Raw genomic sequence first — 57,671 nt, 5'->3', positions numbered from 1 at the left:
CGACCGGGTGGGCATTCCTGACCCGGACACGCGGTTGGACCAATATCCGCACCAGTTCTCGGGCGGGATGCGGCAGCGTGTGGTCATCGCTCTTGCGCTGTGCACCGAGCCGGACGTGATTATCGCGGATGAACCGACCACGGCGCTGGACGTGTCCGTTCAGGCGCAGATTCTGGACCTGATCAAAGAGCTGGCGCTGGAACGGCAGGTTGGCGTTATCCTGATCACTCACGACATGGGCGTGATCGCGGATACCACGGACAAGGTGACGGTCATGTATGCGGGCAAGGTGGTGGAAACCGGCCCGACGTCTCAGGTCATGGGTCAGCCCACGCACGAATACACCAAGTCACTGATCGCCGCCGTTCCGCGCCCGACTCTGAAGCTGCACCGCTTTCCGCAGATCAGCTATGGTGGGCGCGAGACCCGTTTTGCCATCGACGATATGGCCCGGCACTGGCCTAAGGTGGAGAATGACACCAGCAAACCGGTGTTCGAAATCCGCAATCTGACCAAGAAGTTTCTGCAGCGCAAAGGCCTGCTGCCGTGGGACCGCACTTATTTCACTGCCGTTGACGATGTCAGCTTTGACATTCGTGCGGGTGAGGTGTTCGGGGTCGTGGGTGAATCCGGCTCTGGGAAGTCTACCATCGCGCGGATGATCGCGGGGCTGTACCCGGTTGATGGCGGTACGATCACCTTTGAGGGGCAGGTGGTCAGTGATCTGACCAACAGGGCCGCGTTGGATGCCTATCGCAAGAACATCCAGATGATCTTCCAGGACCCTTATTCGTCGCTGAACCCCCGGATGCGGGTCGACGATATCGTGGCCGAACCGATCCGCCATCATAAGCTGATGGAAGGGTCCGACATCAAGCGCCGCGTGGACGAGCTGTTGGATCAGGTCGGGCTGGGCCATGAGGCCGGGCTGAAATACCCGCACGAATTCTCGGGCGGTCAGAGGCAACGGATCTCGATTGCCCGCGCGCTGGCGACGCAGCCGCGGTTCCTGATCTGTGACGAACCGACCAGCGCCCTGGACGTGTCAATTCAGGCGCAAATCCTGAACATCCTGAAAGATTTGCAGGAACATCTGGGTCTGACGCTGCTGTTTATCAGCCACGACCTTCCGGTGGTGCGTCAGATGTGCGACCGGGTGGCCGTGATGAAGCAGGGCAAGGTGGTTGAGCTGCAGGAAACCAACGAACTCTTCGCCAACCCGCAGACCGAATATGCAAGCGAGCTGCTGCGGTTGATGCCGAAACTGGACGATCTGTCGACGGATGGGCTAGAGGCCGAGATCTAATTCCAAAAACCCAATTGCCCGTCATGCGGGCAATTGGGTGTGCATATACATTAAAATATTCAAACTTTGCAGACTCATCCGGGTCTGTTGTGCTACGTCTGTCTTTGGAGTTGGGGGCTTCAGAGGGGCGAAATGTCTCAGGACCTTAGGGACTGGCTAAGCGCACTTGGATTATCTGACTACGCGCAAGCCTTTTTGGATAACAAAATTGATTTTGGAATTTTACCCGATTTGACGGGTGAAGACCTGATCGAAATCGGAGTCACTGCTGTCGGCGATCGCCGGCGGCTTTTGCGCGCGATTGCCGAGCTTGAGACGTTCGAAACCGCCCCTCCATTTCAGCCTGAGGAATCGCTGGAGCCTGCGAAGCGCCAGGTGACGGTCATGTTCGCCGATCTGACCGGTTTTACCCGGTTGACCAGTGAACTGGATGCCGAAGACATGCACGCGCTGCTCAACGCGTTTTTTACCAGGGTGGACAAGGTCGTCGAAAAATACGGTGGCCGGATCGACAAGCATATTGGCGATGCGGTCATGGCCGTGTTCGGCGCGCCGATCTCGCACACGAATGATACCGAACGAGCCGCACGGGCCGCGCTGGAAATTCACACGGTTCTGCCCGGCCTGAACCCTCCGCTGACCTGCCATATCGGGATTGCATCAGGACAGGTGATTGCCAGTACGACAGGCAGTCAGGCCCATACGGAATACACTGTGACAGGTGATGGTGTGAACCTGGCGTCGCGCATCACCGACATGGCAGCGCCGGGGGAAACTCTGGTTTCACATGACATTCAGCGTGCGTTAGGGCCGCTTTTTGTCGGTGAATCGATGGGCGAAAAGGCGATTAAAGGCCTTGGTGATCCGGTTGAGCTGTGGCGGCTGGACCGGATGGCGCGCAACATCCGGTCGCGCAGGCATCGCTTTGTGGGCCGCGAGCGAGAGCTGTCCCTGTTTTCGGCAACGTTCGATCGATGCCAGCGGCACGGTAAGGGTGAAGTCCATATCGTACTGGGCGAGCCGGGCATCGGCAAAACCCACCTGTCGGAACAGGTGGCTGAGCTGGCCGACGGCCTGTCCTATTCCGTCCACAATGGCGTGGTCATGGATTTCGGCGCGCGCGAGGGGCATTCAGCTATCCAATCCGTGACACGCAGTATTCTGGGGCTGGAGCCGACGGATGATACGGAAACCTGTGCATCTGTCGCGAAGGATGCAATTAGCAAGGGTTGGGTAACAGCGGCGAATGCCGCGCATCTGAATGCGCTGCTTGAGCTTGAACAAGACCCCGGTCTGGCCGAGGTCTATGCGGTGATGGACAATGCAACCCGTCTGCGGGGGCGGCGTCAGGTCATCGACGACCTGATTTTGGCCCGCAGCCAGGAAACGCCTTTGTTGATCCATATCGAGGATATCCACTGGGCTTCACCCGAGATCCTGACAGCTTGCGCCCATATCGCGGCGATGACACGTAATCTGCCCTGCGTGTTGCTAATGACCAGCCGCGTGGAAGGCGATCCGATCGACCGCGAATGGCAACTTGCGACGGATGGTGCCCTGATATCCAAGCTGGAACTGGCGCCGATGGGGGACGAACAAGCCCGACAACTGGTCGAAGAGTTCACCGGGATCGATCCTGAACTGTTAGACGCCTGCGTGAAACGCGCCGGGGGCAATCCGCTGTTTCTTGAGCAGTTATTGCGCAATATCGATGTGCTGAAACAGGAATCCGTTCCCGGCAGCATTCAGGGCATTGTTCAGTCCCGTCTGGATTCGCTGGACCGGACCAGCCGGACGTCGATTCAAGCGGCATCCGTGCTGGGGCAGAGGTTCTCGCCCGAAGTTTTGAATTTTGTTCTGGGTGAAGGGCATCTGGATACCTCGACCCTGATCCGCTCCGCCCTGATCCGCGAGGCTGAGGCCGATCTGATGTTTGCCCACGCGCTGATCCGCGACGGATCTTATGCAACTTTGGTGAAATCTGAACGCGCGCGCCTGCATCGTCAGGCCGCGAGTTGGTTTGAGGACCGTGACGCCACCCTGCGGGCACAACATCTGGATCGCGCGGGTGCAACCCATGCGGCCCAGGCTTATCTGGAAGCCGCGGACAAGCTGATACAGGTTTTTCAGTTCGACGATGCCAGCCCGTTGATCGAACGGGGGCTGGAACTGCCAGCACCCGCAGGGGTTCGCTTTGATCTGTTCTGCGCCCGGGGTGAGACGCACCGGTTGCAAGGCCTGTCCAATGATGCCCTGCGTGAATTCAAAGAGGCCGCAGAACTGGCCGAAACGGATGAACAAATCTGCCGTGCACAAATCGGCCTGGCGCAGGCTGCGCGGCAGGCCAGCCTGTATCAGGAAGCACTGGAAAGTCTGGATATTGCCGAGGCAGCCGCAGAACGCTGCGGGTCTGACCGTGACATTGCCCAGATCAACTATGTGCGCGGCAATGTATACTTCCCGCTGGGGCAGGTGACAAAGGCGCTTGAGAGTAATGAAAAGGCTCTAACACTGGCCAGAAAGCTTGAATCCGCACGACTTGAAGTTGGCGCGCTCAGTGGATTTGGCGACGCCAATTTCATGAATGCCACGATGCAGACCGCAACGGGGTTCTACACGCAGGCGGTCGAACGGGCGCGGGAAAAGGGTTTGGTCCGTGACTTGGCCGCAAACCTGCACAATCTGAGCGTCGCGCGTAGTTATACCGGCGAAATAGCGCAAGGAAAGCTGGATGCGCAGGAAGCCATTGAGGTGTCACAGAAGTATTTTGCCTTTGTTCCGGAATGCGTTGCGCAGACCTGTTTGGGTGTTGCACACACTTTTTTAGGAGAAATAGATCAGGCGCTGGACGCCTTCACCCTGTCTGCCGAGATCGCAAACCGTGTTGGTGCAAAACGCCTCGAGGCGCAGGCGCTTGAACATCTTGCCCGCACACAGGTCTATGCCGGGCAGCTGGAACAGGCGCGCGAAACCGGTCGCCGCGCGGTCGACATTGCCCTTGAGCACGGTCGGAATTTTGTCGGACCAAAAGCGCTGTCCGCCCTAGCCATGGCCGAAGAGGACCCAACTGCGCAGGATGAAAACCTAAAGCTTGGCGAGAAGATCATCGCCGAAGGCTGTGTTGGCCATAGCCACCTGCATTTCTATACGGATGCCGCTGCCGTCATGCTGGCGCGCAAGCAGTGGGACGAAGCCACGCGGTACGCAGATGCCTTGGCCGATTTCACAGCGGATGAGCCTTTGCCGATGGTTGATCTGTCGATCCTGCAGGCTCGAACACTGGCTGAATGCGGGGGTTGGGGCATTCCTGTGACGGCACATGAAGGGTTCGATGAATTGAAGGCGCGGTTTCAGAACCTGGGCATCAAGCAATCGCTGGTCGGGCCGCTGGACTAATCAGGTGAGGGGCTGAATGAGCATAGAAAAGAAAGTCTGGCTGATCTCGGGTTTTGTTACGCTGGGTCTGGCCCTTGTTCTGTTCAAACTCTGGATTGAACTGAACCATTTCGACGAGGATCCGACGCAACTGCCAGATCAGGCGTCGGTCGACGCTTACCTGCAAGACCTTCCAAATTTGCCAGGCTATCAGGTCAAAACTGGCATATTTATCAAATCCTTCAGTTTTACCGGTGCCAGTGATGTGCATGTCAGCGGCTATATCTGGCAGCATTATGAGGACGGTGTGCATGACGCCATCAAACCAGCCGAAGGCGAAGTGGGGTTCATCCTGCCGGAAGCTGCCGAGGCAGCGAGTGGCCTGATTGAAGAAGCCTACAGGATAGATGAGGGCGGGTCCGAGTTGATCGGCTGGTATTTTGAACAGACCTTGCGCCAGGCCTTTGACTATACCAGTTATCCGTTTGACCACAAAACCGTCTGGGTCCGTTTCTGGCCGGGCGAGTTTGACGTAAATGTGGCTCTAATCCCTGACTTTTCGGCCTATCCGGCCACGGGGCCGAACGATATCTTTGGCATCGACAACCGGATCGTCATGGGAACGTGGGAGCGTGAAAACACCTATTTCGACTACCGGCTGTCCGATCTGGATACGACCCTTGGCATTGGCAAGAACGAATATCAGACCAACCTGCCTGAACTGCACTATAATTTCGTCATCAAACGGAACTTTGCGAATGCTTTTATCGTCCACATGATCCCGCTGATTGTTGTGACGATGCTGCTGTTCGGGGCTGTCATGACAGTCACGCGACGCCCCAATCTGGTGGAACGGCACGATTTCAGTACGTCCAGCGTTATCGGCACCTGCTCAGTCTTGTTTTTCGTGATCCTGCTGGCGCATGTGCAATTGCGCGAAGGCTTCGCCGGATCTCCTGTGATCTACATGGAATCGTTCTTTTTCCTGATGTATTTCCTGCTGCTGGCAGTGTCGGTAAACACCTACTTCTTTGCAGCCGAGGCCGTGCCGTCCCTGTGGTTCATCCACTATAAAGACAACCTGATTCCCAAGGCCTGTTTCTGGCCCTTTGTCCTGTCGTGCATGGTGATCATCACGGCCTATAACCTCAGCCTCAAGGACAGCCCTAAGGATGAGGTCGGGATACAGGTTCAAAACTAGGCGGGCGGCTGCCACCCGGGTTTTAATGTGCCTGTGGCCATGTCCAGCGTGTATTCCCCGACAACCCCGGCTGCGCCCTTCTCCAACTGATCCAGATACTTGGTGGGCTGCGCGATCACATAGGCATATGCGGGTTTCATTACGCCCTCGATCAGCACGTTGATCCGCTTACGGACGTAGACGTTCTCGGGTGATCCAGGTTCGTAAAAACCTTCGAGCTTGTCGAGTTCTTTCATACCGGACGAAGTCACCCGATACACCTCTCCGTGGATTGGTTTGCCACGGCCTTTCTGGTCGACCAGCGTGGCCATCCGATGCAGGTAACCACAATTCGGATTATCGCAATGCGGCTCATGCGGCACGATCAGGGGCATTCGCTGTCGGGTCACGGCCTTGCCAACGAAATCATCCAGCACGTCTGTGTGGGCCTCATGGTTCGGGAAGCCTTTCTTCAACGAACCATAGGTGAAGTAGAGATAGGTACGTTCACGGTCATCTACGACATCGTCTTCGCTCTCTTCTTCGATCTCCGCAAGTGTGTGGCTGTTGGCCCAGTCATCCAGCATGGCCAGCACTTCATTCGAGATTTTGGCTTCATTGACGTCCTCGGCGTTTTTGGGGCTTTGCAGGAAGTGGATGCACGAACTTGCGTCAATGCCATCTGCGGCCAACAGTGTTTTGACCATATCAACCGAGTTGTTCATCACCGCCACGTGCAGGCTGGTAAACCCATGGTCGTTGGTCGCATTCACGTTGATGCCGCGCCGTATCAGCTCTTGCGCGGCCTCAATGTCAGGTTTGCCCAAGCCCTTTCCGTTTTCATGCAACTCACCTTCGCCGCCAGCTGCGTAATGCAACAGCGTATCGCCATTGTGCTCATCCACGATGTCGATCCCAGCCATCCCGTTTTCAATCGCGTCGAAAACACGGCGCCATTGCGCGAACTCATCCGAAGCTGCGGCTTCTTGCGCCCATTTGCAGATGTTGTGCTCCTGATCGGCTAGTTCCTCGAACGCTTCGTCCAGAACTTCCATAATCTGGTCCGGGGTAGCCATCATACCGATCCCCATCATGCCGTTCGACAGCCGCCCTTTGCGGGGACCGACCAGATCAACACCCAGATCGCGCAGCTTTTCGACATTCCTTTGGGTTGTGACGTTGTTCCACATGTTGGTGTTACACGCCGGGCAAAGGATCGCCGGTTTGTTCCGGTACTGCCAGGCGACAAAGACCGAGGTCAAAAGGTTGTCGGCAATCCCATTGGCGATCTTGCCCATTGTATTGCAGGTCACGGGTGCCACGATCACGCAATCGGCCCAATCACACAACGCAAGATGTGAGGCGCGCAGCGGCATGCCGAACTTGGTGTATCGAAAGTTCCATTCGTCGTCGTCGCGGTAATAGTCGTTGTGAGAGATATAGTCCTCGACCTTTTCCGGCTCATACCCCCTTTCAATCTCGACGCCCTTTTCGATCTCTATATCGCGAAAGAACCTTTCAGCGGACACTGAAGGGATCAGTTTCACATTGTGGCCGGCATCGGTGATTTTCTTCACCAGTTGCGGCACCTTGTCCGCCGCCGATGATCCGCAAGCACACAGCAACACGTTGCGCTTTTCGCTGGGGGCATCGGTCAGTCCGCCCTTGGGGTACCCAAAGATGTTCTTGTCCAAGCTGGGGGATTCATGACGCAGCAGAACCGGCAACCCGGCCTTTTCCACGTCCTTCTGAAATTCACCTTTCAGGATACTGTCCACGATGTCGTTTCGCCGACCCAGACAAACGCCATTGAAAAACAGATACGGAACGGTTTCCTTACCGGTTCGGGCGATCAGTTGCCGGCGCATTTTCATAACATTTGCACCATGCCCCTCGACATCAATCAGCTTGATGTCGGTGATGCCGATATTGGCCAGGATACTGCGCAGCATGTAGGACCAGGGGTCTTCATCCGCATAAAACAGAACAAGTGGGTTGTTTTTGACGATCTGGTCTACGTCGCTGGGGTCTTCGGGTGGGTCCTGTTTTTCGATCACGAGCAAGGCCGGGTCCTTGAGGTCCCGAAGGCCGCGGAACAAATGCCCGCGCGGTGCCTGCCATACCTGTGAGGTTGCGGGGCTCATGTCCACAACCGTCACCATATCGGTTGCCTCTTTATAAGCGATACACAGGCACCAGAACTCCTCCAACAGGGCCGTTTCACGGAACGCATTCTTAGGGGGGCGTATGACCTCAGACCCCAGGACTTTATTGAAATCGATATTGATCATCAGATGACGAAGATCTTTGTGTTCGTTCAGACTTTGCAATTGGTGGTGGAACCAGTCTTCGGGTGAACTGACGTTTTTGTCCGAACGTTTGGCGTAGCTGCGGAAAGTGCTGCCCAGATGCACGTCCGGTTCCTGACTGAGGTACCGTTGCGCCATCGCGTGCATTTCCCGGGCTGTCGACACACGACTGAGCGCTTCGGCCAAATCGGTTTGCGTTGCCCTCAGCAGTTTGTCTTCGTCAACCTGTTCATCCCCAAGGATGGCCAGGCTTTCGGCAAGAACGCCCATCGAATTCATGTTCGGGCTAGCCCGCCGGAACAGGTTGCGCCGCTTTTTGGGGTCCTTGGCTAGGTATTGCGTACTGTCGACATAATTGCAGTCCTGCTTCAGGGTTTGCAGGTATGTTTTGACAGCGTCTAGCGCCGAAAACCGCAGCATCCCCCGTGATCGCATCGACGTTCCGTCGCGGTCGGTCATCCCGGCCCACAGTCGATCAATGGTTGTCACCCATAGCTTGCCGTACTTTTCCGGGTGAACGTCCATCATATGCACAAGGCCGGTGCTTGGGTTGCACTTTGCGATAATGGCGAAATGGCCACCCGGCATGTTTTCCTTGCCATGTGCGACACCGACTTGAAAATTCGCCACAAGAATATCGTTCTTTCCACCCAGTCGATTGGATTCGTCTATTGCCTCAAGCAGCAAATCCACGGATGTCGTGGCCTCATCCATGAAATAGGCCTGCACCTGAATGACATCGCGCAGGTCCTGAGTATGGATGAACGTGCAGGCAACATCGAAAAGTTCGCCCAGCGATATTCCGTCGTTTACGACAAACGAGGTCGGTAAGCCGCATTCGCGAAAGATGTCGTTGACTTCGTAGCTGAATCCAAGCGCCGACATGCTAAGGGCTGCAGCGGTCACGCTGCAGCAATTGATCGGCTGTTGATAGTTCTTCAGATGCACACTGACCAGATCGCCAAACAGCGTATCTTCACAGGCATCTTTAATCTTTTCCGGGATTGCCTTCCATTGGTGTTTGGGCAGATAGGCCAATCGGGTGCCCGGAGTGGCAAGCGCCTGAAGACTGACGGGAATGTCCTCGATTTCGAGATGTTCTTCGTAAAAATAGTCCCCGGTGTCTGCGGTCGCGAGAACCGCTTTGTCCTGCCGGAGCTGAACCATGCCGCCAAGGACCACAAACATACCTTCAGAGGGCAGGACCATCTCTTCGGATACTTCGTAGAACTCGAATTTCGAATGAATGACTGATAGATCCTTAGATGGCAGAACCTCGTCTATCAGGTTCAGATCGTCTTGGGATGGATTGAATGATTGAGAGCTTTCAATTGGATCTTTAGGCACGTCTTGTCCCCCCTGAACTTCGCCGTGAAAATTGTCAAAGACCCAACGCAGAAGCTTGTTTATGGGTCAGGCACCCATCGGTCATACGGAATAGAAAACCGGCCTGACGTAATTTCCCGCGCTGGGCGGACCGATTGAACATATTGATATGCGCGAACAAAACGGTCCAATTGAGCGTACTGTATAATATCTGAATATAAAAATCACTGGCGTTGTTGATTGGGCCAATTGCGTTGCAGCCATAGGGTGATCATGTCGTTCATCGTGCCGCCGAGCGCGGAAGCTCGCACAGGTGGTACGACGAATTGACAAAAATCTTGTCAATATGACAAGCATAACCACGATTTCGTCAAGATTGCCCCTGCGTTTCGGACAGAAGCGGCCTCATACTTTCAAAAACGAAAGAGGAGGCGCGTTTTGAGCTGGAACATTTGTGTCATCGGAGCAGGCAAGATCGGTCAGATGATCGCGACCTTGCTGAAGTCATCGGCCAATTACTCGGTCACAGTCGCCGACCGCGATTTGGCTGCGTTATCAGCATTGAACAAGCAGGGCATTTCGACCCGGCAAATCGATGTGAGCGACGAAGCGCAACTGACCGAAAGCCTGGGTGGGTTCGATGCCGTAATCTCCGCGGCCCCGTTCTTTCTGACGCCGAAGATTGCCAAAGCGGCCCAGGCCGCTGGTGCACATTACTTTGACCTGACCGAAGATGTCGCGGCGACCAATGCCGTGCGTGACTTGGCACAAGGCAGTGAAACGGCATTCATGCCGCAATGTGGCCTGGCGCCGGGTTTTGTTGGTATCGCGGGGGCATCGCTGGCGGCGGAATTCGATGAAATCGACAGCCTGCATATGCGGGTGGGGGCGCTGCCGCTCTATCCGACCAACGCGCTAAAATACAATCTGACCTGGTCCACCGACGGGTTGATCAACGAATACTGCAACCCTTGCGATGCCATCGTAAACGGTGAAAGGGTTAAGACCGCTCCGCTGGAAGACTACGAGCTTCTTGGTCATGACGGGGTGGAATACGAATGCTTCAACACGTCCGGTGGCTTGGGCACCTTGCCCGAAACACTGGACGGCAAAGCGCGGGCGGTGTCTTACCGTTCGATCCGGTATCCGGGCCATTGCGATATCCTGAAATTGCTTCTCAAAGACCTGGGTCTGGAACACCGCCGCGATCTTTTGAAGGACATTTTTGAGACCGCCCTGCCGCGCACCGATCAGGATGTGGTGCTGGTCTATTGCACCGCAAAAGGCATGATCGACGGCGCGCTGCGCGAGAAATCCCTGATCAACAAGAGCTTTGCCCGCACCATCAACGGACAGGTCTGGAGCGCTATACAGGTCACCACGGCCGCAGGCGTTCTAGGCGTCGTCGATCTAATGCGGACAGGTGCTTTGCCTGCGAAAGGGTTTGTCCGGCAGGAACAGGTGAACCTGTCCGATTTCCTGAACACCGAATTTGGCCGGCTCTATCGCGCCGGCGACGTAACCGAACAGAACAAGGCGGCCTGAGATATGAAAGACATCGTGATGACAGCCCAAACAACCCTCGCCAATCTGGATCTGACCGAGGCCGAACTGACCGGCGGCACGCTCAAAGTGACGTCTCCAATTGATGGCAGCGTGTTGGCCGACGTGCATGAGACACCCGTTGCCGACATGGACGCCATCTTTGCCCGTTCTAAAACGGCGTTCAAAGAATGGCGGACAGTACCGGCCCCGCGCCGGGGTGAGCTGATCCGCCTGTTGGGAGAGGAACTGCGCGCCGCCAAGGACGATCTAGGTGCTCTGGTCAGTTGGGAGGCTGGCAAGATCACCTCGGAAGGTTTGGGCGAAGTGCAGGAGATGATCGACATCTGCGACTTTGCGGTTGGTCTTTCGCGTCAATTGTATGGTCTGACCATTGCGTCCGAGCGTCCGGGTCACCGGATGATGGAGACGTGGCATCCGGCAGGTCCGGTCGGGGTGATCTCGGCCTTCAACTTCCCGGTTGCGGTGTGGTCTTGGAATGCGGCACTGGCGCTGGTCTGCGGTGATCCGGTGATCTGGAAGCCGTCCGAGAAATCGCCGCTGACCGCGATGGCCTGCCAGAAAATCTTTGAACGCGCGCTGGCCCGGTTTGGCGATGCGCCGGACAACCTGCTGCAAACCCTGATCGGTGGTGCGGCGCTGGGCGAGGCCTTGGTCGCAAGCGAAGACGTTCCGGTTATCTCGGCCACCGGGTCCACCCGTATGGGTCGCGCCGTGGCACCTATCGTAGCACAGCGTTTTGGCAAGTGCATTCTGGAGCTGGGCGGCAACAATGCAATGATCGTTGGTCCTTCGGCCGATCTGGAAATGGCTGTCCGTGCGGTTGTGTTCTCGGCCGTCGGTACGGCCGGTCAGCGCTGCACCACGCTGCGTCGCCTGATCGTACATAACTCGATCCGCGAAGAATTGGTCGGCCGTTTGAAAAAAGCCTATGCGGGATTGCCCATCGGCAACCCACTGGTCGAAGGCACGTTGATTGGCCCGTTGGTAGACGAAGCCTCGGGCACGGCCATGACCGCAGCGCTTGAGGCTGCCAAGGCCGAAGGTGGAACGGTGCACGGTGGTCGTCGCGTGACCGAGGGTGTGCCTGCTGGTGTCTATATGGAACCGGCCATTGTCGAAATGCCAGGCCAGACGGCGGTTGTGAAAACCGAAACCTTTGCGCCGATCCTCTACGTCATGGGCTATGACGATTTTGATGATGCGATTGAGCTGCAGAATGACGTTCCCCAAGGCCTGTCCTCTTGCGTGTTCACCCTGAACATGCGCGAGGCAGAGCAGTTCCTGACGGCAGCCGGGTCGGATTGCGGTATCGCCAACGTCAATATCGGCCCGTCAGGTGCCGAGATCGGCGGGGCCTTCGGTGGTGAGAAGGAAACTGGCGGTGGGCGCGAAAGCGGCTCGGACGCGTGGAAAGCCTACATGCGTCGTCAGACGAATACGGTGAACTACTCGGCTGAGCTGCCTTTGGCGCAGGGCGTCAAATTCGATATCTGAACCAATTATCCAGCGGCGCTTCGGCGCGCCGCTGGACGATCCGCGTTAATCCGCAAAAAGATAGTCAAGGCTCATGATGGCTTGCGCCTTGTCCAGCGACACGCCCAGAAACTCGGCAATCGCGGTCTCATTCTCAATATTTGAGTTGGTCTCGCGGATACGCAGGTATCCGTCGAACTCTGCCTCGCGGATCAATTCGGATTCGTGCACCAGTGAACTGCGCAGTGCTGGGATCAGACGGGCCACGGATTCCCGAGGACTGCTTTCTCCGGCCAACCCCACGCGGCGGGCGTGGCCGATCAGATAATCGTCGGAGTACTCGCACTCGATTTCCAGAACATGGCTGCGGGCCTGAACCGAGCAGAAATCCTGAATGATATCCAGATCTGCGGGATCCACGCACAAGACCAGCTTGTTGGAATCAAAGCTTTCAAACAGCATGCGCGCCACCGCGCGCCGGTGCCGCGTGCGCTTGGCCAGAGACGATTCAATGCCGCCCAGATCAGGCAAAGAAGTGTCTTCTTCATTGAACAGGTATTCCACGCAGGGAATGTCGGTTTCCGAGACGATCTGATCCACCAACCTCTTGGCAACATGCCATTTCTTGCTCACGATCAGAAACACTTCGCGCTCGGGGCCCAGTGAATTGCCTGCCTCCCAGAACCGTTGCGCATAGCGCCGCCCCACCCGGCCACGCCCTGTCAGAAAGCTGTACAGGTTGCGGCCTTCGTCCGAGATGTGAAAGGTCATCCCTTCGGTAGCGTACATCTGACCCAGCCTGTCCTTCAGCTCATGGGCTTCGGGGCTGATCTTGCGGGCGAACAGGTAATCTTGCGATAGAAGCAAGTCATAGTGATCGTTGTAGAACGTCACCGGCATGCCATAATCAGAGAACATCAGAAATGTGGGAGTGCGGTTGTCGATCTCAGTCTTGGGGATCAGATGGCGCACCAACGTCTGAAAAAAGGTCTCGTCCGGAATCCAGGTGGTCGAGAAAAACCGTTTCACATCCGGGCGTTTTTGCAGAAAATCCAGGATCATTTCGATGGTCCTGCGGCGCAGGCACCACCATTGGCTGCCGATCATTATCTGAACATCTGACGGAATCTCGCGCGTCAAACCAAACCGTTTTTGCAGATTGTACGACCCGTAAAACAGCTTGGCCTGTGTGCGTTCGTTGAAATAATGCCGATAGATCAGCCGGTCTTCAACCAAGCCGGTCTTGATCCAGTTGCTTTCCAGGAAATCATGGCTTTCGACGAAATCAACGTCGTGCTGGTTCAGAAAGTCGTGGATGTATTCAGCCGATTTGATCGGCATGCAGTCACCTGACACCATATAGAAATGAGTGGCGCGGGGAAACGCATCCACAGCGGCCTGCAGGGCGTTCAGCGTGGCCTGAACCAGTGACCAAGCCCCCCAGCCGCATTTGATGCGCTTGCTGGCAAACGTGACATTGGGGTTGTCTTTCAAAGCCTCGCGAATGCGTTCGAAAGCGGCCGCTCTGGCCCGCGCGTCAAAGTGGATCGCCATGCAATCCCCGGCTGCGGTCAGTTGCTCGGCCTGCGCGATGATTGCGTCAGGGTCTTTGTGACAAAGCAATATGTAGGCAATTCTTGCCATATTGGCCTATTGTTTTCCGTTTCTGCCCGTTTCCAACCGTGATACTGAGGATGAGCGATTGAATAAATAGAATATTTTTGGTTTTTTGGTTTCAAATGCTGGCGCGTCAATTTTAAGACCAGATCAGCAAAGGAGGCACAGCAGATGGGTTTTCCCGGTACATGGATGACCGAAAGCGAAAGCATGGTTTACCGTGTGGTGCCGAAATGCGCCTGTTCGACCATTGGTCAGATCATGTTTTATTCCGATCACGGGCAGTTTTTTGATGGGGATATCCATGACGCAAAAGACGGGATGCACAAATGGGCCTTCGGTCCAAGTCAGGATCAGATCTCGGGAAATGTCCGCAATCACAAGTCCTTGGCCTTTACTTGCGTACGCAATCCCTACACTCGAATTCTAAGCTCGTTCTTCGACAAGATCTGCGGCATTCAGCGCAACGGCAAGCGGTATCGGGGCAATTTGGTGCCCACGCTTATCTATAATTACGGGATCGAAGTTGGCGGCGACGATGGCAAGGGTGAGTTCGATCAGATCGCCAGTTTCCGCCGGTTTTTGCTGTTTGCACGTGATACGATCCGCTGGCGCCGCCCGATGGATCCTGACATTCACTGGTCGGCCATGTCCGGGCATGTTTCTACCTTCATCGTGAATGGTGGGCAGTACGATCAGATTTTCTGGACTGAGCAGTTCAACGAAGGAATGCAAAGTGTCCTTGATCGGTTAGAGACACCGCACGCTGTGAATTTGTCCGAAATCCCGCGATTCAATGAATCCGAAGGCCACGGGCCCAAACGTGCGCATCCGGTCGAGGACTACTTTGACGACCTTTCGATGCATCTGGTCTACGAAATCTACAAACACGATTTCGAGTTGTTCAAATACGATTTTGAGAACCCGGGCAACAAGATGCCAATCGGTGAGATCGACCTGGACGAGGTGCACGCCAAACTGGGCGACTAGGCGAACGAGTCAGCGATTGATCAGGCACTCTTTCAGGCCAGACGGGTATAGCTCTGGGCCGCCGGTATCCAGAGCATCCAGACTGAACCATCCTGCTGTCCAGCTCAGGCCATTGTCTTCGGTGAATGAAATCGGCGCGTCGGGCCAGTTCAAAAGCTCGGGGCACTGAATCTCGGCCACAAAGATGATCTCATGCCCCTGATGCCCTTCATGCTGGTACAGGTTCTCAATCACCAGCGGTTGCCCTCTGACTTCAACCGTCACATCGAGTTCTTCGCGGAACTCACGTTTCAGGGCGTCATGCCATGTTTCGCCGAATTCGACCGATCCGCCCAACGGGCGAACACCCTTGATGCGACCGTCGTCATTTGGGACTTCAGCAGCAAGAAGGCGGTCCCCCCGCCAATGCAAGCCGATGGCTTTGACACGGATACCGTTATGCGGGCGCCAGAATGTCATGCTTCTCACCGATTGTGCTATGGATGTCGTTAAATACAAAAGAAAAAGGTCTCGCTAAACGAACTAGCGAGACCTTTGAAGTTATTGCAGTTTGGGTGGTTTGGAAACCGCTTCGTCAGACTTGGCGCACGGCACCTTTCGCGGCACTTGTCGCCAGCTTAGCATAGGCCTTGAGCGCGGTTGACACCTTGCGCTTGCGCGGTGCGGCGGGCACCCATCCCTTTTCGTCCTGCTCTTCGCGGCGAGCGGCCAGTTCTTCGTCAGACACGGCCAGATGAATGGTGCGGTTTGGAATGTCGATCTCAATCTTGTCGCCCTGCTTTACCAGACCGATTTCGCCACCCTCGGCAGCCTCAGGTGAAACGTGGCCGATTGACAGGCCCGATGTGCCGCCCGAGAAACGCCCATCGGTCAGCAAGGCGCAGGCTTTGCCCAGACCTTTGGATTTCAGGTACGAAGTCGGATAGAGCATTTCCTGCATCCCCGGACCGCCGCGCGGGCCTTCGTAGCGGATCACCACCACGTCGCCCTCTTTGACCTTGCCGGTAAGGATGTCGTTCACGGCCTGATCCTGGCTTTCGCAGACATAGGCAGAGCCGGTGAACGTCAGGCTGTTGGGATCAACGCCTGCCGTTTTCACGATACAGCCTTCGCGCGCGATGTTGCCGAACAGGACCGCCAGACCGCCATCCTGACTGAACGCGTGTTCCTTGGATCGGATTACACCGCCTTCGCGGTCGGTATCCAGTTCCTTGTACCGGTTCGACTGGCTGAATGCCTGCGTCGTGCGCACACCGCCGGGCGCGGCCTTGAACAGGTCCTGCGCTGCGGGGTTGTTGGCGACCTTGATGTCCCAATTGGCAATCGCTTCGCCCATGGTCGCCGAATGCACGGTGCTGCAATCTTCGTGCAGCAGTCCCGCGCGGCTGAGTTCACCGAGGATCGAGAAGATGCCACCGGCGCGGTGCACGTCCTCCATATGAACATTCTCAGTATTGGGCGCGACCTTGCACAGACACGGCACCTGACGGCTCAGGCGGTCCATATCGGTCATGGTGAAATGCACTTCACCCTCATGTGCGATGGCCAGCAGGTGCAACACCGTGTTGGTCGAACCGCCCATGGCGATATCCAGGCTCATCGCGTTTTCAAAGGCGTCGAACGTGGCGATTTCGCGCGGAAGGAAGCCTTTTTCGTCCAGATCGTAGTGGCGTTTGGTGATTTCCACGATCCGGCGACCTGCCTCAAGGAACAGCTCTTTGCGGTCCGCATGGGTGGCCAGGGTCGAGCCATTGCCCGGCAGCGCCAGCCCCAGAGCCTCGGCCAGACAGTTCATCGAGTTTGCGGTGAACATACCGGAACATGAGCCACAGGTTGGGCAGGCGTTCTCTTCGATGTGCTGGACCTGTTCGTCGGTGAACCTGTCGTCTGCGGCGGCGACCATTGCGTCAACCAGGTCGATCTTCTTGGCGTCCAGATCGGCGATGTCGATCTTGCCGGCCTCCATCGGTCCGCCCGAGACAAAGATCGCCGGGATATTCAGGCGCATCGCGGCCATCAGCATGCCGGGGGTGATCTTGTCGCAGTTCGAAATACACACCATCGCATCAGCGCAGTGGGCGTTGACCATGTATTCGACCGAATCCGCGATCACTTCGCGCGAGGGCAGAGAATACAGCATGCCGTCATGGCCCATGGCGATACCGTCATCGACCGCGATGGTGTTGAACTCTTTCGCAACGCCGCCAGCGGCTTCAACCTCGCGCGCGACCATCTGGCCCAGGTCTTTCAGGTGCACGTGGCCCGGCACGAACTGGGTGAAAGAGTTGACGATAGCGATGATCGGTTTGCCGAAATCGTCGTCACCCATTCCGGTGGCGCGCCACAGGCCGCGGGCACCGGCCATGTTGCGGCCATGGGTAGAGGTTCTGGATCGGTACATTGGCATGATGCTGTTTCCCTATTACCCAAGCTGCGATATTGGGTGTGTACGTTATAGCGCACGTATCATATGTACGTTATAACGCACAAGACAAATCGCAAGGCCTGGGTATGGAATCGGACGAACTAACACTTAAACTCAGGGATGTTCGCGCAGCGTCAGGGCTGAGCCTGTCCAAAGTGGCCGAACTTACCGGGGTTAGCAAAGCCATGCTGGGTCAGATTGAACGCGGCGAATCAAGCCCGACGATCGCGACCTTGTGGAAGATCGCAAAAGGTTTCCAACTTCCGTTAAGTGCTTTGATCGGCACCGCTGCGATGCGCGACACAAAGGACACCGGCGTATTTAGCACAGTAACTTTCCCGGGCAGCATCGAGGTAAAGATTGTCTTCCCCTTTGATCCCGCGTTGGGCGCCGAAACATTTCACGTAGATCTGTCGCCGAATCAAAGTCATGAATCACCCGCCCATGCAGCCGGCGTGACCGAAGAGGTTTTTGTACTGAACGGAACACTGGACGTCCTGCGCAATGGAAACTGGGTTCCACTACAAGCCGGTCAGGGGTTGCGGTTCGCAGCTGACGTGCCGCACGGGTACCGCGCCGGTGATTGTGGGGCGGCATTCCTCAACATGCATCACTATTCGCAACCAATTGAGTTTCCAGAGCAGGACCGAACACTTCAATGACCGCATTTTTTGACAGCCTGACCTTCGTGGATGCCATCGGTTCTTTCGGGGCATTGATTGTAGTTGCGGCTTATTTTGCCACCCAGATGCGAATGATGAACTCGGATGACCTTGCTTTTCCGATGGTGAACTTGATCGGCTCGATTCTGATCGTGTTTTCGTTGATGCAGAACTTCAATCTGGCGTCGATGCTGATCGAAGGGTTCTGGATTATCATCAGCGTCATCGGGATTATTCAGTATTTTCGCCTGCGTCGGGTGCGGTAAATCCAGAACGACTTGGGCGCTAGCGTTATCCAGCCTTGAACCAGCATCCCACCAAGTATAGGGAAAAACCAAACGCGTTTAGGGGAGGCTTTTATGCAGGACGATCCGAAAACCCTCGTTTCTACCGAATGGCTTGCCGCCCATCTCAAGGACCCGGATCTGCGGGTTCTGGATGGGTCATGGTATCTGCCACAGCAAGGGCGCGACGCAAAGGCCGAATACGATGCCGCTCATATCCCCGGCGCACGGTTCTTTGATATCGATGACATTTCGGACCACCGCTCGGACCTCCCACATATGGCACCTCCGGTCGAAAAGTTCATGTCCCGTCTTCGGGCGATGGGCGTAGGGGATGGCCATCAGGTCGTTGTCTATGACGGGGCTGGCCTGATGTCCGCGGCCCGTGTCTGGTGGTTGTTCCGACTGATGGGGCAGGAAAACATCGCCGTTCTGGATGGCGGTCTGCCCAAGTGGCAAGCCGAAGGGCATGAGATCGAAGATCTGCCGCCGGTGATCCGCGACCGCCACATGACCGTTCGGGTCCAGAACCATCTGGTCCGTGACGTCACACAGGTATCTGCCGCCGCCAAGCTCGGAGATCATGAGATTATCGACGCACGCTCTGCCGATCGTTTTGCCGGAACCGGGACAGAACCGCGCGAAGGGCTGCGCCCAGGCCGTATTCCAGGGTCGCGCAATGTGCCCTTCGGCACGTTGCTGAACAAGAACGGCACGATGAAATCCCCCGAGGAATGCCGCGCCATCTTCGAGTCCGCAGGTGTGGACCTGTCGAAACCGGCCATCACATCCTGCGGGTCGGGTGTGACCGCCGCGATCCTCAGCCTTGCGCTTGAGCGCATCGGCAAGAAAGACCACTCGCTTTATGACGGCTCCTGGGCTGAATGGGGCGCCTTCCCGACCCTGCCCGTCGCAACCGGAGAGAACTGATGTTCGAAAACCTCAAACCGCAGCCTGCCGACAAGATTCTGGCGCTGATGCAGGCGTATCGCGAAGACCCGCGCGATCAAAAAATCGACCTAGGCGTTGGTGTTTACAAAAATGCCGAGGGTGTTACCCCGGTGATGCGTGCAGTGAAAGCGGCTGAAAAGCGTATTCTCGAAGAGCAGGAGTCGAAGGCCTACACCGGATTGGCAGGCGACCCGGCTTTTGCCGATGCGATGATTGGCCTGATCCTGGGCACCTCGGTTCCACGCGGCAACATCGCTGCTGTGGCGACGCCCGGCGGAACCGGTGCCTGCCGTCAGGCATTTGAGATGATCCGCATGGCCAACCCCTCGGCCCGCGTGTTCGTGTCGAACCCGACATGGCCCAACCACCTGTCGATCCTGAACTATCTGGGGATGGAGACGGTCCAATACCGGTATTTCGATGGTGAAACCCGAGGCGTCGATTTCGACGGCATGATCGAGGACCTGAAAACCGCGAATGCGGGCGACGTGATCTTGCTGCACGGTTGCTGCCACAACCCGACCGGTGCCAACCTGAACATGGTGCAGTGGCAGGAGGTCGTGAACCTGATCAACGAGCGCGGCCTCGTGGCAATGATCGATATCGCCTATCAGGGCTTTGGCGACGGTCTGGAAGAGGATGCGCAGGCGACCCGCCTGGTGGCCTCATCGGTCAATCGTTGCCTGATTGCCGCGTCCTGCTCGAAGAATTTCGGTGTCTACCGCGAGCGGACCGGCCTGTTGATGGCCATCAGTGATGACCCGGCGCAGACAGCTCTGAACCAGTCCACGCTGGCCTTCCTGAACCGTCAGAACTACTCGTTCCCGCCAGATCACGGTGCGCGGGTGGTGACGACGATCCTGAACGACGAAGCCCTGCGCGCTGACTGGGCGGCTGAGCTGGAAGAGGTGCGCCTGTCCATGCTGGGCTTGCGCCAACAACTGGCAGACGAGCTGCAGGCCCAAAGTGGGTCCGATCGCTTTGGGTTTGTCGCCCAGCACCGCGGCATGTTCTCGCGTTTGGGGGCGGCACCGGAACTGGTCGAAAAGCTGCGCGCGGATCATGGCATCTATATGGTTGGAGATAGCCGCCTGAACGTCGCCGGACTGAACGCGACAACCGTGCCGATATTGGCCAAAGCGATCGTCGACGTCGGCGTGTAAACTAAGAACTGGTTGCGCCCGGCCTGTCCGGGCGCGGCGGTGTTTCTACAAATTCCATGTCTCCGTCCGCGACGGCAAACGGTTCTCCGCCAGCGGTTAACACCGCTCGATCCTTCATTGCTCGGAAATCGAAAATCGCGTTCAGAACGACGTCTGACCGGCCCTGATACTCGTGTGGCCGGTAGATGCTGATACCCATCTGCTCATCCAGTCGTTTTTATGTGTATTGGGCCTCACCAACTAGCTTGCCCCCGGAAGTCACATAGCACGTTGTCTCTGTTTCGTAGCTGACTGTATGGGTGGACAGATTCTTGAAATCACCAAGTTCAGAGTGATGAACGCCGGTCCATTTCAGGCTGGTGCCAACAAGTGTTTCGGGTGCCTCGGCCATATCAGTATCTCCTTGAGCGGCTGGGATCAGAGTAACCGAGGATGACGCTCAAACAAAACAACCCCGGCATTGCGCCGGAGTTGTCAATCTTTGTGGCTTAGGCCTTAGCCCTTGGAGAATTCCGGATAAGCTTCCATACCCAGTTCCGCCATATCCAGACCGTTGATCTCGTCCTCTTCGCTGACGCGGATGCCAACCGTGGCTTTCAGGATCGTCCAAAGGATTGCGGCTCCGACAAAGGTGAACACACCATAAGCAACGATACCGGTCAGTTGGGTGATCAAGTTGGCCTCACCGTAGAAGATCACTGCGATGGTGCCCCAGATACCGGCAAACAGGTGAACCGGGATGGCGCCGACTACGTCATCGATCTTGAACTTGTCCAGCATCGGAACCGCAAAGACCACGATGATGCCGCCCACAGCGCCGATCCACAATGCTCCGAATAGGGTTGGGGCAAGCGGTTCTGCGGTGATCGAGACCAGGCCGGCCAGCGCGCCGTTCAGCACCATGGTCAGGTCAGGTTTCTTGTACAACACCTGCGTCATGATCAGGGCTGCGATAGCACCAGATGCGGCGGCCATGTTTGTGTTGGCAAAGATGCGGGACACGTCGGATACGTCACCTACGGTGCCCATCGCCAGCTGCGAGCCGCCGTTGAAGCCAAACCAACCCAGCCAAAGGATGAACGTACCCAGAGTTGCCAGCGCCAGGTTAGAACCGGGCATCGGGTGAACTTTGCCGTCTTTGTACTTGCCAATGCGGGGGCCAAGGATCAGGCAGCCCGCCAGAGCGGCCCATCCGCCGACCGAATGCACAACTGTCGAACCGGCGAAGTCGGAAAAGCCCATGGCATCCAGCCAGCCGCCGCCCCATTTCCACGATCCAGAGATCGGGTAGAGGATACCAGTCAGCACGATGACGAAGACCAGGAAGGGCCACAGCTTTATGCGCTCGGCCACGGCACCGGACACGATGGATGCGGTTGCCGCCACAAAGACCAGCTGGAAGAAGAAATCCGAACCGATAGACGCGTAATCTAACGCCGCGTCTGCGGGCGCAACACCCACGGCATCAAGCACGGTCGGGCCGCCAAGAGCAAAGAACCCATTGAAGTCGCCCGGGTACATCGTGTTGAAGCCGACCAGCCAGTACATGATCGCGGCAATCGAAAACAGCGCGATGTTCTTGATCATCTGCATGGCAACGTTCTTGGAACGCACCAGACCGCCCTCGAGCATGGCAAATCCTGCAGCCATGAAGAAGACAAGGAAGCCTGCCATCAGGAACAACAGGGTGGTAAAAATATACTGGGTGTGCAGCGCGGCTTCGCCCTCGGCGGCCTCTTGCGCCAGACCCATCTGCGGCAGCACGACTAGCGCGGCGGCTGGGATGAGAGATTTCATCAGGTTCATTGTCAGTCCTCGAATGCTTTGGAGTGGCGGCGCTTACAGCGCCTCTTCGTTCGTTTCCCCGGTCCGCACGCGCAGCGCCTGCTCGACATCAAGGACGAAAATCTTGCCGTCACCGATTTTGCCGGTCTTGGCGGTTTTGGTGATGGTCTCGACGATTTGGTCGGCCATCGTGGCGGGCACCACGATTTCAAGCTTGATCTTGGGCACGAAATTCACCGCGTATTCGGCCCCACGATAGATTTCGGTGTGGCCCGATTGCGAGCCGAAGCCCTTGATCTCGGTCACCATCATGCCGCGCACGCCGGCCTCGGTCAGTGCCTCGCGCACCTCCTCCAGCTTGAATGGCTTGATTGTCGCAATGATCAGTTTCACGTCTTTCCCCTCTTCCTGTCCGGCAGGACCGGTTGTTTGCACCTGCAGAAAGAGAGCGTGACTGACCGCTGTTAGAAACGGTCAGGGCGGGTGAACGCAGGGGAAAAGGGGAGAAGGTGCACAATTTTTGCACAAAGAAACGTTTTTGCCCAAAAATCAGGCAAACTTTAGAGGCCGGTTAGCGGAATTTCATACCTCTACTTCGCGCCAGTGGCAGGGTATGGTGCCTCAAAATGATAACCGGGCAGAGTTTGAGCATGACTGAGTCCAAGCGCCGCAAGACATCGCTTGTTGCGGACAAAAGATACCCTTCCAAAGGGCGCAAACCCGCGACCACAAAGCGGACGACAAAGCCCGCCGGCAAAAAGGCGACGGCGCGTAAAACGTCGACGCGCAAAACCGCCCGAAAGAAAACCCGCAAGACGTCCGGTGGTGGCGGCGGCTTCTTTCGCCGCATGTTCCGTTGGATTTGGCGGTTGATTTGGGGAGTGACCTGGCGTGTGGGCGCGGTGGCTGCCATGCTGTTGGCTTTGGCGGTTGGGGTTGTCTACTCCTCTCTGCCTGACGTCGATGCTTTGCTAGACGGTCGGGCGCGCGGGTCGGTGACCCTGTTGGATCGGGACGGCAAGGTCTTTGCCTGGCGTGGGGACCAATTTGGTGGGGTGATCACGGCCGATACCGTCTCGCCGCATCTGAAGAACGCCGTCGTCGCGACCGAGGACAAGCGGTTCTATCGCCATTTCGGCGTCAGCCCGCGCGGTGTCGCAAGCGCTGTGCGCATCAACCTGAGCGAAGGGCGCGGACCGCTGTCGGGGCATGGTGGGTCGACCATCACGCAGCAGACGGCCAAGCTGTTGTGTCTGGGTGTACCTTATGAGCCCAGTGAATGGGAATCCGAAGCTGCTTATGAGTCCGATTGCCGTCAAGGCTCGCTTTGGCGCAAGGCCAAAGAGGCGGTCTATGCGATGGCGATGGAGGTCAAGTATTCCAAGGACGAGATCCTGACCATCTATCTGAACCGGGCTTTCCTGGGCGCGGGTGCGCGCGGGTTCGAGGCGGCAAGCCAACGCTATTTCGGGATTTCGGCGGCTGAGGTCAGCCCGTCGCAGGCTGCTATGCTGGCTGGTCTGCTGGTGGCACCGACGCGCTATGCACCGACGAATAACCTTCAACGTTCGCAGGATCGGGCGCGGCTGGTGGTTGGCCTGATGGAGGCACAGGGGTATCTGACCTCGGCACAAGCAAGCAGTGCGCGCAGCAATCCCGCGCAACTGTCCGAAGCCGCGGCTGCGCGGGCGGGCGGATATTTCGCCGATTGGGTGATGGCCAGTGGGCCCGAGTTCTTTACACGCAACACGACCGAAGACGTTGTGATCCGCACCACGCTGGATCAACGTATCCAGAAATCAGCAGAAGAAGCGCTGCAATTCATCTTTCAAGAAAAGGTCCGCGAAGGATCAAAGGCGCAGGCCGCGATCGTGGTGATGTCGGCGGACGGGGCCGTGCGCGGCATGGTTGGCGGGCGCAAGACCCGCGTGTCCGGCGCATTCAACCGCGCCACGCAAGCGCTGCGGCAAACAGGGTCTTCGTTCAAACCCTTCGTGTATGCCACCGCGCTTGAGCTGGGATATTCGCCATTGGATACGGTGGTGGATGAGCCCTACTGCGTGAACATTCCGGGCTCTGGCCAATGGTGTCCCAAGAACTACACCAACAAGTTTTACGGACGCGTCACACTGGCAGATGCGTTGAAAAACTCGTTGAACATCCCGGCGGTCAGAGTGGCCGAGATATCCGGGCTGGACAATGTCCGCACGGTGGCCAGCGAATTCGGTATCGATAGTGATCTGGCGCAAGGCCCCGCTCTGGCGCTGGGCGCGTCGGAAAGCACGCTGATCGAGATGACGGGGGCTTACGCCGGCATCCTGAACGGTGGCTCGGCGGTGGAACCCTATGGGCTGACCGAATTGAAGCTGTTGGGCGATCAAACCCCGGTCATGGTGACGACAACCGGCATTGGTGAGCGGGTCATCAACGACAAAGCCGCCAAACAGCTGACGTGGATGATGGAGCGTGTCGTGTCCGAAGGCACCGGTGCGCGCGCTCAGTTGCCCGGTTGGCAGGTCGCGGGAAAGACGGGGACGACTCAGGCAGCCCGCGATGCTTGGTTCATCGGTTTTACGGCAGACTACGTGACGGGCATCTGGATGGGGTATGACGACAACACCCCATTATCCGGTGTGACCGGAGGCGGGTTGCCGGCTGAAATCTGGAAAGAAACCATGCTGCGCGTGACCGAAGGCATGACACCGACGCCGTTGCCGATGCTGGCCCCGGACCCACCGGTCAGAACAGCGCAACCTCAGCAACAGCGCCGTAAGAACCAAACCGGGTTGGACCGGGCCATCAACAATCTGCTGAACAACATTTTCGGTGGAAACTAAAAAAGGCGGTGCGCTGGGCACCGCCTTTTCAATTGAATGAGCGTCTGATCAGAGGCTGTCGTCAAGGGCGGCCAAAATCGCATCACCCATTTCCGTGGTCGAAACCGGCGTGACGCCTTCGTCGGCCAGCAGATCACCAGTACGGACGCCGTCGGCCAGTACCTTCTCGATTGCGGCTTCCAGACGGTCCGCTTCTTCAAGCTGATCAAAGCTATAGCGCAGGGCCATGGCAAAGCTGAGGATACAGGCGATCGGGTTGGCTTTGCCCTGACCGGTGATATCCGGGGCCGAACCATGGACCGGTTCGTACATCGCCTTGGGGCGGCCATTCGCCATCGGAGCACCCAACGAGGCCGACGGTAGCATTCCCAGCGAGCCGGTTAGCATCGCCGCGCAATCCGACAGGATGTCGCCGAACAGGTTGTCTGTCAGGATGACGTCGAACTGTTTGGGCGCACGCACCAACTGCATCGCGCCATTGTCGGCATACATATGGCTCAGCTCGACCTCGGGGTAATCCTTGGCCACACGGTTCACAACTTCGCGCCACAGGATGCCCGATTCCATGACGTTGGCTTTCTCCATCGAGCAGACCTTTTTGTTCCGGCGCATTGCCAGTTCAAAGGCTGAGCGCGCGGCGCGTTCGATCTCAGATTCGGTATAGCGCTGGGTGTTGATGCCAACACGTTCATTGCCTTCCTCGAAGATGCCGCGCGGCTCGCCGAAATAGACGCCCGAAGTCAACTCGCGCACGATCATGATATCGAGGCCGGCAACGATGTCTTTCTTCAGCGACGAGAAATCGGCCAACGCGTCAAAACACTGTGCCGGGCGCAGGTTGGAATACAGGTCCATCTCTTTGCGCAGGCGCAGCAAGCCGCGCTCGGGCTTGAGGCTGAAATCCAGATCGTCGTATTTCGGGCCGCCAACAGCACCCAGCAGAACCGCGTCAACCTCTTGCGCTTTGGCCATCGTCTCGTCCGACAGGGGCTTGCCATGCGCATCATACGCGGCACCGCCGACCAGATCCTCGCTCACGTCGAATTCCAGGCCGCGTTTCGCACCGAACCAGTCGATGACTCTGCGCACTTCGGCCATGACTTCGGGGCCAATTCCGTCTCCGGGCAGGATGAGGAGCGAGGGGTTGGACATGAAGGATCTCCTTGCGTTTTACAGCACAGGCCCTAGCGCCTGCGCGGCATCGGGTCAATGAGACGATCCCGCCTGACGGCAAGGAAAATACAGGTTTGTTTCCGTTAGCGTCTGAAAATTGCGTCAGGTCTGCCTTGTAGGCCAGATCATGGCGCAAAGTGCCGTATCAGCGAGGCAGTGTCAGGTCGACCCAGATCAGCCGGTGACGGCTGGCGCTTTCGGCGGTTTCGCGTTCCTCGGAGCCCGCGGCGGGCCAGTGCACCCCGGAATCCACCACCTGCCATTGGGCCGATGGCAGGACGTAATCGACCCGCATTGGACCAACCGTTTTCCAGACCACCGTTGTCAAATCGCCTGAGGGGTCTTCGGGTGAAGGGTCCTGAAGGCGGGGGTCGTTCAAAAACTCTCGGATCGCTTCTTTGCGTCCATCACCTCGCGCTGGGTCCAGATTGGCGTCACCCGCGATGACAAACAGACGATCGGGCTTGCGCCCGACTGCCCCATCCATCACAGCTGACCAAAGGCGGATCTCGTCCTTGTTCCTCAGTCCATTGCGATCCTCTAGCCCGTCAAACACCGGAGGCGCGGCGTGGAAGGTCATCAAATCCAGCTGCCCTGCCGGAGTTTCAATGGGCACAATCCAATGCGCCACGGATGAAAGCCGCTGTACGTTCTGCGCCGGTTCTGATGGGTAGGGGCTTGCGTCATGTTGAGGCAGTTCAGCGCCGGGCAGATCCAGCCATAGCAGGTCGGACAGGTCCTGAATCTGATCCGAAGCGATGGGATAGCGGGACATCACGGCCAGCCCGCCCTGACCGGTGAACCGACCCCAGCCTTGCGCGTCGCCGGGGCCGTTGGTGCGACCATCTCCGTCCAGATCAAGATCCGTTTCCAGGCCGGAATTTGGTTGGGCTGCGAAAGTGTAGGGGTAATCCAATCCGGCCTCGCGCAACCGATTTGCCAGCGCCGCCAGCGCCAGCCCCTCGAAATCCCAGTCGATCCCCTGCAACGCAATGATATCGGGGCGGGTGTCCGCCAAAACGGCAACAACCGCCATCACCTGATCATCACCGCGGTGAATATCCCGCAACAGCAATCCCGGACCATCGCGGCTGAGCTCTGTGTTGTAGGTGGCAATACGGATCGTGTCTGCCTGTGCCACAACGGGCAACAGCAGCAGGATCAGGATGCGGATCATGCGGTCTGCGTAGACTCGGCTGTGGAATAGGCGCGCCGTTTTTCGACGATCAGATTGGCAATGCGCAGGGTCGCCATGCCACGCATGATCATACTGGCCGGTAGGAAGGCCCAGGCGCTGAGCGTCCAGATCAGGGTCTGAGGATTGCTCAGTGAGATCGGATCGGCATAGTCAGTCAGCAGTTTGATCAGCGCCGGGATCAGGAATGGCAGCAGAATACCGATGCAAATGTTCAGCCGACCGTCGCGCTGCAGGCGCGTAACTACGTCGCCGCCTTTGGTGGGGTCGAACAGCGGAAGATTGGTCCAGACATTGAAGGCGCCATTTCCGGTCGGCCAGCCGCGCACTTTCACCGCATAGGCAAAGCTGGCGATCGTCACCAAAGCAGCGACATACGCGACGCTGGCAGAAATACGGACAAGTTCGATCAGGGGGGCGCTTGCATCAGTCGGCAGCATCAGGATGATCAGCCGTACTGGCGAGTAGGGAAAGTCGACCACATTCGCGACGCCCACGCCGAAGGAATAGAAAACTGTCGTTAGGCCGGTCGGCGTATATGCGTTTTTGCAGATCAACGTCAGGAACGTGACCATCGACATCAGGCCGACAAAGCGCAAACGGTTCACAGGTGGCGCATCGCGGAATTCGATAAAGCTGGGAAAGGAGGAGTTGTATTCAGCGAATGTCAGGAAAAACGCGAGAATGGCGAGAAAGACGACAATCTCGGTCCCATTCGTAGACGTTACAGGCAGGTACAACGCGGGCGTCAGCACCAAAAGTGCGACCAATAATCCCCGAATCGCCGCCCCTGTTGTGCGCGCAATCACTATCCAAACCCTTTCAAACCGGATTGACCGCTTCTTTGACGGTTTCGTCCCAACTTGTGCCCGATAATTATTATTCGACGGGTGCCTCTATTATCGCCAACACTGACGATAAGCGGCAATCCGCTCAAGCCAAGCTGCAGAAAACACGGAATTTCAGGCAAAAAGATGGCGAAACTGGTGCGCCTTTGCATCATTTCCGTCGCAAATTCGGCGTGTATCAGAGGGGGAATACCACATGTTGTGGTTGCCGGGTCAATAACCCCAAGAACGCGAAAGGGGTCGCCCAGGCGACCCCGATAGGTTGAGTATCCACAGATTCGTTCTTGGAATCACACCCAGGGGCGGGCCTGGCTTGCGTGATCCTCGAATTTGTCGATGTGGTGATCTTTTTCCATCGTCAGGCCGATATCGTCCAAACCATTCAGCAGGCAATGCTTGCGATGTGGGTCGACACTGAACTCGATCACAACGCCATCCGAGGTGGTGATCTGCTGATCTTCCAGATGCACGGTCATGCGGGCGTTTTCGCCTTTATGCGCATCTTCCATCAGGATCGCGTGGTGTTCTTCTTCGACCACGATAGGCAGAATGCCGTTCTTGAAGCAGTTGTTAAAGAAGATGTCGGCAAAGCTGGTCGAGATCACAACCTTGATGCCGAAATCCTTGATCGCCCAGGGCGCGTGTTCGCGCGACGAGCCGCAGCCGAAATTGTCACCGGCAACCAGAATCTCTGTCTGACGATAGGCGGGTTTGTTCAGCACGAAATCTTCATTTTCGCCGCCATGTTCATGATAGCGCATCTCATCAAACAGCACGACACCAAGGCCGGACCGTTTGATGGTTTTCAGGTGCACTTTCGGGATGATCATATCGGTGTCGATATTGATCAGCGGCATTGGGGCGGCCACCCCGTGGACTTTGTCGAACTTTTCCATGTCTACACTCCTGCGAGAGAGGGCCGCGCCCGTGTCCCGCGTTTAAGCTTGTTTCGCTTCTGTTGTTGCGTCGTTGGGTGCGTTCCGGATGAAGAACGCCATAAAGACCAGGCCGAACCCGTTGAACAGCATCTCAATGCCCAGGAAGATACCCAGAATGCTCAGCAGCACCTGAGGATCGCTTCCCACATATGTCCAGATGATGCCCGCGAGGACGATCGACAAGATGCCCGAGATCATCGTGGGCCAGAAAAACTGTGTTCCTTTCATCTGGAACGACAGAATGACCCGCGCGATGCCGCCTGCCATGAACAGGATCAGCATCACGGTTGCCAGTGTCAGGGTTCCCTGCAGCGGGTGATCCAGAAAGGACCAGCCCAGAAACAGCATCACCGCACCCATGATGAGTGACAGAATTTTGTTGCCGGTACCTTCAACCGTAAAGCCGCCAACAACTTGCAGCGCGCCCGAGATCAGCAGCAACACACCGGTTACCACCGTCACGGCGACAGACGCCACAACTGGCGCGCCCAGTACAAAGATACCGAACGCTATGGACAGAAGCCCCAGTAGGAGCCATTTGACCCAGTCACTCATGTTTTCAATCCCTCAAATATCTAGATGTGATGGGACCTTACATCAATTCACGCACGTCTGTCAGCCGTCCTGTGATTGCCGCAGCGGCAGCCATTGCAGGGCTCAGCAAATGGGTACGTCCGCCCCGGCCCTGACGGCCTTCGAAGTTGCGGTTTGAGGTCGCTGCACAGCGTTCGCCCGGCTGCAGCTGGTCAGGGTTCATCGCCAGACACATTGAACATCCTGCCAGACGCCATTCGAAACCGGCATCCTTGAAAATCTCGGCCAGACCTTCTTCTTCGGCCTGCGCCCGAACCAGGCCCGAACCTGGCACGACCATGGCACGCATGCCGTCCTTGACCTTTTTGCCCTTCAGGATCTCGGCCGCGGCGCGCAGGTCTTCGATGCGGCCATTTGTGCAGGATCCGATAAACACCGTGTCGATCTCGACATCGCTCAGCTTTTGACCAACTTCCAGACCCATGTACTCGATCGAGCGGCGGGCTGCGTCGACCTTGCCACCTTCGAAATCTTCGGGGTTCGGTACAGTTGCGGTGATCGGCAGAACATCCTCGGGGCTGGTGCCCCAGGTCACGACAGGCGCGATGTCTTCGCCACGCAGGGTGATGACCTTGTCGAAATGCGCGTCATCGTCGGTAAACAGCGTTTTCCACCATGTCAGAGCGGCTTCCCACTGGGCACCTTTCGGCGCGTGTGGACGGCCTTTGACATATTCATAGGTGATCTCGTCCGGCGCGATCAGGCCCGCACGTGCACCGCCTTCGATCGCCATATTGCAAACGGTCATGCGGCCTTCCATCGACAGATCGCGGATCGCTTCGCCGCAATATTCGATGACATAGCCGGTTCCACCGGCAGTGCCGGTCTCACCAATGACAGCCAGAGTAATATCCTTGGCGGTCACACCCGGCTGCAATTTGCCGGTGATTTCCACCTTCATGTTCTTGGATTTCTTCTGGATCAGAGTCTGCGTGGCCAGAACATGTTCAACCTCGGACGTGCCGATGCCGTGGGCCAATGCGCCAAACGCACCGTGGGTGGCCGTGTGGCTGTCACCACAAACAACGGTCATGCCAGGCAGGGTCCAGCCCTGTTCGGGGCCGACGATGTGCACGATGCCCTGACGAACGTCATTCACCGGGTAATAGTGAATACCAAAATCCTTGGCGTTCTTATCCAGTGCTTCGACCTGAATACGCGATTCGGGGTTTTCGATCCCGTTTACGCGATCCGCAGTAGTCGGAACGTTGTGATCCGGCACGGCGATGGTCTTTTCCGGTGCGCGCACCGGACGACCCGCCATACGAAGCCCTTCAAAGGCTTGCGGGCTGGTGACTTCGTGCACCAGATGGCGGTCGATATAAAGCAGGCAGGTTCCATCATCGGCTTCGTGCGCGACATGGGCATCCCAGATCTTGTCATAGAGTGTTTTGGGGGACATCGGTCCTCTCCCGTATGTAATGAGAAATAGCTGGCGAGTGGCTGGGCGCCGCTTATAGGCGGGCCAGAACCGTGCGGGCGGCCCCAAAGAACCGTTCACGCAGGCGCGTGCGGTCTTGCAGTGTCGGAGCAGGGGCCAAATAGACTCTCATGCGCCTCAGATATATCGCGTGTGCCCGTCAATCAAGGTTCAATCCGGCCTCGGGCTTGCATCACCCCGAGTTGCTGTCCAAGCTGCGGGTCAGGAGACCTGTATGAACCAAGACCTGATCCCCAGCTCGCTGTCGGAACTCTATGAAAACATGGTCGCGGGGTTTTCCGTGCAGTTCGGCAAACTTGCCGATCTGATCGTTACGCCGGGTTGGCGGCGGCACCAGTTGATCATCATCCTCGCCCTGTGGGCTTTGGCATATGTGCTCAAACTGGTTACGCAAAACCGGTGGGAAACCTGGGCACGTGCTCGCACCGGCTGGCCCAAATGGCGGCTGCGCACTCTGGTTCAATTGATGCAGCGCCTAACGCTGGTCTATTTCGTTTTGTTGTCCTGGACGCTGTACCTGTTCATGCAGAATGTGACCTGGCCGTCGCACAGTTACATTATCGGCGTGATCGCGACATTGGCCGCCGCTTGGCTGGCGATCGCGCTGGTGGCGCGACTTGTCCGCAACCGTACGCTGCGGCGGATCTTCAAATGGGCAATGTGGGTCTATGCAACGCTGGTTGCGCTGAATCTGACCGATGATGTGGCCGAGTTTCTGGACGGCGTGGCGATTTCCATTGGTGATCTGCACATCTCGGCGCTGGGGATTCTCAAGGCCGTATTGCTGATCGGCGTGCTGTTGACATTGGCCCGCATCGGGACCCGCACGGCCGAGCGGGGATTGCAGAGGAACGACGACATCACGCCTTCGATGCAGGTTCTGTTGGCCAAAGGCATTCAAGTTCTGCTGTACGGAGCTGTCTTTATGGCGGCCATCCGCACGCTTGGGTTTGATCTGACTGGCATCGCGCTGTTGTCAGGCGCGATCGGCGTGGGCATCGGTTTTGGTCTTCAAAAGGTTGTGTCGAACCTGATTTCCGGGATCATCATCCTGATGGACCGCTCGATCAAACCGGGCGACGTGATCTCGTTGGGTGACACATTCGGATGGATCAACGCGCTGGGCGCGCGGTATGTATCGGTGGTCACGCGGGATGGGCGTGAATACCTGATCCCGAACGAAGACTTGATCACCAATCAGGTGGTGAACTGGTCGCATTCGGACCGTTATGTGCGTCTGGATCTGGATTTTGGCACCAGCTACGACGACGACCCGCATCAGGTGCGCGCAACCGCGATCCGGGCAGTTAAATCGGTGAAACGTGTTCTCAGCGGCGGTTCACATGAGCCGGTCTGCCATATAACCGGGTTCGGCGACAGCAGCGTGGACTATGTGCTGCGGTTCTGGATCAGCGATCCGACCAAGGGGCTTACCAATATCAGGGGCAATGTTTACCTCGCCCTTTGGGACGCTTTCAAAGCCGAGGGGATATCGATTCCTTTCCCTCAGCGCGAGGTTCGGCTGCTGCCCGACGGCGCAGACTCGCAACAGATCGCCAAAGAGTGAGCGCCTGTGCGGCCCCTAAAGCGCCCGTTCATTGAAATGTTGCATTCCCCTTGTTACCTTATTAGTACCCCTGCGCCGGGGTTTGGCGGCGCGCAACAAAGGAGGACTATGTCCTGTCTCTACATACACAGGCGGGTTTGCCCGCCGATGATGGGGCCAATGTAGTGGCCCACTCTCAGTCAATCAGCGACAAGCTGCTTGAGCGTATCCTTTCCTCACTTTCCGATGACAAGGCCGAAGATGTCGTGCAGATCAACCTGCAAGGCAAGTCGTCTGTCGCGGATCACATGGTCATTGCGTCCGGGCGTTCGACACGTCAGGTCTCGGCCATGGCGGAAAAGCTGACGGATCGCATCAAGCAGGAATTCGGTTTCACCTCGAAGGTCGAAGGCAAGGATGCCGGCGACTGGGTGCTGATCGATACGGGCGACGTGATCGTCCATATCTTCCGCCCCGAAGTGCGTGAATTCTATCAGCTGGAAAAGATGTGGCTGCCTCAGGGCGGCAGCGCCTCAGCCAACTGAGGCGCCATCCCGGCCTGCATTAACAGGCCGGAGGCGAGAGAAATATGCGTATAAGCATTTGTGCGGTCGGGCGATTGCGTGCCGGACCGGAGAAGACCCTGCTTGACGATTATCTGACCCGATTTGACCGGACCGGCCGCGCGCTGGGCCTTGGTCCTGCGCGCGTTGTTGAGGTCGAAGACAAGAAAAACGCAGGCATGGGCGCCGAGGCCGCGTTGCTGCGCAAGGCCCTGCCCAAGGGCGCGGTGATCTGCACACTGGATGAACGCGGGCGGGTGATGTCCTCGCCTGATTTTGCCAAGAAACTGGGTGGCTGGCGCGATGCCGGGCGGCAGGATCTGGCATTGATCATTGGCGGTGCGGACGGAATAGACCCTGATCTGCGGGCCGAGGCCGATTTTTCCATCTCATTCGGGTCGATGGTCTGGCCGCATATGCTGGTCCGTGTGATGCTGGCCGAGCAACTTTACCGGGCCGCGACCATCCTGTCGGGCGGTCCCTATCACCGGGTTTGACATGGCGCAGCTTCTGATTGTCTACCATTCGCGCACTGGCGGAGCCCGTCAAATGGCCCAAGCCGCCGCGGCTGGAGCGCGGGACGAAGCGGAAACGGTTCTGAAAACTGCAGATCAGGCGACCCCTGAGGATTTGCTGGCCGCGGATGGGTTTATCTTCTGCGCGCCCGAGAATCTGGCCGCGATTTCAGGTTTGATGAAAGAGTTCTTTGATCGCTGCTACTATCCTGTGCTGGGCAAGATCGAAGGACGGCCCTATGCCCAGATGATCTGTGCCGGGTCTGATGGCGAGAATGCGGCCCGCCAAACTGCGCGGATCGCCACTGGTTGGCGCTTGAAAGAGGTTCAGTCGCCGCTAATCATCTGTACCCATGCGCAAACGCCCGAGGCTATTCTGGCCGAAAAGACCATCCCGCAAAACCAACTGGATGAGTGCCGTGATATTGGGGCTGCGTTGGGTGCGGGTCTGGCGCTGGGTGTGTTCTGAAGATCAGTTCAGTGTGACCAACGTCGTCTCGTCACCCCAGCCATCGACACTGCACCGCGCCTGAATCTGAACCTGAGACACGCCATCTGGAATCGCCACCCCGGATAGTGAGCGTGTAAAGGGCTGCTCGTTCTCATGTGGATGATGCAATACGCGCATGCCCAGTTCATTGCCGTCCATGTCCAGAACGCGCCAGCCATCAGCATAGTGATCCCACCCGGTATCGGGATGGCGGATCGTCACGTCGAATCGCCACGTGTCACCGCTTTGGCTGGCCGCCACTTTTTCAATCACAGAAGGGTCGGCAAGCGCCGGGCTGGCGAGAAGAAGGCTGAGAATCATATACCGCATGTGGCGATCCTAGGCTGTGTCCGTCGGCTTCGCGATCACGAATCCGTGTCGCCCGGTTGGGACAGCAGGACCAGCCGGGAATGCGACGCAAACTCGCGCCGGTATAGGACACCAAACGTGATCGCCGTGCCCAGTAACAGCGCCACAGGCCCAAGTATCCAGGCAACGGATGCCAGGGCAAAATAAGTCACGCGCAAGCCGCGGTTAAAGCTGCGCGCCGCGGTGACGCAAATCTCGGCCGCTTGTGCTGCGCGCGGATAGGCTTGTGGGTCTGACGGTTCGTTGGGCACCGAGGCCATCAGAACCGCGCAATAGCCAAACAACCGGTGCGCCCAGACATATTTCAGGAATGCATTGGCCAGAAAAAGGATGATGATCAGAATCTTGATCTCCCACACCATGGCCGGTGCGCTGCCGATGGCCAGATCATTGGCGACGCCGGCAAGGCGTTCGGTATTGCCCAGCAAAGCCAAACCGCCCCCGACAGCGATCATCGTAGTCGAGGCGAAGAATGTGCTGCCCTGCCGCATCGCCGCGACCACCTGCGCATCGAACATTCGGGGCTGCCGAGTGACCATTTCCCGCATCCACTCTCGACGATAGTCATCCATCATCATCGTGACAGAACTCTTGTTAGGGGAGGGATTTTCGATCCGCCACCCGATCCAGAGCCAAGCAATTAGCAGCACGGCAATTGCCGCATAGTCCAGCGGTGAAAAAAGTTGTGCCCGATCAATCCACGTCATGCGGCGACCTTAGGGCCAGACATGAGAACTTGCCAGATGGAGAAATTGGTAATATTATTTTACCAAATGGAGGATCAGCCATGGAAATGCCAACGCCAAATCCTGACGTTCTGCGCCGCAAGGCCGTGGTTCTTCAACGTTTGTTGCAAGTTTTGCCCGAAGAGGCGGTTATTCACGAGCCGTCCGAGACACGTGCTTATGAATGCGACGCACTGACGGCGTATAGGTGCCCTCCGATGCTGGCGGTGCTGCCGTCGACCACGCAAGAGGTCTCGGACGTTCTACGCATCTGCAACGAGGAAGGCGTTCCAGTGGTTCCGCGCGGGTCGGGTACTTCCTTGGCAGGTGGCGCATTGCCAACGGCGGATTGCGTCATCCTTGGAGTCGCCCGGATGAACGAGGTGCTGGAGGTCGACTATGACAACCGCTTCATTCGCGTTCAATCAGGCCGTACGAACCTGAGCGTGACCGGAGCGGTCGAGGAAGACGACTTCTTCTATGCGCCAGATCCGTCCTCACAGCTCGCCTGTGCCATTGCTGGGAACATCGCCATGAACTCCGGCGGGGCGCATTGTCTGAAATACGGCGTGACCACCAACAACCTGTTGGGCGTAAAGATGGTGCTGATGGATGGCAACGTGGTCGAGATTGGCGGCGCGCATCTGGACTCTGGCGGCTTGGACCTGTTGGGAGTCATCTGCGGGTCTGAAGGGCAGTTGGGCGTGGTGACTGAAGCCACGCTGCGTATCCTGCGCAAACCCGAGGGCGCGCGACCCGTGCTGATGGGGTTTGATGACAACGAGGTTGCCGGGGAATGCGTCTCGGACATTATCAAGTCGGGCATCCTGCCGGTGGCGATAGAATTCATGGATACCCTGTGCATCAAAGCCTGCGAAAACTTCGCCCATGCAGGCTACCCTGATTGCACCGCTTTGCTGATTGTCGAGGTCGAAGGGTCCGAGGCCGAGATGGACTATCAGTTGTCCAAGATCATCGAAATCGCCAAGCGCCACAATCCGGTCGAACTGCGCGAAAGCCAGTCGGCCGAAGAAAGCGCGAAAATCTGGTTGGGGCGCAAGTCGGCCTTTGGTGCGATGGGGCAGTTGAACGACTACATGTGTCTGGACGGCACGATCCCGGTGTCGTCCTTGCCGGAAGTGCTGCGCCGGATTGGCGAAATGAGCGAAGAATACGGCTTGCCGGTCGGCAACGTGTTTCATGCAGGCGATGGCAACATGCACCCGTTGATCCTGTTCGATGCCAACAAACCCGGTGATCTTGAGAAATGCGAGGCGTTCGGAGCTGATATCCTGAAGCTTTGCGTAGATGTGGGTGGCTGCCTGACAGGTGAGCACGGCGTTGGGATCGAAAAGCGCGATCTGATGTCCCACCAATACGCGCCTGCGGACCTTGAGGCGCAAATGGCCGTAAAGGACGTGTTCGATCCAAAGTGGTTGCTGAACCCCGCCAAGGTGTTCCCATTGCAGGCGTCTAAATCCCGGCGCATCGCTGCTTAAAAACGGCTCTAACAAAGAAGAATACCCATGAATCCAAAGACAGAAGCCGAACTGGCCGAGATGGTGGCCGGGTTAGATGAACCAGTGCGCATTACTGGTGGCGGTACGCGTGGCGTCGCGGGGCCGGACATGGCGATTCAAACCAGCGGGCTGACCGGGATCACGCTGTATGAACCCGGCGCGCTGACGCTGGTGGCGAAGGCCGGCACGCCGATTGGAGAGATTGAGGCCGCATTGGACGCTGAAGGTCAGCAATTGGCCTTTGAGCCGATGGATCACCGGGGACTGCTGGGAACCAGTGGCACACCGACCATAGGCGGTGCTGTGGCGGCCAACATATCTGGGCCCCGGCGGGTACAGGCAGGGGCATGCCGCGATTTTCTGCTGGGCGTGCGCTATGTCGATGGCATGGGGCAGGTCGTCAAGAATGGCGGTCGGGTCATGAAGAACGTTACCGGCTATGATCTGGTCAAACTAATGGCGGGATCTTGGGGCACTCTGGGAGTTTTGACCGAAGTGTCGTTGAAGGTACTGCCAAAGCCCGAAGTCGCCGCAACGCTGTCTGTTCAGGTATCTGGTGTGACCACCGCAGTTGCAGCGCTGTCCGCCGCATTGAAATCCCCTTTTGAAGTTAGCGGAGCAGCGTACGACCCGGATATGGGAAACGCCTTACTGCGCCTCGAAGGATTTGCGAGTTCGGTGACATACCGATCGGATCAACTGAAATCCCTACTGTCTGGTTTCGGCGAGGTTGCCGAACTTGAGCAGCCCGGAACATTGTGGGCCGACCTGCGTGACGCAGCCGGTCTCCACGAACAAAGCGGTGATGTCTGGCGCATTTCGGTCAAACCCTCGGATGCGCCGGACATCGTTGCGCGCATCCCGGCAGATCGGACGTTGTTTGATTGGGGTGGCGGGTTGATCTGGGCCTTGGTGCCGATTGGAACTGATCTGCGGGCGCAATTAGGCGCGTTTGACGGTCACGCAAACATCGTGCGAGCAGGGTTCGAAACACTGGCCGAACTGGGGCGTTTTCAACCGGAGGCGCATGGTATTGCGGCTCTAACCAAGGGTATTCGTCAAAGATTCGACCCCCGCGGTTTGTTTAATCCGGGGTTGATGGGGTAAGCCGATGCAGACGACGTTCACCGAAAAGCAGTTGCAAGATCCCGCGATCCAAAGATCAAATGAAATCCTGCGAAACTGCGTCCATTGTGGGTTTTGCACAGCCACATGCCCGACATATCAGGTGCTGGGGGACGAGTTGGATAGTCCACGGGGGCGCATTTACCTGATCAAGGACATGCTGGAAAACGAGCGTGTGCCGGATGAGAAAACGGTCAAGCATATCGACCGCTGCCTGTCTTGCCTGGCCTGTATGACCACATGCCCATCGGGGGTGCACTATATGCATCTGGTCGACCACGCGCGGGAATACATCGAAGAGAACTACAAACGCCCCTTCTCGGATCGAGCGCTGCGTTGGGTGTTGGCTCAGATCCTGCCTTATCCGATGCGGTTCCGCTGGGCTTTGATCGGGGCGAAGCTCGGGCGGCCATTCCGCTTTCTGATGCCTGATGCCCGGTTGCGTGCCATGCTGGACATGGCACCCAAACATATCCCGCCCGTTAGTCGCAATGACGACCCGCAGAGATTTCCGGCCAAGGGACCGCAGCGCAAGCGCGTTGCTCTGATGACGGGTTGTGCGCAAAAAACTTTGAATACTGACATTAACGACGCAACTATTCGACTTTTGACCAGGGTGGGATGCGAGGTCGTCGTGGCTGAAGGGGCAGGGTGCTGCGGCGCGCTGACCCATCACATGGGCAAGACCCGCGAAAGCCATGAGGCCGCAAAGGCCAACATCAGGGCCTGGACCGCAGAAATGCACGGCGACGGGCTGGACGCCATTGTCATCAACACCTCGGGCTGCGGCACGACGGTCAAGGATTATGGCCATATGTTTCGCAACGATCCCATAATCGAAGACGCGGCGCGGGTGTCATCGATTGCAATGGATATCAGCGAACTGCTGATCCAGCTGGAACTGCCTGAAGGTGAAGAAAGGGGCCTGACCGTTGCATATCATGCAGCTTGTTCTTTGCAGCACGGTCAAAAGATCAAAGCTCATCCCAAAACTCTGCTGAAACAGGCCGGTTTTGCTGTGTTAGAGCCTACAGATAGTCATCTGTGCTGCGGCAGCGCGGGAACTTACAGCCTGATGCAGCCCGAGATTTCGGGCAAGCTGAAGGACCGCAAGGTCAAAACGCTGGAAGCCAAAAAGCCGGACGTGATCGCGGCGGGCAATATCGGATGCATGATGCAGATCGGCTCTGGCACGGACATTCCCGTGCTGCACACGGTCGAGCTTTTGGATTGGGCAACCGGCGGGCCGGTGCCGCGGGCCTTGCGTGAACCAGCCAAACCTGAGGTTCCGGTCCTTAGATAGACCATGCTGATGCAACAGCGCACCACTCGCCCTGTTAATCGGACGCGGGCGTCATCGCCCTATTTTTGCCGCACCGGAGACGTAGGAAAATACGTCAACAGCAAAGCCGGAGTGCCATTTGCGAAACTGGATCACAGCATTGGCGCTGGCTTTGACGCCGTTGTCCGCCGCAGCCCAGGATACCGGGTTGAAAAGCCTGGACACCACCGATGCGGGGCGCGCGTGGATGGCGGTCGGGCGCCTGGATATCAAGGACGGCGCCGGGTTTTGCACCGGGACACTGATTTCTCCGACCCAGGTTTTGACGGCTGCCCATTGTCTGTTCGATAAGGTAACTGGTCAGCGGATCGACCTGGCAGAGGTCGAGTTTCTGGCCGCCTGGCGTCTTGGGCGTGCGTCGGCCTATCGGGCCGCACGTCGCGCTGTTGTTCATCCGGACTACGAATACAGCACCGAGGCAACGGCCTCGCGGCTATACAATGACATCGCGCTGATCGAGCTGTGGCAACCGATCCGCAATACGAGCGTAATTCCGTTCGAGACCGGAGACCGTCCGGCCCGAGGTGCCGAAGTGGGGGTCGTGTCCTACGCGCGGGACCGGGCCGAGGCTCCCTCGTTGCAGGAAGTGTGCTCGGTCATGACGCGCACATCCAACGTTTTGGTGTTGTCCTGTGACGTCGAGTTCGGGTCGTCGGGCGCACCGGTCTTTTCCTTTGAAGGGGACCGGCCGCGCATCGTTTCGGTCGTCGCAGCCAAGGCCGAATTCAACGGGCAGCGCGTGGCCGTCGGCACCGCGGTCGAAGATTCATTGGAGCTGCTGCAGGCAGAGTTGTCGGCTGGCCGCGGATTTGGCGTATCTTCCTCCCAAGGAGGGACACGCCGCAATATTGGAGCAAGGTTCATAAAACCATGAGTCGCTTTTTTCTGAATTTTCTTTTGTTTCTTTCAATTTCCGCTTCTGCAACTTACGCCCAGACCGCCAAGCGTAAACTGACGGACCGCGATGACCTTTATGGGTGGGAGGCGGTTGGACGTCTGGACATCGGCGATGACGGGTTTTGCACAGGCACCCTGATTGCGCAGGATCTGGTTTTGACCGCTGCGCACTGTGCGTTGGACAAGGCCACCGGCGAACCGTACCCGCCGGGAATGGTGACTTTTCGGGCGGGGTTAAGCGGTGAGGACGCATTAGCCGACCGCAAGGTAATTCAAATCGCGGCGCACCCGGATTTCGTGGCAAACGGCCCGGTGTCGGCACCGCGGGTGAAGGTTGATGTGGCTCTGATGCGTCTGGACGAGCCAATCCCATATTCCATCGCCGATCCTTTTGCCCTGCATCAGGGTAGGGTCTCGGGAAATGAGGTCAGCCTGGCCTCATACGGGCGCGGCCGGTCCGAGGCGATTACACGTGAAAGGTCCTGTCGGATATTAGATCGAAACCAGGGATTGATAACTTTCAACTGCGATATCACCTTTGGGTCCTCAGGTTCTGCCTTACTTGCCAAAAACGGCCCGCGTTGGCAGATTCTGTCTGTGGTTTCCGCAGTCGCGTCCAACGGGTATCAGAAAGTAGGATTTGGCATGGAACTATCTGGAATCGTTGCCGAACTAAAGGCGGACCTGCGACGCGATGCGCCGCGTCCACAGGCAACGATCCGCCGGTTGCAGGTCGGGTCCGGCAAGTCGAATTCCGGCGCGAAATTCATCAGCTCGGGCGGGGGTTGAACTCGATCAAATTGCTACCCATGTGAACTGTATCGGGTCGCCACGAACGGGGCCCGTATCAACCAGATGCCCGTCCGAACGGAGGGCAGAACACAGATCGCTCTGATATGAGGATATGACACATGCGTAGTTTTGATTTTGCACCCCTGCACCGTGCCACCGTTGGTTTTGACCAGATCGCCGACATGATGGATCGCGTGCTGACCAATGATGTGGCTCAGCCGAGCTACCCGCCTTACAACATCGAAAAGACCGATGCCGACACTTATCGCATCTCGGTTGCAGTCGCCGGTTTTTCGGAGAATGACCTTTCGGTCGAAATGAAAGAAAACGCCCTTATCGTTGCTGGCAAAAAAGCCGCCGAGGACAAAGAGCGCAGCTACCTGCACCGTGGCATCGCCACCCGCGCGTTCGAACGCCGCTTTGCTCTGGCTGATCACGTACGGGTCATCGGCGCGAGCCATGAAAACGGCATGCTGAACATCGACCTGAAGCGCGAAGTGCCCGAGGCATTGAAACCGCGCCGGATCGAGATTTCTTCGGCCAATGCCATTGAAAAGGACGTGGTCGACGCCAAAGCCGTGAACTAAGGCGACCGCTATACGCCGCGATAATCGTTCCTCTCTGGATTATCGCACCACACGCCCCGCGTTCCTCCAGACGCGGGGCGTTGTGTTATAGCGAGGCTCTCAAATAGAGCCACTAGGGTATTGAGGTATCGTCGCGCTTGGCGAAAAAAATCCACGCTTCAGGTGTTTGCAGTTCGTTGGGGGGTCGAAGATTTCAACGGATTGCGATAGAGGACGCTCTGGTTTTACCCCCAACGAAGATGCGGGCTAGTTCTTCATTTTTTGTGCACGACCAGAACTTGGTCTTTGCGGTGTTTCTGATACCGCGCAGGTTCAATAATGCAGGCCGAAATCTGAGGAATTAGTGCGTTAAATTCTTCGGCTATGGATGGGTCTGAATGTGTAAATTCTCGGTCATTCTGAAAGCTACGAAAAAGTGCGGCAGTCTTTGTTATGCCCGCTAATTCATAGGTTTTTGGCTGCCACCTCAAATCTTCGATAATATAGAGCCCTCCTGAAGCGAGCTTCGGAAAAACCTCTAAAAAAGCACTCTGTTGATGATGACTTGCATGACTTGCATCATCGATCACGATATCTGGCGCCGGGTCAATCTTGCCTGCTGTATTCGCAATTTCCTCTCGGTTATTCATGTCACACCGGTGAAATGTGAAGCGTTCGTGTTCAAACCACGAGAAATCGGAGACATCCAAGCCATGAATTTGTGCCTTCGAAAAGTACTCAAGCCACATTCGAATCGAGGGGCAATCTTTGGTAGCTCGATCTTTGTCGACCCCGTGCTCAGGTCCACCGATCAGAAGGCCCATCTCTAGAAAAACAATTTCGCTATGACGGTAAGGGTGAAACAGCAAATGGTAGAGTTCGGTGTATCGATGTTTTGATGAACCTTTGTCTGATCCATAGCGATCTGCCAATTCGGTCAGATTCTCAGCCTCACTTATGCTCATTCGGCTTACCCTTGGCTTTGCGGTCTATTCGCTTTGATTAAACTCAACACTGCGTTGGTGTAAACTCCCGGAAATCCGGACAAGCCATTTGCTACCAAGCTCCTGGTATTGCCGACGCCCAAAATGTCACGAATTTCTTGATGGGTCTGCGAGAAGAACGGGGCAGTGTCATTTTCGATACGCGCGAAAAAATCACTGATAAAACCCAATTCCTAACTGAGGTATCGCCCTGGTTTCTAGAGCATTGACCACCAAGCCCCGCGCGCAATACGCGGGGCTCAACATAATTCGAGATAGCGCTCAGTTCCCAGCCGTAACCGATCCAATCGACCAGAACATCGTCTCGCCCGAAGCATCGTCGACGCCGTCATTGTCGGTCATCACAAACGCCTCGCCCGAGGGCAGGATGGCCAGACCTTCGATCTTGTCCAGAACGTAACCACCGGTTGAGGTCAGGTCAGGCAGCAGGTCGCGGACCTCTTGCTTGCTGACCACGGGCAGGGGCCCGCCTAACGGGGCCGGGGTCATCTCTGACAGCGGGATACGGTAGACCTTTTTGGTCACGGCGCGGTGGTCATGTTGATTGTCGCGCTCGATGACATAGACATGGTCACCAAATGCCACGATTTCCGACAGGCCAACCCAGCCCTCTTCCGGGTCCGCTTTGGGATAGTGCACCGCGCCCCATTCTTTGGTCTCAAGGTTGTAGGCCACCAGTTTCACGTGGTTTTCAGGGTCGTCCTTCCATTCGCGCTGAACCGCCATCCACAGGGTGTTGCCAACGCGGGTGATGCCCTCAAAACCAAAACGCTTTTCGACGGCCATAAGCTCAGGTGGCAGGCCGATCTCGCCTTTGCGATCCTTGATCAGGCCATCAGCGGACACGTGGTAAATCGCATGCGGGATAACACGGTCGGTACGCCCTTCGGAGGCGACGTAGAACCCGCCTTTATCGTCCAGCGTGATGCCCTCCAGATCCAGCTTCTGTGCCGGGTTGCCGTCCTGACGGTGGATGCGGATCACATCCACAATGCGGGCCGGTTTATGGCTGGGGTCGATCTTGAAAATCGAAGGCTGGAAGCCATAAAAGCTGTCGTTGACCGCGTAGATCATGCCGTCCTCATCAGACACCAGACCGGACAGCGCGCCCCAGCCGATCAGCTCACCCGTGCCTGCGGACGTCAGATGCGGATAGGTGGCCGGGGCGTCCTGATATTCGTAGATCATCACGTGTGCACGCGGGCCACCGTCTTCGATCAGGTCCTTTTCATTAGCCGAGATCAGCAGGTTACGTTCCGGTATCGCAACATAACCTTCGGGACCAACGCCTGAGGGCAGCAGCTGTTTCAGAACTGGGTTGGCCGGATCGGTGGCGTCATAGACACCCACGACCGAGGCGCGCTCGGCTCCTACAAAGATCATTGGTGTGTCACCGAAGGTCGCTGCGGTCACACTTTCAGGCTCAACACCTTTGGCGTCCGAGCGTTTGTCGGGATAGTGACCGATCTGGATGATGGCTTTCTCGAAACCGGTACCGTTTTCGTAAACTACGGCGCCGTCCTTGTGGAAGATCGTCCAGCCACGCGAACCGCCCTCGTAGTCGCCTTCGTTGGCGGTGGCGAAGTGGTTCTCGTCGACCCATTTCACCGCGTCCGGTTCACGCAGACGGCCCGGCTGACTTTCGGTGAAAACCAGTGCGCCGCGCTCATCGGTGGCGTCGATACCATCCAGATCTACGCTACCGGCCGAGAAATGGCTGATCACCTTGCCGTCTTTGTCCACGACCGCGATGTGGTTGTTTTCCTGCAGGGTGACGACAGTTTCGCCCAGACTATTGATGTCCACGAACTCGGGTTCGGGGTCGGTGGGGGCAACGTCGGCCAGACCGGTCAGCGAGGCCATCTTCATGCCCGCGCAATCCAATGCGCCGTCTTTCAGCGGCACCAGAGCCAGTGTTCCGGCAGGCAGCTGAGGGAGGACCCCGTCGTTCAGGTCTTCGTCACGCTCATTTTCGATGGCTACGGAAACAAAGTTGCCATCCGGGGCAATCGCGACACTGTCGGGCTGACCACCCAGGTCACAGGCACCGGTTTCCACCTTGCCTGCAATATCGACCGAGATCAGCTTGCCCGAAGGGACAGTATAGCTTTCCGAAGTGTTCACGCCCACAAAAGCCGCCGTGCCAACAATCCCTACGGATGTCGGCTCACCACCCACGTCCATCGCACCCAGTGGCGCGGGGTTCGCGGGGTCGGTGATATTGACCATACCAATCATACCCAGCGGGCTGTCCGTATAGACCAGCGTCATGCCATCAGCAGTCGCCGCGATGATCTCGGGCGAGGTTTCGCGGGTGGTATCCGCCCCCTCGGCCATATTTTTGACGACGGGGAAAGACGCAATTCGGTTGAAATTCATTTCTGCCGCTGCCTGACCGGCGGTCAGGGCAAGGGCAGATGTCAGGCAGACACAGCGCAATGACATCGGGTGGTATCCTCTCTCACTTGGATGAGAGGGGGATGAACGCGGGTCATTGCAGGGATGTGACGGTTTGTTTGCAGTTTTGTGACAAACGTAATGGCCCCGGCGCGCAGCACCGGGGCCTTTTCAGATCAGACCGACAGGCAGACGTACTTCATTTCAAGATAGTCTTCCATGCCGTGATGGCTGCCTTCGCGGCCCAGGCCGGACTGTTTGACGCCACCAAACGGGCCAAGCTCGGTCGAGATGATGCCGGTGTTCACACCAACGATGCCGTATTCCAGCGCCTCGGCCACTTTGTAGACGCGGCTGAGGTCCTTGGCGTAAAAGTACGAAGCCAGACCAAAGATCGTGTCGTTGGCCATTGCGATCACGTCATCCTCGTCTTCGAACTTGAACAGGGGCGCCAGCGGGCCAAAGGTCTCGTCCTGCGCCACCATCATGTCCTGCGTCACGCCGGTCACGATGGTGGGCTGGAAGAAGGTGCCGCCCAGATCATGCGGCAGACCTCCCGTCAGAACCGCGCCGCCCTTGTCGGTAACGTCTTTGATGTGTTCCTCGACCTTGGCGACCGCTTCTTCGTTGATCAGCGGACCGGTGGTGGTGCCATCGGCTAGACCGTCACCGATTTTCAGCGCTTCGACGGCGGCTTTCAGTTTGGCCGCGAATTCATCGTACACGCCCGCCTGCACATAGATGCGGTTGGCGCAGACGCAGGTTTGGCCGTTGTTGCGGAACTTGCACATCATCGCGCCTTCGACAGCCGCATCCAGATCAGCGTCGTCAAACACGATGAACGGAGCGTTGCCGCCCAGCTCCATCGAGCATTTCATGACCTGATCGGCCGCCTGTTTCAGCAAGATGCGACCTACTTCGGTCGAGCCGGTGAAGGTCAGTTTGCGCACGCCGGGGTTTTCGCAGAATTCCTTCCCAATCTCGCTGGCGCTGGAGGACGGCAATACGTTGAACACACCAGCCGGAATGCCAGCCTGTTCGGCCAGAACGCCCATGACCAATGCGGACAGCGGTGTTTCCTTGGCCGGGCGCGCAACAAAGGCGCAGCCAGCCGCCAGCGCTGGAGCTGCCTTGCGGGTGATCATCGCATTGGGAAAGTTCCAGGGCGTGATCGAGGCCGCAACACCGATCGGCTGTTTCAGCACCATGATCCGCTTGTCGCGCTGGTGACCGGGGATCGTCTCGCCATAAACGCGCTTGGCCTCTTCGCCGAAGAACTCGATGAACGACGCGCCATAACCGATCTCGCCAACGGCCTCGGCCAGCGGCTTGCCTTGCTCGGCGGTCAGGATCTTGCCCAGATCTTCGGCGTTTTCCATCATCAGGTCGTACCAGCGACGCAGAATCACGGCGCGTTCCTTGCCGGTCAGCTTGGCCCATTCCTTTTGCGCGGCCTCAGCTTGTGCGATCGCGCCGGCGACTTGCGCGCGGCTCAGGTCTGCGACTTCGGCTACGACGTCGCCGCGCGCCGGGTTGGTCACGGCAAAGGTGCCATTGTCCCCGTCGACCCACTGACCGCCGATATAGGCTTTGGTTACAAGCAGATCGGGGTTTTTCAGGATTGATTTCAGGTCGGTTGTCGCGTCCAGCATAGGTCAGCCTCCGGCAATAAAAATTTGTTAGCACTCAAACATGTGCCTCCCGGATTGTCTATGGCCACCCGTGGGGTCAGATCAATCCAGTTTTCGTATGGTAAACGTGACGTTTTTTGCCTACCGGAGCGCATTCATGCGATCTGAGGCCAAAGTGTCAACCCGCCTATCTTTTTTTGGCGGAGTTTGCCAAAGTTCCACAGGATTGGTTGCCCAAGGGGATGTAAATGATCGTAACATCTCCTATCTTGTTGGGTGCATAATTAAAAAAGGAATAGGACAGATGTCGAACCAGCAGTTTGATGCGTTGATTGAGGAAACGCAGCAAAAAGTGCGCGAAAGCCAGTCTCAGATCGAAGGGCTGACATCCCGGATTGAAGCCGCGCGTTCTAAGATCGGCTCTGCCGAGGCCGACATCGACATCGAAAACGCCACACTTGAGGATGTGCACGCCCATACCGAGGTGATGAACGCCAATATCGCTGAGTTGATCATGGGTCTGGACGACGTCACCAGCGCCTTTTCCAAGGATTTCGATGAGATGCGCTCGAAGTCCGGGTGGGAGACGTTTGTCGGCATCTTCTCGAAAGGAAAATCCGAGTCGATGCGGCAGGAACGCATGCGCACCGCCAATATCGACGACAAGCTGCAGGACCTGATCGCCAAATCCGACGTAATCGTTCAATTGCTGCAAGGGCAGTTATCCGTGTTGGAAGAACAGCGGGTGAAGGTCGAGGAAAACCTGACCGGTACGCTGGACGACCGCGAGGCGACGGTGGCCGAGTTGGAGGCGCTGCGGGCCGAGATTCAGGATATGGATCCGACGATCATAACTCTGGAAAACAAGATCAGTGTCGAACAGGATGCCGCCGCGCGGACCCAGTTGGAGACTGAACTGGCCGAGCTGAACAAGCAATACAACGCCAAGGTTCAGGAAGAGCAGGTCAAGCTGGCCAAAAGCCAAACGCTCGAACGTTATATTGAAAAGGGCAAGACCTGGGTCGACTCCCTACAGAACCAGGCCGCGACGCAAATGGTGCTGATCAACAAGCTGCAGACAGACACGCAACAGCGCGTGGTACTGTATGACGCTCTGACCAAATCGCTGAAAACCGCGCAACAGCAGGACGTGGCCCACCGCATCAACGAGATCGGCGTGCAGACGGACCAGGAGGCGCAGACCGCCATGGCCGCCATCGGCACCGCGACCAACCAGAAGATGGCCGACATGCTTGAGGCGCATGAGGACCACATGGTCTTTGCCCGTGATGTGCTGGAGAAAAAGGCCAAGGCGGATGAACGCTTTGCCCGTCGCTTCGCCTCGATTGTCGAGAAGCATGATAAGAATTTGTATGGTGGGTAAAAAAGAGTGGTTGCGACGAATGCCATTTTTCTTGGAGCAAGACAAAGACAAGACTTGGGTAGAACGGAACGGTGAGCTTGTTTGGGGTGCAATTGGCCTCGTTTTCCTCATCTGTTTTCTGACGATGATGGCGAATGGGTTTTACCTTTTGAGTGGCGTTGGTGTTCTCGGTGCTTTGTGGTCGGGCTATCGACTGGAAATGTTTCGCAGATCGCAAGGAATTAACAGTGTGCCAACTAATGTCCAAAGCGACGGCAGTCAGTCACCTGGCCCGGACCTAGGTGGTTTTGGTGGCGGTGATGCATGACTGACCCCACTAAAGACCATGTGGGACTAACCGACACCTTCTCCTCGCGCCGCTATTTTCGAAAATTCGAGGTGATCACCGTTCACTTGTTGCGCGTGGCCGCGACGATGGAGGCTGAGGGCGCGATCTCGAAACAAGAGGTGCGGATCGTGTCGCGTTACCTTTCGGGGCTGCTCTACACCTTCCGGGCGCTCTCCATGAAATACCTGCTGGTCGGGCGCGATACGGGCCGGTTCTTTGGCAGCCTCGCCATGGACAAGCGTGACAGCGGATTTCCGGTGGCGGCCGAGCTGCTGACCATGGCCAATGACGCGCAACAGGCGCAGGTGCATCTGGCGAATATGCCGTCTGAAGATGATCTGAAAACAGACATGGTGCGGACGATCATTGGCGATCAGGAAATCCCCACCAAGCTGCAATTCGCCCTGTCTCAAAGGCTCTATTACGAGGAATTGCTAAAGGGTCAGCTGTTCTGGGCCCGCAATGATCCCGAATGCCACTGGATCGGAAATGAGGGCGAGCGGCGCAAGTTCATGATCCACTGGGCGGTTTATGACAGCCAGATCAACCTGCCGGTCATCTACCTGATGCAGTTGGAGGACAGCGGCAAAACCGCCCTGCCTAAAGACCAGCGCCGCTGGCCCGAAGTGCAGGCGCATCTGATGGCGCAAAGCTTAGGCGGTCTGAAACTGGTGACCATCGCCAAAGGCTTCGATCAGGATTTCGACGACCTGCACCCCAAACATCTGCGCCGCATCCACGTGGGACCGATGTATTCCTCGGCCTATACCGAGCAAACCGGCCCGTTGCGGCAGGTACTTGAGGATGCACAGGCACCGCAAGGTCAGGACTGGGCACTGGCCTGGACGACCGAAGAGCTGCAAAGCGAAGAGGTGATCGAAGAGCGCGCCGGATGGTTTTCCACAGTCGAGCGCGAAGTCTTCGCGCTGGACCCATTCGGCGGGCAAGGGGCCGAAACCGGGGCCACGCGCACCCAACGGTCGATCATCCTGCCCCAACGCCCGTTTCAGGTGCTGGCCGAGCGCAACCCGCCGGGATTTGGTGATGTGCGCAAATTCGTGGTCAGCAAGAGCGGGCAGGTGTTGCGCTATTAGTTTGGCCTCCGGCGGGATTATTTTTGAAAAGATGAAGCAAGGGCGGTTTTGAAATGAGTTTGACGTCAGATCAGATGGAATTGCGCGAAGACGACATTCGCAAGCATTATCCGGCAGCGACCGCCTTGCTGAACGGTTTTGAACACGCGCCGCGGATAGCCAAAGCGGTTGAGGTGGCGACCGAACGGTCTCCTGGTGTTTCCACTGGACGGCGGTTCCGCTCCACGACACCGGGGCTGGTGACACGCCGAACCGTGCGCGCGGCCGGAGTGCATCTGGTCGAACGGATTGAGGCCTCAGACGATGGCGATGTGTTGGTCTCGCCGCCTCAGGCGACCACTCAACAGGCCATTCGCCGCGCCATTGCCATCGCCTTGGCTGTGGGTGAGGCCTATGCGGAACAGACCTCGCTGGCTGATCTGAAACGCGCGAACTTGGCCGGGGACTTGCCCGCCGCCCGCAAGACCGAATTCTCGGAACTGCTTACGGCGGAGGCTCTGATAACCTCGCACACGTTTGGAAATGCACTGGCCTATCTGATCTCCTCGCATCTGGGTGAAACCACGGTTGATATTGGTGAGATCGAAGAGGTCCTGACCGACAACGGCCAACTCGCCCTGCATGGCGCTTTGTGGGAGTTGGACCAGACGCTGGCCAAACTCGCCCCCGACGATGCCCACCTGATTGCCGCCACCAGCGCCTATGCCGAGCAACTGATGGAAAAGGCCGCGCTGCGCGCGCAGTCAGCAGGCCATCTGGCCCCGTTCCAGAACGCCGCATGGCACATCGAGGCTGATGATCTGACGATCCGGGGGTTCGAACCGGCCTCCAAGGCCAAATCCACCACCCTGACCATGACGTTCAAGAAACCGAATGAGGTGGTCGGCAACCATATCGCCAAATATCAGGCGATGAAGCTGGCCAAGATGGTCATGGCCTATGACTTCGACCGCCGCCTGAACCCGTTCGCGGAACTCGGCGGGTTCATCTTTACCTTTATGGGGGATGGCAAACCGGGCACCGGCAAGACCACTCTGATTCAGATGATGGCGGGGCTGATCAACGATTATTGCCAGAACGCGGGTTATCCGTTCCGCTATCAGAACCTGAGTACCGACAATATCGACAGCTATCAGGGCAAATCCGGTCAAAACGCGAAGGCCTTTATCAACACGATCATCGACCCCTCGGTCATCGGCTTTGGCACCATCGACGACATCGACCAATTGGCGGGCAAGCGTGGCGATCGGCAGTCGTCAGCCGGGCAACTGGAAATCACCGCCGTGCTGATGGAGAGCTTTGCGGGTGCCAACACCGTCGTGCGCGGCAACTGCACCTTTGGCATGTTCTCGAACTACCCAGAGAATGTGGACGATGCCCTGCGCCAGCGGGCGGGCGCGCGGTTCCTGGTGGACGGGCCGCAGACGCGCGAGGATTACATCGACATCCTGCACCTGCTGATGGGCCGCAACCACGACATCCCGTTGGGCGAGCACGAAGCCTATGCCGCGCAGGAAATCAAAAAGGCTGTCGCTGCCAGTTTCGAAAGTCATTCCCGCCCGCACGAAGAGGCTCTGCTGCAGGTCTATGACCGGGTCTCCGGCGATATCGGCCAGATGGACACGATTGCCAAGATGGGAACCTACCTCAAGGCGATCCAGCAGGCGGATGAGCGGTTCACCGGCCGCGCGATTAAGAACATCACCGACGCGGTCAAGGTCCGCGCGATGGATTTCGAACTGCCCGACGAATGGATGGAAAACCCCGACCTGTTTCTGTTCCGCGACTACGACACCAAGAAGGCGATGATCGAGGACCTGCGCCAGCCGATCACGGTGGAAATGGTGATCCAGGAAATCAACCGCTACGCCGACAGCGAGTTCCGCTATGCCGACAAGAGCGACGAGGTCGCCATCGAGAACGCCATCCGCGAGATGGGCCGGATGGAAGAGGCCAAGCGGCGGTATCTGGAGGGGAAGGGGTAAATGTTATCTTTGATTACCTGGATACTTATAACAATGTCGCTGGCTTGGTTTCTACCAAGACTTCTTTGGCCTTTTCGTTTCCCAAATTGGTTTTCCGTCGGCTTGATGGCGGTGTTCTCCAACCTTTTTACACTATTGTTGATCGTAGCTTTCCTTCTCGGTAATGGCTTCGCATTTTCGAACGGCTTGGAAGAAAGTCATTCGGGCTTGGAACTAGACTGGACCATAATGATTGCCCTAACCTTCCAGATTGCATTGATAGGGATCTCGGTGCTTTCAGGCCTTCGCTTTGCGCGCCATCTCGCAAATGGTGGGGATAGAATTGGGACTGCAGCTCTCAAACATTTAGGTTGGGCGATAGGAATTGCGTTCAAAAAGCTAAGTAACTGGATAAGGCTGAGTTCCGGAGCATCCAAATGATCCGCCTCATCAAAAAAGGCCTGATGTTCGGCAATCTCGTCCACATCTCCAGCCCGGCTCTGGTCGAACGGTATAACCGCGCGCTGCAGCATCTGGCGGGCAAGACCACGGCGCTGACGGATTTCCATGTCGATATCTCGGGCTATTCGCCGGAGGTGGGGATTGAGCTGGAGGATGAACTCTACCTCAACCCCAACGGGGTCAACCGGCAGTTCATCCTGCTGACGACCGAGCAGAAACGCGCGCCACTGCTGAACGTCAAATTCTCGACCTCGCGCGATATCCTGCGCGAATTCATCGAGATGAACGAGGCGCAACTGTTTGCCCTGACCGCCACCGATGCGGTGGCCGGAGAGTTGGTGAACTCGGTCATCAAACTCACCACCCCGCGCGATCTGCTGAACCTGCGCAAAATCGAGATTGAGGCCGACACCGCAGGCGGCACCCTGCGCAAGGCACAGCAACTGGCGGGCATGGTCGAACGGTTCAAAACCGAAGAGGATGCCTGGTTCGACGATGTGCTGATCGCCAAGATGATCGAAACGGCCAAAGAAACCGGCGACGTCACCCGCAACCCCGTCCGCCTGCGCCATACCGCCTTTGAACAGCGCAATTTCTGGACGGCGCACTTCGGTGGGCTCTACCTGTTCCCCGATCTGGATCATCCGGCGGTGATCTGTATGGGCGACAGACCCGACGATATGCCGATCAAATACGTTTTTGACCCATCTCAGCGGAACCAGATTGCCAAGTTCCTCGGGCTAAACGGCTTGGTCGAAACGATCATTGAGGCGCGCGGCGTGAATTCCGCCGCAATCCTGCAGCAGAAAATGGACTTCCTGACCGTGGATGCCGCAGCCGATGCAGGCGTTGACCTGACAGGGTTGGACCGTGGCGATATGCGACGGCTGGCGCGAAACCATTCGGATCGTCTGCCCGACGCCTATCACGGTTTGGCGCAGCTGTTGCGCTGGGCAAAGGATGGCGGGCCGTGGCCGCGTATCACCTCGGATCACCCGGCCTATTTCTATACGCTGCGGGCGACCAACACACCGAACCGCGATCTGGTGAACATGCTGCTGGCGGAACTGGCCCCGTTGGACCCGCGTCAGGTGTTCATTTGCCATAAGGAACTGTTCTACCGCACCTATGCGACTTGGCCCGAGGCCAAAAAAGCCTATGTTGCCGACTTCCTTGCGCGCGAGTATCAGGTGGATAAGGCTGGCGCTCGGGCCGCACTATTCGGCCACGAACCGGATATGAGCGGTAATGACCGGATCAGCGAAGACATCATCGCACGCGTCGGCCCCTGGGGCGCAGTAGGGAGAAGTTAAATGTTCGTCGCACTGCGTTTCTTGATCCCGTTGCTGGTCGTTCTGACGGTCATTTATGTGGGCGTATCAATCTATTCCCGCTGGATACGGCGCAATAAGTTGATCGCCCATTGGGAGAAAAAGGGTCTGACCGGCGACCGCGATGCATTTGTCCAGCGAGGGCTAAAAAAGTACGACGGATCGTTTCGACGCAAACTGATCCTTGGGATTTACGTGGTGCCGCTGGGCCTGATCGCAATCCTGATTTATGTTACGAATTTCATGTGAGGGTTTCGCTGATGCGTTACATCAAATGGGCTATCATCATCCTGTTCTGGGGCACAATTGCCGCGGTGTTGAATTACACCCTTCCGCAGCACGATGTGGTTCGGATTTCGGATACCTATGAGAAACGGATCGACCCCGGTGAGAACAGCATCTTCTGGTCGGTTCATGACGTCGGCAGTGATGCGACAACGCCAAACCGCGATGTGTTTTTCATTCAGACCCGCAAGACCAACGGCAAGGTCATGGTGTATCGGAACGAAGACACGGGCTGGGGCTGGCCACCCTATTTTAAACTAAACTCGTCGAACCTGCAGGCCGAAGCCGCAGACTTGAAATCAACAAACGAAGCGCCTCGCTGGGTGGTTGTTCGCCACTACGGTTGGCGAAGTGAGTTCCTGTCGATTTTCCCGAATGCAGTGAAGATTTGGTCAGTAGACAGCCAAGACGTTCGGATTATTCCCTGGTTCAATATCATTTTCCTGACCTTATTCTTCGCGATAGTTTGGGCCCTTTGGGTCCGCTGGCGCCGGTTTCGCGAGGCGCGGGTTGATCCCGTGATCGAGAATATGGAAGATGGACTTTATGCCGCTGGCGACGCCATAGAAGAGCAGGGCAGCAGGTTCCGAAAGTGGCTGAACAGTTGGAAATCCAAATAGTTTTTGGTGGGGCCGTTTGGCACCTCCCTCAGCCTTGGCGGTGACCTGTTGGCCTGAGTTCCTCAGCGTACGATAAATTCGGCGTGCAGCGCTCCGGCGGCTTTGATCGTCTTCAAAATGTCGATCATGTCGCGGGGCGACACCCCAAGCGCATTCAGACCTGCCACAACTTCGGACAAGGTTGCTGCTTCGGGTATTTCAGCCAGTCCGGTGCCTTCCTCTTCTTCTATTCCCGCGATTGTTCTGGGCACCACAACGGTTTCGCCGCGCGCGAAGGGGTTGGGTTGAACCGCAATCGGCGCCTCTTCGACTGTTAGCGTAAGGTTGCCCTGCGAGACCGCCACGCGGGATATCCGCACTTCCTGCCCCATCACAATCGTGCCCGAACGCTGATCGACCACGACGCGGGCCTTGGTTTCGGGTTCGACCAGAATGTTCTCGATCCGCCCAAGCGCGTGGGCGGTCGAAATTGCCTGCGTTGCCGCGATGTTCAGCTCAACCGTCCCGGAATCGCGCATGATGGCCACCGCGCGGTTGAACTCGGTATTGATGGCAAGCTCGATCCTGCCTGCCGTAGTAAAATCAGGCTCTCGCAAAGCAAGGCGCATCTGGGTAAGCGCCGAAAGTTCGAAATCGATTTCACGTTCCACCCTTGCTCCGGAGGGGATCACTCCGGAAGTAGGAACGCCCTGCACAACCGAGGCGGCCTCTCCCTCAGCCGACACGCCGCCTGCCAAAACGGTGCCTTGCGCAACAGCGTAAATCTGCCCGTCAGCAGCGTTCAATGGCGTCATGATCAGCGTACCGCCCAGTAGACTTTTGGAATCTCCGATGGCAGAGACCGTCACGTCGATCTGCCCCCCAACGCGCGAAAAAGGCGGCAGGCTTGCAGTCACTAGAACAGCGGCCACGTTTTTGGGGCGGAAGTCCTCGCCGTTGACGTTGACGCCCAACCTTTCGAGAATGTTGGACATGATCTCTTCGGTAAAGGGCGAATTCCTGAGCCCGTCACCGGTTCCATTCAGCCCCACAACCAGACCGTAACCGACCAGATCGTTTCCGCGGACTCCGTCGAAGTCCACCAGATCTTTCAGTCGGATCGCGCCGGCGGAGGCCAGGCCAGGAAGCAACATCAGAAGAAAAACAAGAACTCTCATCTCAGGAAATTCACCAGCGACAGGTTCGCGTTGCGAACGGTGACCGAATACAGGCTTTCCAGTTGGAACTGCACGGTTTGCAACTGAGTGGCGGTTTCATAGGGATCCGCCGCGATCAATTTGCTTCGGCTGCTTTGCAGGCTGGTCCGCGCCGCATTATTTCGCGTTTGCGCCTGTTCGATTCGAGCCTCGGTCGCGCCGACATCGGCGCGCAGCCCCACCAACTGATCCTTGGCGTTGACCAGATCGACGCCCAATTGTTTGAACAGGGCCGTTCTTTGTTGCGTCGGGACATTCAGACCGCTGCCCGCGACCACGGCTGCGACTGCAATGTCGCGAATTGCGGCTTTGATGGCTGGGTCGGTCGCTGTCACAGGAATTGAAACGCTTTCATTCTCGGATATCTGCATGGGGGCCAGTTTTGTGCCGGATCCCTGATAAATTACCGCATCGAAACCGGTAGGATCGTTGAACCAATCCTCTGCCCTCTGCCGGATGTCCGCGACAGTAGCTGCGCCCGTCAACTCGGCCTCTAGCGCGGTGATCAGCGTGTCAGCGGACGGAAGCGGAGAGACATCCGTTGCGGTGCCTGAGTAAAGGCTGCGCCCTCCGGCGCGGGTGTTCAACGCAGATACGATCGCGTCCAGTTCGTTTCTGGCCTGAGCCGATGCGTTTTCGTGGGTCACCGCCTGATTTGAGGTGCCAAAGGACAGAAGTGAGGCGGTAATCCCCTCAACAGCGCCGGCAACTGTGTTCAGGCTCAGCTGCATCGCATCCGTGAACAACCCGGCTTCGGCGGTCGATACTTTGAACGCATCCAGTCTGGACAGGCTGCGATCCAGATCCAGCAGATGAGAGTAATCACCGTCCAAATGGCCAGACAAGTCCTGAACCCGTCCGGATGACAATTCGTAGGACAGTGTTTCGATCTGATTTTTGATCTCGGTCGACCGGGTTCTCAGCGTCAATCCGCGCGCCAGATCACCTATGGATGTCAAATTCATCGTCATAACCTCAGCAGAGTGTCCATCATCTCATCCACGGTCGAGATGAGCCGCGCATTCGCGGCATATGCCTTTTCGATCTGCATCAGATTTTGCAGTTCGGTGTCAGTATCCACGCCGCGTTCGGCTTCGATCTTGGCCATTTCTAGTTGTGATTGCTTGGCGAATGTCATGCGCCCCTCGGCGGCATGGGCGTTTGCCCCGGCCTTAGACAGCAGTGCCTCGGCAATTTCCGCAGCTCGCATGTTGCCGGTGCCAAATACCGCCCCGGCAACGGGACGGGCATCGTTCAGGACCGCGCTAAAGGCCCTCAGCTGCGCTGCATCGCCCGGATCCCCTGGAGTGGCGGCGCCGAGGCCCGTCCGCAATTTCCAGCTGTCACCACCAGCATCGGGGTCCACCGTCACGTTCAAGCGTATGCGCGAAGCCAATCCGATTGCCGCAGTTGCGTCGTAGCGATTGCCATCATCGGTGAACACGCCGGGATCAGTTGCCGCGACGGTCGGATCAAGACCGGCGGTCTCGAACCGTTCGATCAGGTCTTGGGCGGCGGTGTCCAAGTGTACTTGAGCCTCAACCGCCAGTTCATCGCGAATCTCGAACTGAGCCGCCAGCGCGCCGCCCCTAAGCTGCGCACTATTGCCGCCGGTGCGCACAGGCTGCCCGTTCACTTCAAGACCGGACAAAAGGCTGTTGGCAATTGTCATGTGCGGCTTGGTTTCGCCGGTAGTCGTAAAACTGAATTCTGCTGCCTGCCCCTCTAAAAGGATCAGGCCGCCGTCTGAATATAGCGACACACGGTCGTTATCCCGCGCTACGACATTGACCGGCATCAGTTCGTTCACTTGATCAATCAATATCTGGCGCTGATCCAGCAAGGCATTGATATCGCCTCCAGAATTCTTGATGCTGGGGATCTTGTTGTTCAGGTTTTCGATGTCCTGCAAGGACTGTCTCAGGCGGTTGACCTGCTTGCCGATGGTCCTGTCTGCGTCCGACCGTGCCTGACGCAAACCTTCGGATGCCGCGTTAAGGCTGTCCGCCAAATCCCGGGCAGCGCGGGCCGCCTGATCCAGCCGCACTTTGGAATCGGGCAAGCTGGCGGCCGTTGTCATGTCGTTC

At 57.3% G+C, this 57,671-nt stretch carries 52 protein-coding genes (2 of these 52 running past the window's edge); 29 read left to right on the top strand and 23 right to left on the bottom strand.

From position 1 onward, the window contains the following. The 3 genes from AC2FID_RS19010 to AC2FID_RS19000 all read left to right on the top strand — a co-directional run. Positions 1 to 1,306, top strand: the 3' portion of a protein-coding gene (locus AC2FID_RS19010) for an ABC transporter ATP-binding protein (RefSeq protein ID WP_496838189.1). Its footprint begins 404 nt before the window's first position; only the last 1,306 of its 1,710 coding nucleotides appear in the window; its start codon lies off the left edge, out of view; its stop codon occupies positions 1,304 to 1,306. A 132-nt stretch (positions 1,307 to 1,438) separates the two neighbouring features. Continuing rightward, positions 1,439 to 4,702 (top strand): adenylate/guanylate cyclase domain-containing protein, encoded by a 3,264-nt coding sequence (locus AC2FID_RS19005; RefSeq protein WP_496838187.1) that lies wholly within the window; start codon positions 1,439 to 1,441, stop codon positions 4,700 to 4,702. Between the two features lie 16 nt (positions 4,703 to 4,718). Then, the gene (locus AC2FID_RS19000; protein ID WP_496723596.1) at positions 4,719 to 5,882 is read left to right on the top strand and encodes a hypothetical protein; all 1,164 of its coding nucleotides are present in this window, start codon (positions 4,719 to 4,721) and stop codon (positions 5,880 to 5,882) included. Here AC2FID_RS19000 and AC2FID_RS18995 read toward each other — a convergent pair. Further along, positions 5,879 to 9,517 (bottom strand): flavoprotein, encoded by a 3,639-nt coding sequence (locus tag AC2FID_RS18995; RefSeq protein ID WP_496838186.1) that lies wholly within the window; start codon positions 9,515 to 9,517, stop codon positions 5,879 to 5,881. The genes AC2FID_RS19000 and AC2FID_RS18995 overlap by 4 nt on opposite strands. A 417-nt stretch (positions 9,518 to 9,934) precedes the next feature. On the opposite strand from AC2FID_RS18995, the gene AC2FID_RS18990 reads away from it, so the two are divergent. Both AC2FID_RS18990 and amaB read left to right on the top strand, forming a co-directional pair. Then, on the top strand, positions 9,935 to 11,041 hold the full coding sequence (locus AC2FID_RS18990) for a saccharopine dehydrogenase family protein (RefSeq protein WP_496838185.1): 1,107 nt from the start codon (positions 9,935 to 9,937) through the stop codon (positions 11,039 to 11,041). Positions 11,042 to 11,059: 18 nt separating this feature from the next. After that, positions 11,060 to 12,556: an L-piperidine-6-carboxylate dehydrogenase gene (gene amaB, locus AC2FID_RS18985; RefSeq protein WP_496838183.1), complete on the top strand. Its 1,497-nt coding sequence runs from the start codon at positions 11,060 to 11,062 to the stop codon at positions 12,554 to 12,556. A gap of 45 nt (positions 12,557 to 12,601) precedes the next feature. Here the strand turns inward: amaB and AC2FID_RS18980 are convergent, their stop codons facing one another. Then, on the bottom strand, positions 12,602 to 14,179 hold the full coding sequence (locus AC2FID_RS18980) for a DUF5928 domain-containing protein (protein WP_496838182.1): 1,578 nt from the start codon (positions 14,177 to 14,179) through the stop codon (positions 12,602 to 12,604). Positions 14,180 to 14,323: 144 nt separating this feature from the next. Here AC2FID_RS18980 and AC2FID_RS18975 point away from each other — a divergent pair, with 144 nt between their 5' ends. Beyond that, the gene (locus tag AC2FID_RS18975; RefSeq protein WP_282120959.1) at positions 14,324 to 15,142 is read left to right on the top strand and encodes a sulfotransferase family protein; all 819 of its coding nucleotides are present in this window, start codon (positions 14,324 to 14,326) and stop codon (positions 15,140 to 15,142) included. Positions 15,143 to 15,151: 9 nt separating this feature from the next. Here the strand turns inward: AC2FID_RS18975 and AC2FID_RS18970 are convergent, their stop codons facing one another. Then, positions 15,152 to 15,601 carry an NUDIX hydrolase gene (locus AC2FID_RS18970; RefSeq protein WP_496838180.1) on the bottom strand — a complete coding sequence of 150 codons (450 nt, stop codon included), beginning with the start codon at positions 15,599 to 15,601 and terminating at the stop codon, positions 15,152 to 15,154. A 115-nt stretch (positions 15,602 to 15,716) separates the two neighbouring features. Beyond that, complete coding sequence (gene ilvD, locus AC2FID_RS18965) at positions 15,717 to 17,549, bottom strand: dihydroxy-acid dehydratase (protein WP_108861683.1); 1,833 nt, start codon at positions 17,547 to 17,549, stop codon at positions 15,717 to 15,719. Positions 17,550 to 17,653: 104 nt separating this feature from the next. Here ilvD and AC2FID_RS18960 point away from each other — a divergent pair, with 104 nt between their 5' ends. The 4 genes from AC2FID_RS18960 (at position 17,654) to AC2FID_RS18945 (ending at position 20,627) form a co-directional block, all read left to right on the top strand. Then, positions 17,654 to 18,229 (top strand): helix-turn-helix domain-containing protein, encoded by a 576-nt coding sequence (locus tag AC2FID_RS18960; protein ID WP_282120957.1) that lies wholly within the window; start codon positions 17,654 to 17,656, stop codon positions 18,227 to 18,229. Continuing rightward, positions 18,226 to 18,495, top strand: a complete 270-nt coding sequence (locus tag AC2FID_RS18955) for a CBU_0592 family membrane protein (RefSeq protein ID WP_282120956.1) — start codon at positions 18,226 to 18,228, stop codon at positions 18,493 to 18,495. The genes AC2FID_RS18960 and AC2FID_RS18955 overlap by 4 nt, the downstream gene beginning before the upstream one ends. A gap of 93 nt (positions 18,496 to 18,588) precedes the next feature. Further along, positions 18,589 to 19,443 carry a 3-mercaptopyruvate sulfurtransferase gene (gene sseA / locus AC2FID_RS18950; protein WP_282120955.1) on the top strand — a complete coding sequence of 285 codons (855 nt, stop codon included), beginning with the start codon at positions 18,589 to 18,591 and terminating at the stop codon, positions 19,441 to 19,443. Then, the gene (locus AC2FID_RS18945; protein ID WP_496838177.1) at positions 19,443 to 20,627 is read left to right on the top strand and encodes an amino acid aminotransferase; all 1,185 of its coding nucleotides are present in this window, start codon (positions 19,443 to 19,445) and stop codon (positions 20,625 to 20,627) included. Before sseA ends, AC2FID_RS18945 begins: the two co-directional genes overlap by 1 nt. Position 20,628: 1 nt before the next feature. On the opposite strand, the gene AC2FID_RS18940 is transcribed toward AC2FID_RS18945, so the two are convergent. From AC2FID_RS18940 to AC2FID_RS18925, 4 genes are all read right to left on the bottom strand, one after another. Next, positions 20,629 to 20,826, bottom strand: a complete 198-nt coding sequence (locus AC2FID_RS18940) for a hypothetical protein (protein WP_496838175.1) — start codon at positions 20,824 to 20,826, stop codon at positions 20,629 to 20,631. A gap of 18 nt (positions 20,827 to 20,844) precedes the next feature. Beyond that, positions 20,845 to 21,018: a hypothetical protein gene (locus AC2FID_RS18935; RefSeq protein ID WP_496838173.1), complete on the bottom strand. Its 174-nt coding sequence runs from the start codon at positions 21,016 to 21,018 to the stop codon at positions 20,845 to 20,847. 104 nt (positions 21,019 to 21,122) lie between these two features. Then, complete coding sequence (gene amt, locus AC2FID_RS18930) at positions 21,123 to 22,433, bottom strand: ammonium transporter (RefSeq protein ID WP_496838171.1); 1,311 nt, start codon at positions 22,431 to 22,433, stop codon at positions 21,123 to 21,125. A 33-nt stretch (positions 22,434 to 22,466) separates the two neighbouring features. Beyond that, entirely contained in the window at positions 22,467 to 22,805 is a 339-nt protein-coding gene (locus tag AC2FID_RS18925) for a P-II family nitrogen regulator (protein ID WP_058273036.1), read from the bottom strand. A gap of 257 nt (positions 22,806 to 23,062) precedes the next feature. Here AC2FID_RS18925 and AC2FID_RS18920 point away from each other — a divergent pair, with 257 nt between their 5' ends. Beyond that, positions 23,063 to 25,249: a transglycosylase domain-containing protein gene (locus AC2FID_RS18920; protein WP_496757924.1), complete on the top strand. Its 2,187-nt coding sequence runs from the start codon at positions 23,063 to 23,065 to the stop codon at positions 25,247 to 25,249. A gap of 48 nt (positions 25,250 to 25,297) precedes the next feature. Here AC2FID_RS18920 and leuB read toward each other — a convergent pair whose 3' ends face one another. The 7 genes from leuB to AC2FID_RS18885 form a co-directional block, all read right to left on the bottom strand. After that, a complete protein-coding gene (leuB, locus tag AC2FID_RS18915) occupies positions 25,298 to 26,401 on the bottom strand; it encodes a 3-isopropylmalate dehydrogenase (RefSeq protein ID WP_058273034.1) in 1,104 nt (367 codons plus the stop codon). 166 nt (positions 26,402 to 26,567) lie between these two features. Further along, positions 26,568 to 27,599 carry an endonuclease/exonuclease/phosphatase family protein gene (locus tag AC2FID_RS18910; protein WP_496838168.1) on the bottom strand — a complete coding sequence of 344 codons (1,032 nt, stop codon included), beginning with the start codon at positions 27,597 to 27,599 and terminating at the stop codon, positions 26,568 to 26,570. Beyond that, entirely contained in the window at positions 27,596 to 28,426 is an 831-nt protein-coding gene (locus AC2FID_RS18905) for a hypothetical protein (protein WP_282170875.1), read from the bottom strand. Before AC2FID_RS18905 ends, AC2FID_RS18910 begins: the two co-directional genes overlap by 4 nt. Positions 28,427 to 28,755: 329 nt before the next feature. Further along, the gene (gene leuD / locus AC2FID_RS18900; protein ID WP_058273030.1) at positions 28,756 to 29,361 is read right to left on the bottom strand and encodes a 3-isopropylmalate dehydratase small subunit; all 606 of its coding nucleotides are present in this window, start codon (positions 29,359 to 29,361) and stop codon (positions 28,756 to 28,758) included. A 42-nt stretch (positions 29,362 to 29,403) separates the two neighbouring features. Beyond that, positions 29,404 to 29,958: an HdeD family acid-resistance protein gene (locus tag AC2FID_RS18895; protein WP_109311305.1), complete on the bottom strand. Its 555-nt coding sequence runs from the start codon at positions 29,956 to 29,958 to the stop codon at positions 29,404 to 29,406. 37 nt (positions 29,959 to 29,995) lie between these two features. Next, positions 29,996 to 31,399 carry a 3-isopropylmalate dehydratase large subunit gene (gene leuC / locus AC2FID_RS18890; RefSeq protein WP_496838165.1) on the bottom strand — a complete coding sequence of 468 codons (1,404 nt, stop codon included), beginning with the start codon at positions 31,397 to 31,399 and terminating at the stop codon, positions 29,996 to 29,998. Positions 31,400 to 31,451: 52 nt separating this feature from the next. Further along, positions 31,452 to 31,550 (bottom strand): isopropylmalate isomerase, encoded by a 99-nt coding sequence (locus AC2FID_RS18885; protein WP_108861670.1) that lies wholly within the window; start codon positions 31,548 to 31,550, stop codon positions 31,452 to 31,454. A 102-nt stretch (positions 31,551 to 31,652) separates the two neighbouring features. On the opposite strand from AC2FID_RS18885, the gene AC2FID_RS18880 reads away from it, so the two are divergent. From AC2FID_RS18880 to AC2FID_RS18865, 4 genes are all read left to right on the top strand, one after another. Further along, entirely contained in the window at positions 31,653 to 33,005 is a 1,353-nt protein-coding gene (locus AC2FID_RS18880; protein WP_496838163.1) for a mechanosensitive ion channel family protein, read from the top strand. Between the two features lie 164 nt (positions 33,006 to 33,169). Then, entirely contained in the window at positions 33,170 to 33,529 is a 360-nt protein-coding gene (gene rsfS, locus AC2FID_RS18875; protein ID WP_058276550.1) for a ribosome silencing factor, read from the top strand. A 44-nt stretch (positions 33,530 to 33,573) separates the two neighbouring features. Beyond that, positions 33,574 to 34,044, top strand: coding sequence for a 23S rRNA (pseudouridine(1915)-N(3))-methyltransferase RlmH (gene rlmH / locus AC2FID_RS18870; protein ID WP_472722409.1), 471 nt, complete (start codon positions 33,574 to 33,576; stop codon positions 34,042 to 34,044). 1 nt (position 34,045) lies between these two features. After that, positions 34,046 to 34,531 (top strand): flavodoxin family protein, encoded by a 486-nt coding sequence (locus AC2FID_RS18865; RefSeq protein ID WP_282170872.1) that lies wholly within the window; start codon positions 34,046 to 34,048, stop codon positions 34,529 to 34,531. Positions 34,532 to 34,534: 3 nt separating this feature from the next. Here the strand turns inward: AC2FID_RS18865 and AC2FID_RS18860 are convergent, their stop codons facing one another. After that, on the bottom strand, positions 34,535 to 34,882 hold the full coding sequence (locus AC2FID_RS18860; RefSeq protein WP_496723557.1) for a hypothetical protein: 348 nt from the start codon (positions 34,880 to 34,882) through the stop codon (positions 34,535 to 34,537). A 35-nt stretch (positions 34,883 to 34,917) separates the two neighbouring features. Further along, positions 34,918 to 35,628: a DUF599 domain-containing protein gene (locus AC2FID_RS18855; RefSeq protein WP_058273022.1), complete on the bottom strand. Its 711-nt coding sequence runs from the start codon at positions 35,626 to 35,628 to the stop codon at positions 34,918 to 34,920. Positions 35,629 to 35,708: 80 nt separating this feature from the next. On the opposite strand from AC2FID_RS18855, the gene AC2FID_RS18850 reads away from it, so the two are divergent. The 6 genes from AC2FID_RS18850 (at position 35,709) to AC2FID_RS18825 (ending at position 41,909) form a co-directional block, all read left to right on the top strand. After that, complete coding sequence (locus AC2FID_RS18850; RefSeq protein WP_496838160.1) at positions 35,709 to 37,145, top strand: FAD-linked oxidase C-terminal domain-containing protein; 1,437 nt, start codon at positions 35,709 to 35,711, stop codon at positions 37,143 to 37,145. Positions 37,146 to 37,172: 27 nt separating this feature from the next. Continuing rightward, positions 37,173 to 38,273 (top strand): FAD-binding protein, encoded by a 1,101-nt coding sequence (locus AC2FID_RS18845; protein WP_496838159.1) that lies wholly within the window; start codon positions 37,173 to 37,175, stop codon positions 38,271 to 38,273. A gap of 4 nt (positions 38,274 to 38,277) precedes the next feature. Beyond that, positions 38,278 to 39,594, top strand: coding sequence for a glycolate oxidase subunit GlcF (gene glcF / locus AC2FID_RS18840; protein ID WP_496838157.1), 1,317 nt, complete (start codon positions 38,278 to 38,280; stop codon positions 39,592 to 39,594). A 118-nt stretch (positions 39,595 to 39,712) separates the two neighbouring features. Beyond that, positions 39,713 to 40,507, top strand: a complete 795-nt coding sequence (locus AC2FID_RS18835) for a trypsin-like serine peptidase (protein ID WP_282170867.1) — start codon at positions 39,713 to 39,715, stop codon at positions 40,505 to 40,507. Continuing rightward, entirely contained in the window at positions 40,504 to 41,319 is an 816-nt protein-coding gene (locus tag AC2FID_RS18830) for a trypsin-like serine peptidase (protein WP_496705902.1), read from the top strand. The genes AC2FID_RS18835 and AC2FID_RS18830 overlap by 4 nt, the downstream gene beginning before the upstream one ends. 122 nt (positions 41,320 to 41,441) lie before the next feature. Beyond that, the gene (locus AC2FID_RS18825; protein ID WP_058276541.1) at positions 41,442 to 41,909 is read left to right on the top strand and encodes an Hsp20 family protein; all 468 of its coding nucleotides are present in this window, start codon (positions 41,442 to 41,444) and stop codon (positions 41,907 to 41,909) included. 254 nt (positions 41,910 to 42,163) lie between these two features. Here AC2FID_RS18825 and AC2FID_RS18820 read toward each other — a convergent pair whose 3' ends face one another. The 3 genes from AC2FID_RS18820 to AC2FID_RS18810 all read right to left on the bottom strand — a co-directional run bounded on the left by AC2FID_RS18820 (position 42,164) and on the right by AC2FID_RS18810 (position 46,941). Then, positions 42,164 to 42,853 (bottom strand): hypothetical protein, encoded by a 690-nt coding sequence (locus AC2FID_RS18820; protein ID WP_496757950.1) that lies wholly within the window; start codon positions 42,851 to 42,853, stop codon positions 42,164 to 42,166. A 300-nt stretch (positions 42,854 to 43,153) separates the two neighbouring features. Then, positions 43,154 to 45,337: an esterase-like activity of phytase family protein gene (locus AC2FID_RS18815; protein ID WP_496838154.1), complete on the bottom strand. Its 2,184-nt coding sequence runs from the start codon at positions 45,335 to 45,337 to the stop codon at positions 43,154 to 43,156. A 128-nt stretch (positions 45,338 to 45,465) separates the two neighbouring features. Continuing rightward, positions 45,466 to 46,941 carry an NAD-dependent succinate-semialdehyde dehydrogenase gene (locus tag AC2FID_RS18810; RefSeq protein WP_058276539.1) on the bottom strand — a complete coding sequence of 492 codons (1,476 nt, stop codon included), beginning with the start codon at positions 46,939 to 46,941 and terminating at the stop codon, positions 45,466 to 45,468. A gap of 283 nt (positions 46,942 to 47,224) precedes the next feature. On the opposite strand from AC2FID_RS18810, the gene AC2FID_RS18805 reads away from it, so the two are divergent. From AC2FID_RS18805 to AC2FID_RS18770, 8 genes are read left to right on the top strand one after another with little or no spacing between them, the layout of a single operon-like run. Continuing rightward, entirely contained in the window at positions 47,225 to 48,304 is a 1,080-nt protein-coding gene (locus tag AC2FID_RS18805) for a coiled-coil domain-containing protein (protein WP_058276579.1), read from the top strand. Next, positions 48,294 to 48,611, top strand: a complete 318-nt coding sequence (locus AC2FID_RS18800) for a hypothetical protein (protein WP_145974870.1) — start codon at positions 48,294 to 48,296, stop codon at positions 48,609 to 48,611. Before AC2FID_RS18805 ends, AC2FID_RS18800 begins: the two co-directional genes overlap by 11 nt. Further along, positions 48,608 to 49,726 (top strand): hypothetical protein, encoded by a 1,119-nt coding sequence (locus AC2FID_RS18795; RefSeq protein WP_282120933.1) that lies wholly within the window; start codon positions 48,608 to 48,610, stop codon positions 49,724 to 49,726. The genes AC2FID_RS18800 and AC2FID_RS18795 overlap by 4 nt, the downstream gene beginning before the upstream one ends. 53 nt (positions 49,727 to 49,779) lie before the next feature. Beyond that, entirely contained in the window at positions 49,780 to 51,711 is a 1,932-nt protein-coding gene (locus AC2FID_RS18790; protein WP_496838153.1) for an AAA family ATPase, read from the top strand. After that, positions 51,712 to 52,131, top strand: coding sequence for a hypothetical protein (locus tag AC2FID_RS18785; RefSeq protein ID WP_496838152.1), 420 nt, complete (start codon positions 51,712 to 51,714; stop codon positions 52,129 to 52,131). Further along, the gene (locus AC2FID_RS18780) at positions 52,128 to 53,465 is read left to right on the top strand and encodes a DUF6638 family protein (protein WP_496838150.1); all 1,338 of its coding nucleotides are present in this window, start codon (positions 52,128 to 52,130) and stop codon (positions 53,463 to 53,465) included. Before AC2FID_RS18785 ends, AC2FID_RS18780 begins: the two co-directional genes overlap by 4 nt. Beyond that, entirely contained in the window at positions 53,466 to 53,732 is a 267-nt protein-coding gene (locus AC2FID_RS18775; RefSeq protein ID WP_109311285.1) for a hypothetical protein, read from the top strand. A gap of 11 nt (positions 53,733 to 53,743) precedes the next feature. Continuing rightward, positions 53,744 to 54,388 (top strand): DUF1523 family protein, encoded by a 645-nt coding sequence (locus tag AC2FID_RS18770; RefSeq protein ID WP_496699640.1) that lies wholly within the window; start codon positions 53,744 to 53,746, stop codon positions 54,386 to 54,388. A 62-nt stretch (positions 54,389 to 54,450) separates the two neighbouring features. Here AC2FID_RS18770 and AC2FID_RS18765 read toward each other — a convergent pair whose 3' ends face one another. The 3 genes in view from AC2FID_RS18765 to flgK are tightly spaced (at most 2 nt apart) and all read right to left on the bottom strand, a layout consistent with a single transcriptional unit that may run on beyond the window. Continuing rightward, on the bottom strand, positions 54,451 to 55,545 hold the full coding sequence (locus tag AC2FID_RS18765; RefSeq protein WP_496699639.1) for a flagellar basal body P-ring protein FlgI: 1,095 nt from the start codon (positions 55,543 to 55,545) through the stop codon (positions 54,451 to 54,453). Then, the gene (locus AC2FID_RS18760) at positions 55,542 to 56,549 is read right to left on the bottom strand and encodes a flagellin (RefSeq protein WP_496838147.1); all 1,008 of its coding nucleotides are present in this window, start codon (positions 56,547 to 56,549) and stop codon (positions 55,542 to 55,544) included. The genes AC2FID_RS18765 and AC2FID_RS18760 overlap by 4 nt, the downstream gene beginning before the upstream one ends. A gap of 2 nt (positions 56,550 to 56,551) precedes the next feature. Beyond that, positions 56,552 to 57,671 carry the 3' portion of a flagellar hook-associated protein FlgK gene (flgK, locus tag AC2FID_RS18755; protein WP_496838145.1) on the bottom strand. It continues 332 nt past the right edge of the window, so 1,120 of the gene's 1,452 nt are visible here — the last part of the coding sequence; its start codon lies beyond the right edge, outside the window; its stop codon occupies positions 56,552 to 56,554.

It is taken from the genome of Ruegeria sp. CDSC068 (assembly GCF_059610545.1).
Note: the sequence above shows the minus strand (reverse complement) of the source record. Positions and strands in the feature narration are given on the sequence as shown.

Excerpts from the sequence above, each read along its gene's own strand:
- AC2FID_RS19005 (WP_496838187.1), top strand. The coding sequence starts at position 1,439 with ATGTCTCAGGACCTTAGGGACTGGCTAAGCGCACTTGGATTATCTGAC.
- AC2FID_RS19000 (WP_496723596.1), top strand. The coding sequence starts at position 4,719 with ATGAGCATAGAAAAGAAAGTCTGGCTGATCTCGGGTTTTGTTACGCTG.
- amaB (WP_496838183.1), top strand. The coding sequence starts at position 11,060 with ATGACAGCCCAAACAACCCTCGCCAATCTGGATCTGACCGAGGCCGAA.
- AC2FID_RS18980 (WP_496838182.1), bottom strand. The coding sequence starts at position 14,179 with ATGGCAAGAATTGCCTACATATTGCTTTGTCACAAAGACCCTGACGCA.
- AC2FID_RS18975 (WP_282120959.1), top strand. The coding sequence starts at position 14,324 with ATGGGTTTTCCCGGTACATGGATGACCGAAAGCGAAAGCATGGTTTAC.
- AC2FID_RS18970 (WP_496838180.1), bottom strand. The coding sequence starts at position 15,601 with ATGACATTCTGGCGCCCGCATAACGGTATCCGTGTCAAAGCCATCGGC.
- ilvD (WP_108861683.1), bottom strand. The coding sequence starts at position 17,549 with ATGCCAATGTACCGATCCAGAACCTCTACCCATGGCCGCAACATGGCC.
- AC2FID_RS18960 (WP_282120957.1), top strand. The coding sequence starts at position 17,654 with ATGGAATCGGACGAACTAACACTTAAACTCAGGGATGTTCGCGCAGCG.
- AC2FID_RS18955 (WP_282120956.1), top strand. The coding sequence starts at position 18,226 with ATGACCGCATTTTTTGACAGCCTGACCTTCGTGGATGCCATCGGTTCT.
- sseA (WP_282120955.1), top strand. The coding sequence starts at position 18,589 with ATGCAGGACGATCCGAAAACCCTCGTTTCTACCGAATGGCTTGCCGCC.
- AC2FID_RS18945 (WP_496838177.1), top strand. The coding sequence starts at position 19,443 with ATGTTCGAAAACCTCAAACCGCAGCCTGCCGACAAGATTCTGGCGCTG.
- AC2FID_RS18940 (WP_496838175.1), bottom strand. The coding sequence starts at position 20,826 with ATGGGTATCAGCATCTACCGGCCACACGAGTATCAGGGCCGGTCAGAC.
- AC2FID_RS18935 (WP_496838173.1), bottom strand. The coding sequence starts at position 21,018 with ATGGCCGAGGCACCCGAAACACTTGTTGGCACCAGCCTGAAATGGACC.
- amt (WP_496838171.1), bottom strand. The coding sequence starts at position 22,433 with ATGAACCTGATGAAATCTCTCATCCCAGCCGCCGCGCTAGTCGTGCTG.
- AC2FID_RS18920 (WP_496757924.1), top strand. The coding sequence starts at position 23,063 with ATGACTGAGTCCAAGCGCCGCAAGACATCGCTTGTTGCGGACAAAAGA.
- leuB (WP_058273034.1), bottom strand. The coding sequence starts at position 26,401 with ATGTCCAACCCCTCGCTCCTCATCCTGCCCGGAGACGGAATTGGCCCC.
- AC2FID_RS18910 (WP_496838168.1), bottom strand. The coding sequence starts at position 27,599 with ATGATCCGCATCCTGATCCTGCTGCTGTTGCCCGTTGTGGCACAGGCA.
- leuD (WP_058273030.1), bottom strand. The coding sequence starts at position 29,361 with ATGGAAAAGTTCGACAAAGTCCACGGGGTGGCCGCCCCAATGCCGCTG.
- AC2FID_RS18895 (WP_109311305.1), bottom strand. The coding sequence starts at position 29,958 with ATGAGTGACTGGGTCAAATGGCTCCTACTGGGGCTTCTGTCCATAGCG.
- leuC (WP_496838165.1), bottom strand. The coding sequence starts at position 31,399 with ATGTCCCCCAAAACACTCTATGACAAGATCTGGGATGCCCATGTCGCG.
- AC2FID_RS18885 (WP_108861670.1), bottom strand. The coding sequence starts at position 31,550 with ATGAGAGTCTATTTGGCCCCTGCTCCGACACTGCAAGACCGCACGCGC.
- AC2FID_RS18880 (WP_496838163.1), top strand. The coding sequence starts at position 31,653 with ATGAACCAAGACCTGATCCCCAGCTCGCTGTCGGAACTCTATGAAAAC.
- rlmH (WP_472722409.1), top strand. The coding sequence starts at position 33,574 with ATGCGTATAAGCATTTGTGCGGTCGGGCGATTGCGTGCCGGACCGGAG.
- AC2FID_RS18865 (WP_282170872.1), top strand. The coding sequence starts at position 34,046 with ATGGCGCAGCTTCTGATTGTCTACCATTCGCGCACTGGCGGAGCCCGT.
- AC2FID_RS18860 (WP_496723557.1), bottom strand. The coding sequence starts at position 34,882 with ATGCGGTATATGATTCTCAGCCTTCTTCTCGCCAGCCCGGCGCTTGCC.
- AC2FID_RS18855 (WP_058273022.1), bottom strand. The coding sequence starts at position 35,628 with ATGACGTGGATTGATCGGGCACAACTTTTTTCACCGCTGGACTATGCG.
- AC2FID_RS18850 (WP_496838160.1), top strand. The coding sequence starts at position 35,709 with ATGGAAATGCCAACGCCAAATCCTGACGTTCTGCGCCGCAAGGCCGTG.
- AC2FID_RS18845 (WP_496838159.1), top strand. The coding sequence starts at position 37,173 with ATGAATCCAAAGACAGAAGCCGAACTGGCCGAGATGGTGGCCGGGTTA.
- glcF (WP_496838157.1), top strand. The coding sequence starts at position 38,278 with ATGCAGACGACGTTCACCGAAAAGCAGTTGCAAGATCCCGCGATCCAA.
- AC2FID_RS18830 (WP_496705902.1), top strand. The coding sequence starts at position 40,504 with ATGAGTCGCTTTTTTCTGAATTTTCTTTTGTTTCTTTCAATTTCCGCT.
- AC2FID_RS18825 (WP_058276541.1), top strand. The coding sequence starts at position 41,442 with ATGCGTAGTTTTGATTTTGCACCCCTGCACCGTGCCACCGTTGGTTTT.
- AC2FID_RS18820 (WP_496757950.1), bottom strand. The coding sequence starts at position 42,853 with ATGAGCATAAGTGAGGCTGAGAATCTGACCGAATTGGCAGATCGCTAT.
- AC2FID_RS18815 (WP_496838154.1), bottom strand. The coding sequence starts at position 45,337 with ATGTCATTGCGCTGTGTCTGCCTGACATCTGCCCTTGCCCTGACCGCC.
- AC2FID_RS18810 (WP_058276539.1), bottom strand. The coding sequence starts at position 46,941 with ATGCTGGACGCGACAACCGACCTGAAATCAATCCTGAAAAACCCCGAT.
- AC2FID_RS18805 (WP_058276579.1), top strand. The coding sequence starts at position 47,225 with ATGTCGAACCAGCAGTTTGATGCGTTGATTGAGGAAACGCAGCAAAAA.
- AC2FID_RS18800 (WP_145974870.1), top strand. The coding sequence starts at position 48,294 with ATGGTGGGTAAAAAAGAGTGGTTGCGACGAATGCCATTTTTCTTGGAG.
- AC2FID_RS18795 (WP_282120933.1), top strand. The coding sequence starts at position 48,608 with ATGACTGACCCCACTAAAGACCATGTGGGACTAACCGACACCTTCTCC.
- AC2FID_RS18790 (WP_496838153.1), top strand. The coding sequence starts at position 49,780 with ATGAGTTTGACGTCAGATCAGATGGAATTGCGCGAAGACGACATTCGC.
- AC2FID_RS18785 (WP_496838152.1), top strand. The coding sequence starts at position 51,712 with ATGTTATCTTTGATTACCTGGATACTTATAACAATGTCGCTGGCTTGG.
- AC2FID_RS18780 (WP_496838150.1), top strand. The coding sequence starts at position 52,128 with ATGATCCGCCTCATCAAAAAAGGCCTGATGTTCGGCAATCTCGTCCAC.
- AC2FID_RS18775 (WP_109311285.1), top strand. The coding sequence starts at position 53,466 with ATGTTCGTCGCACTGCGTTTCTTGATCCCGTTGCTGGTCGTTCTGACG.
- AC2FID_RS18770 (WP_496699640.1), top strand. The coding sequence starts at position 53,744 with ATGCGTTACATCAAATGGGCTATCATCATCCTGTTCTGGGGCACAATT.
- AC2FID_RS18765 (WP_496699639.1), bottom strand. The coding sequence starts at position 55,545 with ATGAGAGTTCTTGTTTTTCTTCTGATGTTGCTTCCTGGCCTGGCCTCC.
- AC2FID_RS18760 (WP_496838147.1), bottom strand. The coding sequence starts at position 56,549 with ATGAATTTGACATCCATAGGTGATCTGGCGCGCGGATTGACGCTGAGA.